We start from the raw sequence: 56782 nt of genomic DNA, 5'->3' as shown, positions 1-56782 counted from the left end.
TAACTGTTTAGAGGAACTAGACAGTATATTAACCAATACAATAGCGTTACAGTCTATTGCTGATGTAAAAGTAGGGGCTTTCTTATCTGGAGGCATTGATTCAAGTGCTGTTGTTGCATTACTTAAAAAGAATAATCAAAACGTCACGACTTTTTCCATTGGAATGCCTGACAAAGAGTTCGATGAATCGCAACATGCTATCGAAATTGCGAAACATCTCAAAACACTACATTTCAATTATAATATTACTCCAGATGAAGCTCTTAAAATAATTGATAAAATCCCAAAAATTTGGGATGAACCTTTTGCGGACAGTTCTCAAATACCTACCTTTATGGTGAGCAAATTTGCTCGGGAACATGTAACAGTGGCGTTATCAGGGGATGGTGGCGACGAATTATTCATGGGCTATAGTCAGTATCCGCTGCTAAAAAAATTATGGGAAACAAATGCATTATCGGCATTACCCGTAACAAAAATTTCAAACACGCTCAAAAGATTAAAAATAAAAGGCTTAAATCCTTACTTGCAACGAGCTGAAAACTTATCGCTCGCGTGGAATTTTAAAGAGCCATATCAACTAAATGATTTTTGGATGGATAAATACAGAAATTCAGATTTCCCTATGTTAAATGATCCGCCGATTTCTCAAGATTCTTCGCCACAATTTAAAGATGGAATAACGTCAGTCTGTCTTCACGATTTAAATTATTATCTCTCAGATGATGTATTGACGAAAGTGGACAGAGCATCCATGGCTGTTAGCCTGGAAACGCGCGCACCATTTCTTGACCATAAAGTTGTCGAGTTTGCATACAGCTTACCAACACATTACAAAATGGATAATAAAGTACAGAAAAAAATCCTTAAAGATATGCTCTACAAATATGTTGACAGAACGTTGATTGAAAGACCTAAGCAAGGATTTTCGCTTCCAATGAAACGTTGGCTAAGAGTCGAATTAAAAGACTGGGCTTACGATAGATTAAAATCTTTACCATCGGACAAGTTCAATGCCAGCGTTATAGAAAAAATATGGCATGAGCACCAAAATGGGTTCAAGGATAATAGTGAAAAAATTTGGGGTCTTTGTAATTTAGCTAATTTCTTGGTAAAAAAATGAACAAAATTGCCGTTTACACTTGTGTTACTGGTGGATACGATAAGATTATAAAGCCAGCTGTTATTAATAATGAGATTGATTATCTGTGCTTTAGTGATACCTACATTGATGTACCTTATCCCTGGAAATTGATTCAGATAGATGAAGAAGAAAAATTCTCCGGACTTGATAAGAAAACCATCAATCGTAAAATTAAAATCACTCCGCATGTTTTTCATTATTTTAATAATTACGAATTAACAATATACATTGATGGCAATATAGAAATATTAAGTGATTTGTCTTTATTGGTGGAGACAGTTAAAAGCCAAGATGAAAAAATATTTATGTATGATCATTTTGGTCGGAACTGTTTATATGAAGAGGCTACAGAATGTTTATTGATCGGCTATGACTGGCAATGGAATATTTACAGTCAGATGAGGAAATATAAACGGTCTGGTTTTCCTTCTCATTATGGTCTCTTTGAGTGTTCTATCATTATTAGAAAAAATGACCCTTCTATCAATATGTTAATGGATGAATGGTATAAAGAATATTTAAACGGGGTAAAGCGGGATCAGTTATCCTTAATGTATGTGGCGTGGTCTAACATGTTTGAAATTAAGAGCTTGGGTAGAAGTGATGCGAGGTTCCTTAAAAAGAATTTTAATCTGGTACCACATAAAGCTTCTAACTCAAGTTTAAAAAGACGCATCAAAGCAAAACTAAACAAATACATGCATTCTTTGGCAGGTGGATTTTAAATGGATAGCAATAAATTTGGCATCATCATAGTCTTTTATCACCCTGAAATTGAAAACGTAGAGACTGCTCGCAGGCTAAGTGAAAAATATGATGTCGTCATTGTTGATAACAGTGAAAAGCCACAAAGCTATACATTGCCTTCTACAAAAGTTATCAATTTGAATGGAAATCAAGGAATAGCAACAGCATTAAATAAAGGCCTTGCTTATTTAATAGAAAATAATTATGAGTTTGCTTTTTTATTAGATCAGGATAGTGAGCCTGAAGATAATTTAATAATATCGCTGATCGAATATATCAAAGAAACTGATGAGAAGACATGTCTGGTATCTCCTTCGTATTTTGATAAGGCAATTAATAAAAATGCTGAGTTTATTATTTGCGAAAAAGACAGAATTGTCAGGCAACCGGCTGTGGGCAATCAACCTATTCAGGCATCTTATGTAATAACGTCTGGCTCAATGATTAGGCTTTCAACTATCCAACATATCGGTTTTATGCTTGATGAACTGTTCATCGATTTTGTGGACATTGAGTGGTGCCTGCGAGCAAGGCATAAAGGGTATCAAATATTAGGATTGCCTTGGTTGAAGATGAGTCATGAGATTGGTGGTAAGCCGGTCAAGGTTATGAATCGGACTTATGTCAATCATTCACCTATTCGACACTATTATTATTTTCGAAACGTTTTTCATTTGTTAAGAATGAAACATATCCATTCTCAGTGGAAGAAAATGGAAATTATTAAACTGTGCCCGAGGTTTATGGTGTATGCCTTTTTCACTGAAAAACCTCTTCAACATACCTCTTACATGTTAAAAGGCATTTGGGACGGAATATGTGGTCGTTCTGGTAAAAAAAGATGACGACAAATAACAAAAGAATTATATTAGTTTCATATTTACTTCTTGCTATTGCTGTTTTTATTATCTTTGATTTTGCAAATTCACCTGATTTTCAATCCTATCTTAATTGGTATGAATCCTCGGTAAACTTGTCTTATCTGGACACTTGGGTCTTATTAAAAGATCCTGGTTTTTATTTTATATCGAATGTTTCTTATTTTTTAAGCTTAGGCGTTCTGGGCGTAATATTCATTTTGTTTACTATTTCGATTAGCACAAAAATGTTTGTCGCCTATAGGTTTCTCAATGCAGAAATGTTTTTTTGGTTTGGTGCGCTATATTTATCCAGACTTTTTATAATTCATGACCTAATACAATATCGTGCTGGCGCGGCCATAGGCCTTTGTTTCTTATCTTTCTTTTTTTATTTAAATTCATACAGGTTGCGTGCCGGTGTGGTTTTCTTAATCGCCGCTTCAATTCATCTTTCGGCGATCTTAATATTGGTAGTGATTCCACTTCACTCGTTTTTGAGGAAAAGACAAAGCGCTAATCTTTTTAATTTCATAGTTATCACATTTATACTATCCTTTAGCATCGTACTTATCGATCCTTACAGGCTTTTCATGGAGTTGATGGCGAAAATTCCATTTTTGCAAGAAAGGATTTTACCCTATATAGATGGTTCGTATCAAACGTCAGCTATTCCTTTGTTTAACACATATGTTTTAATAAAAATTTTTGTGTTTATGTTTTTTCTGCGCTGGATTTACTTGAATAAAAATAAAGAACTTGTTAGAAAAAATTACTTACTTTATTTGTCATTTTTTATTTCTTATTTTAGTTTGTTACTTGGGTGGTTTTTTAGAGGGAATGATTCTTTAGCAATAAGATTGTCTGATTTCTTCTGTATATATGATATTTTATTCTTTGTGCTCGCGATGAATGTTTTTGCTGTGTCCAGTAAACCGTTATATCGATTATTTATTTTGATAAGTGCAGCTATCTTTTTATATTCATCTGCGAAATTAATTCTTCATTAAATGGCCATTTTATGAGTATTTTTATTTCTTTAGTTTCACATAATCATGCTGACATGATTATGAAGACGGTTTTTTTTCAGGATCTCGCAGCAAAGTATAATGTTGTTTTAAAAAATAATACTGCTACAGATAGTAGGGTGTTGAATGATTTTTGTAAAACCATAAAAATACATCTTATCGATAATGCTTATGGGCTTGGTTTTGGAAGTAATAATAATGTCAACTTTAAATACTGTGTTGACGTTCTTGGGATGCAAGACGATGATATATTTATTCTTATCAACCCCGATGTCGCTATAAATACTAAAAGCATCGACGACTTAACTGCTTTAATGAATAAATATGATGCTGATGTTGCAGGAATTTCTCTTTTTAAAGACGAAGACTTTAAAAACAGAGATTTATCAATACGTAAATATCCAACTTTTATATCTTTCTTTTCATCATTGGTGGGCATTAAAAGAGAAAGTTATTTTGCTAATTTTTCTGCTAATGAAGAGGCAATGGATATGGAGTGGGTAGCAGGCTCTTTCATAGCTTTTAAATCATCTTCTTACAAAAAAGTACAGGGTTTTAACGAAAATTATTTTATGTACTGTGAAGATATTGATATTTGTTACAGAGCAAGATTGCAAGGTATGAAACTCTTGTATTTTCCTCAAATAAAGGCCGTACATACTGCTCAGCATAACAACCGCAAAATTTTTAGTAAGCATTTTTTATGGCACCTAACCAGTGCGTTGAGGTTTATACTAAGCAAGCATCTCAAACTTCCCGTGAATTCTTCTATTAAATGAAACGTACGCTTGATTCTTTTTCCGGTCTGTTTTCAAGCGTTCGCTTTTTTTTACTAAGATGTGTCATTTGGGGTATGATTTTAACCATATTTTAATCGCGCCAGGCGCGAAGAGCACAGAAGGAGTCAAGAATGTCTAAGCAACAAATCGGCGTTGTAGGTATGGCGGTAATGGGCCGTAATTTGGCACTTAACATTGAGAGCCGCGGTTATACTGTTTCAGTATTCAATCGTTCACATGAAAAAACGGATGAAGTGATTGCTGAAAATCCAGGCAAGAAACTGGCTCCATTTTACTCCGTTGAAGATTTCGTCGATTCCCTTGAGAAACCACGTCGCATCTTGTTGATGGTGCAGGCTGGGGAAGCTACTGATAAGACTATTGCTTCACTGACACCGCATCTTGATAAAGGCGATATTTTAATCGACGGCGGTAATACCTTTTATAAAGATACTATTCGTCGCAACAAAGAACTTTCAGATCAAGGTTTCAATTTCATTGGTACAGGCGTATCAGGTGGTGAAGAGGGCGCGCTTAAAGGTCCCTCAATTATGCCTGGAGGTCAAAAAGAAGCCTATGAGCTTGTTGCGCCTATTTTAAATAAAATTGCTGCCCGCGCTGAAGATGGTGAAGCATGTGTAACCTATATTGGGTCTGACGGTGCAGGCCATTATGTGAAAATGGTTCATAACGGTATTGAATATGGTGATATGCAGTTAATTGCAGAAGCCTATTCTCTTTTGAAAGGTGCGCTTAATTTAACAAATGAAGAACTGGCTGAAACGTTTACACAATGGAATGACGGTGAGTTAAGCAGTTATCTGATAGATATAACTAAAGATATTTTCACTAAAAAAGATCATGATGGAAAATATTTAGTTGATGTGATTCTGGATGAAGCTGCTAATAAAGGAACAGGAAAATGGACAAGCCAAAGTTCGCTTGATCTGGGTGAGCCGTTGTCACTGATCACTGAGTCTGTTTTTGCTCGCTATCTTTCATCACTTAAATCTCAACGTGTTGCAGCCTCAAAAGTTTTAACTGGCCCCGCAGCCGAAAAATACAACGGTGATAAAGCTGAATTTATTGAGAAAGTTCGTCAGGCTTTATATCTGGGTAAAATTGTCTCTTACGCGCAAGGTTTTTCTCAGCTAAAAGCTGCGTCAGATCAATACGACTGGGATCTTCAATATGGTGAAATTGCCAAAATTTTCCGTGCAGGGTGCATCATCCGGGCGCAGTTCCTTCAGAAAATTACTGATGCCTACGCTGATGATGTGAATATTGCTAATTTACTTTTGGCACCTTACTTCAAAAATATAGCTGACGAATACCAGCAAGCATTACGTGATGTTGTTGCTTATGGTGTTCAGAATGGTATTCCTACACCAACTTTCTCATCAGCAGTGGCTTATTACGACAGCTATCGTTCAGCGGTCTTACCTGCCAACCTGATTCAGGCACAACGCGACTTCTTCGGTGCACATACCTATAAACGTATTGATAAAGAAGGTGTTTTCCATACGGAATGGCTTGAATAACTATAAAAAAAAAGCCTCTTTATTTTAAGAGGCTTTTAAAATATTATCACTCTGGAGCCTTAACTCACATTTGAAGGTAATTCGAGCTGAATTAATGAATTTATGACAAATAAAAATAACGCAAACGACGAGCATTCATCCCGGCATGGCATGTATGTAGCAGAGAGAAATGATTCCGGTATCGATTTAATTGATTTAATTGTACAACTTTGGCGTGGAAGAATTATTATTATTTCCACCATTGTTGTTTCAGTTTTGATTGGTATTGCTTATCTCCATTTTGTAAAAGAAAAGTGGGTTTCAACTTCAACTTTAACGCTTCCCGCTGCGGGTCAGGTTGCTAACTACAATGCGGCTTTGAGTATCGTTTATGCTGATTCCCCGCAAGATAAACCTTCTCTTATTGGGCTTCAAAGCCAACTGTTTAACCGTTTTTCTGCTTCTATGAGTGCGCTTGCAGGGGCGCTGAATAACCTTGAAACGCCTGTCACACTGACATTAAATCCAGTCAAAGGGAGCGAAGATGCTCTAAATATTTCACTCGTAGCACATAGTGCAAAGCAAGCACAAATGCAATTGACTCAATATATTTCTCAAATTAATAATGAAGTCGTCAAAGATTATGGCGATGATATTAAAAGAAACTTAAGTGTCAAAACCCGTGAACTTACAAATACATTAGATACTTACAAGCAAGTTGCATTAAATCAGAAAGAGCATCGTCTTGAAGTTATCAAACAGGCTTTAACAATCGCAAATGCTTCTGATATAGGCAAGTTGCAAGTGAATCAGGCTGAGTTTCTTTCTGATGACACTTTATATTTATTAGGCAGCAATGCGCTTAATGCTATGGTTGAGAATGAGAATTCTAAACCGCTCGATTTCAGTAAGGAATACTATGAGGCACAACGCGCGCTACTTGCTGTTACACATCTTAAAATTGAAGTTGAGAACCTACAAGCCTACCGCTATATTTCTCAACCTGACTTACCCATCAAACGTTTAAGTCCCAGGAAAGGCATTGCTCTGATGATTGCGTTTTTAATCGGTGCTTTATTGGGCTCTGTTATTGTCATTGGTCGTAATTCACTCACCAGTTACCGTAACCGGGTTTAACAAAAGTAAAAGGCTGATCTTAACTTTGATCAGCCTTTAGCATCCGCGTGTTTCTCATCTAAGCAGCTAAATAATGGTTTAGTATAAAAATCATTTAGCCAAAATTTAAACGCTTCAGGTTCGATTAAAACTCAATGTTGAACCAACAAATCCCCACTCCTCACCGACTTCTCTCCCGCCAACCTCAACACCAACATCCCTGCAGTGGCAAATCTGGCCCAGTGACGGGCATAAAGTATCCCACCGAACTCCGCCACCAGTGGTGTGATATGGTCCGTTACCGGATCGACAATCTCCGCGACCACTTCACCTGGCCTGATAAGCGCACCCAGAGGTTTACGATGCAGAATCAGTCCCGACACCGGCGAGTGAACATATTCGCAACCCGCAAGCGGAGTAGGGGGATTTTTCAGCGCAGGCGACAGGGCGGATGTCCCTTCGATATGACGTTGTTTAATAATGCTGCTTTCATCAATGCTCGTTGCCACACCCGGAGCGCCGAGTCCGGTACCGCTCTCGTCAACGCCTACTACATCTTCGCCGCCGCTGGCGACCGACACCAGTTCATCACCGCCGATAACCGGTGCCGCGACCTCGACAGAAACGGCAGCCTCACTGGCGGTAATGTAGCCCGATTCCTGTAGCGCGCTGATAATCGCATCGGCATCCTGCTCCGCCTGCTCTGGTGACACGTCGCGCACGCCCCGAAGTTCAAGCGTCACAGGTAACAAGCCCTGCGGCATCGGAAACTGTTCGCCAAAGCGGTCAGCCAGCGTCAGCCAGGGTTCGCAACAGGCTTCATCGAATGGCTCTCCGCCGGAAATTTGCGCCAGCAGTTGAACTTCACTGCCTAACCAGCGTGCCAGCGGTTCAACCTCCGGCCACGCATGAGGCGTGGTATACAGATGCGGCAGGGCTTCCCAGTCGCAATGCAGGTCGATCATTAAATCAGCCTGGCTGGCCATGCGCATCAGCGTGAAACGCTGTGCTTCAAGCTCCGTTTTGGGCACGGTATCACGGTAGTGGCGATCGATCGCATCGCGAATCAGCCGCTTGTTCTGGGTTTCGTTTGGCGTCAGGACAGTGGCCAGTTCATTAGCCAGCGAGGCGCCAAGCGACGGAAACTTACGGTTAAAGTCTTGTCCGGTCTGGGTATGAAATCGCCCTAAATGGGTGCCATGCCAGTGCTGGCTGAGCGCCAGAGGATTAGAAACCGGGATCAGCGTAAACGACGCTTTCAACCGCCCGGCGGACTCCAGGGTTTGCAGACGCTGTTTCAAAAACCACGCGACAGCCATGCCGGGTATTTCATCCCCATGCAAGGCTGCCTGGATATAAACCTGTCGCGTAGGGTCATCGCCAAAATGAAAACTGATGATTTCACGCTGGGTGCCGAGAGAGGCGCTTAACAAGGGGTGATGTTGTTGGTACATACCGTGTTAATGTCCTTTTGTCGGTTCAGGGCAGCAAGCGCTGCCCATAAAGTCATTGAGTATAGCCCTGCAGAGGCCGAAGGGCGAAAATGCCCTTCATGACCTTACTTTTGAATGGAAATGTCGGTCGAGAAATAGTGCTTCTGAATCTTATCAAAGGTGCCGTTTTTCTTGATTTCATCAAAGGCATTATCCAGCGCCGTTTTCAGCTCGGTGTCACCTTTACGCAGGCCAATAGCCGTGCCTGGACCGATAATGGGGTCCTGAACAATCGGGCCTGCGAGCGCAAAATCTTTGCCCTGCGGCTGCTTCAGAAAACCATTGGCGGCCTGCGCGGCATCGGTAAAGACCGCGTCAAGGCGTCCGGCTACTAAATCGCTTTCCACCTGGGCCTGATCGCCGTAAGGCACTACGGTGACGCCATGCGGCTGCCATTTTGCGCGGGCATAACGTTCCTGCACCGTGCCCTGTTCTACACCAACCGTTTTCCCTTTGAGCGACTCTGGCGTCGGTAACAGGCCAGAACCTTTGCGTGCGATAAGCTGAGTGTGGGTATCGTAAAGCGGCTGGGTAAAGTCGATTTGCTTCAAACGCTCTTCTGTAATGCCCATGTCAGACAGGATGGCATCGAATTTACGGGCTTTGAGTGCCGGGATCATGCCGTCGAACTGACTTTCCACCCACACGCACTTCGCCTGCATCTGTGCACACAGGGCGTTGCCTAAGTCGATATCGAACCCCACCAGTTTGCCCTGCGGGGTTTTTGATTCGAAAGGCGGATAGGTGGGATCGACAGCGAAGCGGACCTGTTCGATTTTTGCCTGTGCGCCGAACACACAACCGGCAAGCACGGCCAGTGCCAGCGCAGCGCGCAGGCGGGTTTTGAGGGTTTTCGTTGCCATAGTTAAGATCTTCTGTTGTCGTAATGTTGTATTACGCAGAGTACCTTTCGACCGGGGTGATGGCAATTAGAGGATGATTTTCACAGTGTTAGCCCCACAAAGTGCACGGTAATCCTGGGTGTTCAGGATCACTGAGTGGTCCAGCACGCCCGCATTAAACGCAATCTCATCGTAACGTTCAAACAGCAGCGGATCGACAATCAGCAGTAAATCGGGATGAAAGCTGAATGGCGGAATAGCGCCAAATACACAGCCGGTAAGGCTGTCCACTTCCGCCGGTGAGGCGAGTGAGGCTCGGCGTCCGCCCACTGCCGCAGCCACTTTGGACAGGTCCGCCTGCTGGTCGGCCGGCAACACCGCCAGCACATGCTGTTTAACCCCATTGCCTTTGACATGGCACACCAGCGCCTTTGCACCCTGACCGACATCGGTGCCGCGGAGTTGTGCGACGGCTTCACATTTGCCGCTGGGCTGATGGGCGACCAGCCGGTAACGTGCCTGATGTTGATCGAGCAACGCGATCAATTTTTCATGGGTACTGAGCATCGGCTTTTCCGTTTTAATAAAAAAGGCGCCACCGCGCCTTTTTGTAACGCTGCTGCTCGCCTGACGGAGGAGCAGCAGAGAGGACAATCTACTTATGACGGGCGCGCAGATTACTGATAATCGCGCTGAAGTCTAACGCCTGGTCCTGCAGGAGTACCAGCAGGTGATAGATCAGATCCGAGGCTTCATTGGTCAGCTCTTCACGATCGTTCACCGTCGCCGCCAGTGCGGTTTCTACACCTTCTTCACCGACTTTCTGCGCAATGCGCTTGGTGCCGCTGGCATAGAGTTTCGCGGTGTAAGAGCTGTCCGGATCGGCGCTTTTACGTGATGCCAGCAGTTGTTCCAGCTGATAGAGGAACGTCCAGTCAGGGGCAGCAGGCGAGAAGCAGCTGGACGTACCAAGATGACAGGTTGGGCCAATCGGGTTCGCCAGCACCAGCAACGTGTCGTTGTCACAGTCCGGCGTAATGCTGACGACCTGCAAAAAGTGACCAGAGGTTTCACCTTTGGTCCACAGCCGGTTTTTGGTACGTGAAAAAAACGTCACGTTACCGTCCTGCAGGGTTTTCTTCAGCGCATCCTGGTTCATATAACCGTGCATCAGAACTTCGCCAGATACGCTGTGCTGGACGATAACGGGCATCATGCCTTGGGTCTTTTCCCAGTCTAACCGGGACAACTGTTGTTCAGTTAACACGCGCGAATCTCCACACCGTTGTCGATCAGAAAGCGTTTCAGCTCGCCGATATTAATAATCTGTTTGTGAAACACCGATGCCGCAAGGGCACCGTCAACGTTGGCCTGTTCAAAGGCCTCAAGGAAGTGGGCCATGGTACCTGCGCCACCGGAGGCGATAAGCGGCACCTTGCACACTTCACGCATTGTCTTTAGCTGTACCAGGTCATAGCCATTGCGCACGCCGTCCTGGTTCATCATGTTCAGCACAATCTCACCTGCGCCAAGCTTCTGCACTTCCTGCACCCAGTCGCGCGTTTCCCATTGGGTAACGCGCGTCCGGGATTCATCGCCCGTGTACTGATTAACATGATATTTGCCGCTGGCATCATCGAACCAGGTATCAATGCCCACTACGATGCACTGCACGCCAAAGCGGTCGGCCAGCCGGGTGATCAAAGAAGGATCGGCCAGGGCAGGGGAGTTGATGGAGATTTTATCCGCACCAAACTCCAGAATCCGGGCTGCATCTTCCGGGGTTTTAATCCCGCCCGCCACGCAGAAAGGAATATCGATAACCTCAGCGACGCGCGAAACCCAGCTTTTATCCACTACACGGTCATCCGATGAGGCGGTGATATCATAAAATACCAGTTCGTCGGCCCCTTCTTCCGCATAGCGCTGGGCCAGCGGCACGATATCACCGATAATTTCGTGATTACGAAACTGAACGCCTTTCACCACCTGACCGTCACGCACATCAAGACAGGGAATTATCCGTTTTGCCAGCATGCTATTGCCTCCGAAACCGTAAATTTACCTTCCAGCAGCGCACGCCCGACAATCACGCCCTGAACGCCACTGCCGCGTAAGGCGGCAATATCACTGAGTTCACCAATACCGCCCGACGACTGAAACGCAATCTGCGGAAAGCGCGCGGTCACTTCTTTATACAGTTCCACATTCGAGCCGCTGAGCGTACCGTCGCGGGAAATATCCGTGCAGAGGACATGCCTGAGGCCAACGGGCTGAAACTGTTCGATCACCTCTTCCAGCGTCACACCGGCCGCTTCCTGCCAGCCGCTGATGGCGATGTCTTTACGGTTCGCCGCATCAATACGGACGTCCAGCGCCAGCACGATGGCCTCGGGGCCAAATTCCTGAAACCAGGCTTTGACGTCCTCGGGCTGTTTAACGGCGGTTGAACCGACAACGACCCGGCTGGCGCCCGCATCCAGCAACGCTTTTACGTCATCCCGGGTGCGAATACCGCCGCCAACCTGCACGATCGCATTTACGCCGTTGAGCAGGTTTTTCAGTAAGGCAATCTGGCGTTTAGCCGGGTCTTTGGCACCGGTCAGGTCAACAAGGTGCAATACCGTTGCGCCCTGGCCTGCGTAGTCCTGCAAACGGGGCAGGGGATCGCTGCCGTAATCACGCTGTTGCGCATAATCACCCTGATGCAGGCGCACGACCTTGCCATCGATTAAATCTAATGCGGGGATAATCATTACATCTCCAGGAAGTTTTTCAGCAACTGTGCGCCCACTTTGCCAGAGCGTTCCGGGTGGAACTGCACGCCAAAGAAATTATCTTTCTGCACTGCGGCGGTAAAGGCCTGGCCATAGTGGCACTGGGCAATGGTGCTAGCGTTTACCGGCATGGCATAGCTGTGGACGAAGTAGAAATAGCTGCCTTCATCGATGCCGCGAAACAGATGATTTCCGGCCTGCGAGGTAATCTGGTTCCAGCCCATGTGCGGCAGCGGCAATCCCTGAGTATCCATCAGCGAAACCGGCTGGTCGATAATGCCCAGCGTCGGCACGCCGCCGTTTTCTTCGCTGTGGCTGCCCAGCAGTTGCATCCCCAGACAAATACCTAATACCGGTTGCGTACAGGCTTTGACCAGCTCAATAAGCTCGCGCTCTTCTAACTGATTCATGGCGGCCTGCGCCGTGCCTACGCCCGGCAGAAACAGCTTATCGGCGCGCAGCACCACGTCAGGATGGCGGCTGACCTCTGGCGCGTAGCCCAGACGTTCAACGGCCCACTTTACCGATGACAGGTTGGCACAGCCCGTATCCAGGATCACCACGTTCATTAGAGCACTCCTTTCGAGCTCGGCAGGGTATTTCCCTCAACGCGAATGGCCTGACGCAGCGTACGGCCAAAGGCTTTGAACAAGCTTTCCACACGGTGGTGGTCGTTTTTACCTTTCGTCTTCAGGTGCAGGGTGCTCATCATGGCGTAGGACAGCGAACGGAAGAAATGTTCCACCATCTCCGTGCTGAGATCGCCCACGCGCTGGTAGCTGAATTCCGCTTTGAATTCGATATGCGGACGACCGGAAATATCCAGCGCGCAGCGCGCCAGGCATTCGTCCATTGGCAGCACAAAGCCAAAACGACCAATGCCGCGTTTATCGCCCAGGGCTTTCAGCAGTGCTTCACCCAGTGCCAGACCGGTATCTTCAACCGTGTGGTGATCGTCGATGTACAGATCGCCTTTTACTTCGATGTTCATGCGAAAGCCGCCGTGTACGGCAATCTGATCCAGCATGTGGTCAAAGAACCCCACACCGGTATTGATCTTGCTACCGCCTTCACGGTCCAGCCAGACCTCGACGCGCACCTGGGTTTCTTTGGTGTTGCGCTGTACCAGTGCATAGCGATCGCGTTGTGTCAGCTGTTGCTGAATGGCTTTCCAGTCCTGACCTTCTGTGCCGTAGCGAATGCCCTGAATGCCCATGTTCTCGGCCAGCTGAATATCGGTCTGACGATCGCCAATCACATAGCTTTGCGCGATGTCGAGTGCGCCCTCTGCCAGCCAGGCTTCCACCATTTTGGTTTTTGGCTTGCGGCAGTCGCAGTGATCGTCTGGCTTATGTGGGCAGATCAAAATGTCGCTAAAGCGAATGCCCTGCGAGTTCAGGATCTGCATCATCAGATTGTGCGGGCCATCAAAATCGGCCTGAGGAAAACTGTCCGTGCCCAGACCGTCCTGATTGGTGATCATCACCAGCTGATAGCCTGCGTCCTGAAGCGCCAGCAGCGCGGGCACCACATCCGGCTCAAATGCCAGCTTATCCATGCGATCCACCTGAAAATCCTGCGGAGGTTCAGAGATAATCGTGCCATCGCGGTCAATAAAAAGGGTCTTCTGACTCATGCTTACTCCAGAGATAAGGCTTGCAGCGCGGCGATCAGGCGTTCGCACTCTGTTCGGGTTCCTACAGAGATACGCAGACAGCCTGCAAGGCCGGGATTCTTGTTTTGGTCACGCAAAATAATGCCCTGATCCCACAAGGTTTTAAAGACCCGCGGCGAGTCAGTAAAGCGCACCAAAATATAGTTGGTTTCGCTGGGAAAAACCTGCTCTACGGCGCGAATCTGTGGTAACTGCTCAAACAGCCAGCGGCGATTGGCATTCAGCTCTTCCACGTGCTGGCGCATCAGGGCAACGCCTTCCTCGCTCAGGGCCTGGCCCGCGACGTCGGCGACCGGTGTGGCAAGCGGATAGGGCGCAATCACTTTCATGAGCAAATCGATGACCGGCTTATTCGCCAGGGTAAAGCCACAGCGCAGGCCAGCCAGCGCAAAAGCTTTCGATAAGGTACGCAGAATCACCAGGTGCGGATAATCCTTTAACCAGCCCGCGAGCGTCGCCTGGGGGCAAAACTCAATATAGGCTTCGTCCGCGACGACCAGCGCTTTTCCGGCGGTCATCGCCAGCAACTGACGGATATCGTCCTGATCAATCAGATTACCGGTGGGGTTATTCGGGCTGCACATGTAGACCACTTTCACACCGTCGAGTTGTTCGGCAATCGCGGGCAGGTTCAACTGCCAGTCTTTCAGCGCCGGAACGGTACGGTATTCAATGCCGATGGTTTCGGCACTGACGCTGTACATGCCATAGGTCGGTGGGCAGAAAAGAATGGCATCTTTCCCCGGCTCACAAAATGCACGCATCAGCAGTTCAATGCCTTCATCTGCACCACGGCTGACCAGCACCTGCTCTGGCGTGAGACCGGCATAGGCCGCATAACGCGTGATCACCTGTTTCGGCTGGCATTCCGGGTAGCGATTCAGGGTTTGCTGCGACAGCTCAAAGGGCACCGGCAGCGGGAACTCGTTAGCGTTCAGCCAGACATCACCATTGCCGCCCAGGCGTCGGGCCGACTGATAGGGCGTCAGTGTCCGCACGTTAGCCCGTGCCAGCTGTTCAATATCCTGACTCATGCTTGCTCCTTGAGTGCGGCAACGCGCAACGTAACGGCATTTTTATGGGCATGCAGCTGTTCAGCCGCCGCCAGGGTTTCGATGGTCGCCGCCAGGTTCAGGAAGCCCTGCGGTGTCAGTTCCTGCACGGTCATGCGTTTCTGAAAGTCGGCCAGGCCCAGGCTGGAGCAGGTCGCGGTGTAGCCATAGGTGGGCAGCACATGGTTGGTACCGGATGCATAGTCACCCGCTGATTCCGGCGACCAGTCTCCCAGAAAAACCGAACCGGCGCTGGTGATGTGTTCGACCAGGTCCCGTGGCGCGCGGGTTTGCAGAATCAGATGCTCCGGGCCATATCGGTTGGAAATGTCGAGGCACTGTTGCATATCCTGGGCCACGATCAGACGGCTGCTTTCCAGCGCCTGCCGGGCAGTCGCGGCGCGCGGCAACTGGGCCAGCTGTTCTTCAACCGCGTCGGCGACGCGCTCAGCCAGCGCCTGGGAAGGCGTCAGCAGAATCACCTGCGAATCGGGGCCGTGTTCCGCCTGTGACAGCAGGTCAGAGGCCACGAAAGCCGGCGTCGCACCTTCATCGGCAATCACCAGCACTTCCGACGGACCGGCGGGCATATCAATCGCCGCGCCATCAAGACGCTGGCTCACCTGACGTTTGGCCTCGGTCACCCAGGCATTGCCCGGGCCGAAAATTTTGTCCACCTTAGGAATGCTTTCCGTGCCAAAGGCCAGGGCGGCAATCGCCTGTGAACCACCGACCTGAAACACCTCTTCCACCCCGCAGAGCTGCGCTGCATAGAGAATTTCATCCGCAATGGGCGGAGGCGAACACAGCACGACGCGACCGCAACCGGCAATGCGTGCAGGCGTCGCCAACATCAACACGGTAGAGAACAGCGGGGCAGAACCGCCAGGAATATACAAACCGACGGATTGTACCGGGCGCGTCATTTGCTGACAGCGCACGCCGGGCTGCGTTTCCACATCCACCGGCGGTAAGATCTGCGCACGGTGAAAGGTTTCAATATTGCCAATGGCTACTGCCATCGCCTGCTTCAGTTCGTCACCAAGACGATCGCTGGCGGCCTGAATCTGCTGCGGTGTGACGCGCAGCGTTTTTACGTCGACCTTGTCAAAGCGCGCGCTGAATTCACGTAACGCCGCGTCACCCTCGTCTTTCACCCTGACCAACACATCGCGCACAATCTGACTGATGCTGTCAGATGAGGAGAGCGCGGGGCGCGCCAGCAGCGCCTGTTGCTCCTCGCGGCTGCACGCTTGCCAGTTCACGGGCGTCATGATTTTGCTCATCGCTTACTCCAGCATTTTTTCGATTGGCAACACCAGAATAGAACTGGCACCCAGCGCTTTGAGTTTTTCCATGGTTTCCCAGAACAGCGTCTCGCTGCTCACCATGTGCATTGCCACGCGGCTGACATCGCCCGCCAGCGGCAGGACAGTCGGGCGTTCGGCACCCGGCAACAGGCTGATCACGTCTTCCAGACGCTCGCTTGGCGCGTGTAACATGATGTATTTCGATTCACGCGCTTTGATCACGCCCTGAATGCGGGTCATCATTTTATCGATCAGCTCCTGCTTGGCGGCTGGCATCTCGCCGTCGCGCTGAATCAGCACGGCTTTTGAGCGATAAATGACTTCTACTTCGCGCAGGCCGTTCGCTTCCAGCGTCGCGCCGGTGGAGACCAGGTCGCAGATCGCGTCGGCCAGACCGGCACGCGGTGCCACTTCTACCGAGCCGTTTAATAAACAGGATTTAAAGTTGACGCCTTGCTTGTCGAGATACTGTTTTAACAGGTGAGGATAGGAGGTGGCGATACGGGCATTGTTCAGGCCCTGCGGGCCGCTGTACGCGTCGTCAACCGGCATGGCCAGTGACAGGCGGCAACCGCCAAAATCCAGGCGACGCAGCGTGAAATAACGCGGGTCTTCGCCCTGCGCGCGGCGGTTCAGCATCTCTTCTTCCAGCACGTTCTCGCCGATAATACCCAGATCCACTACGCCGTCCATTACCAGTCCCGGAATATCGTCATCGCGCACCCGCAGGATATCAATAGGCATATTTTCCGCAAAGGCGATCAGACGCTGTTGCTGAAGATTAATTTTGATACCACAGCGTGCCAGCAGCTCGCGTGAATCATCGCTTAATCGACCTGATTTCTGCATAGCTATGCGTAAACGGCTATTGTCTAACATCGTTCCTGTCCCCTTGATTGACCTGTCCTGAATGATTGATTTGCGTCAGCCCATAAAAAAACCCCCGGAAGACGATCTTCCGGGGGTTCTCTTGCGTTCGCACCACTGGAAGATCCTAGACGTCTTCCAGCACACATCGCCTGAAAGACTAGTCAGGGTGATGGTGGTGATGATGATTGAACTGAACGCGTGTCATAAAATTCTCGATAATGAAAAGTTATTCATTTGTGTGGAATTAACCTAACGAAGATAGTTGAAATTGGCAACTCTTTTTTAATGTTGTTATTCGCAAAGCGCCGAAACACTTTGAACTGGTTTGCAACTCAGCGGAGGCTTAAGATGAGAACATCTTGAAGTCTGCAGCAGGAGACAAAATGAAAAAGGTCGCAATAGTAGGACTGGGCTGGCTGGGCATGCCGTTAGCCACGGCGTTAACCGCCAGAGGCTGGCAGGTCACCGGCAGTAAAACCACGCCGGATGGCGTTGAGGCGGCCCGTCGCTGCGGTATCGACGCGTTTCAACTGGAACTGACGCCCGACCTTATCTGCGATGCGGAAGATCTGGACGTGCTGTTCGACGTTGACGCGCTGGTCGTCACCTTGCCCGCCAGCCGCACGGCAGAGGGCGGGGACGCTTACGTACAGGCGGTGCAAAACGTGGTAGACACGGCGCTGGCCCGTAACGTACCGCGTATTATCTTTACCAGCTCGACATCCGTCTATGGCGGCAGCTCAGGCATCAAAACCGAAAAAAGCGCCTTGCAACCGGAAACCACGGCGGGCAAAACGCTGGTGGAGCTGGAAAACTGGCTGCATGATTTACCTGGCACCAGCGTGGATATTCTGCGTCTGGCAGGGCTGGTGGGGCCAAAGCGTCATCCGGGACGTTTCCTGGCCGGTAAGCTGGCGCTGCCCAACGGTTCACATGGTGTCAATTTGGTTCACCTTGATGATGTGGTAGAGGCCATCCTGTTGCTGTTACAAACGCCTAAAGGCGGGCGCACGTTCAACCTGTGCTCTCTGAAACATCCGTCTCGTGCGCAGTTCTACCCCGGCGTCTCACGCCAGTTGGGCATGACGCCACCGACCTTTGCGCCTGAAGCCGGTGACGACAGCGGTAAGCTAATAGACGGTTCGCGGATTTGTCACGAGCTGGGTTTTGAGTACCGCTACGATGACCCGCAAAAAATGCCTCTGGAATAAGCCCGGTTTTCCCCTCGCCGGGCAATGAGTGAATGTATGAACCGGCCGTCAGACGCCGAGCCTGTCGCGCAGCGCATACCAGGCTGCGCCCATTGCCGTCAGCGGCACTTTAAACCGCCGTCCGCCAGGGAAGGGCAGATGAGGCAGTCTGGCGAAAGCGTCAAAGCGTTCCGCATCGCCACGCAGCACTTCGCTGATCAGTTTGCCGGAGAGATGGGTTGCGGTGACGCCATGACCGCTGTCGCCCTGCATAAAATAGACATTGTTTTCCAGCCGACCAAACTGCGGCATACGTGACATCGTCAGCAGAAAATTGCCGCTCCAGGCGAAATCGAGTTTCACGTTATGTAACTGCGGAAAGGTGCGCAGCATCTTAGGGCGGATTATTTTCTCTACGTCGGCGGGTTCCCGCGCGCCGTAAATCACTCCGCCGCCGTAGAGCAGGCGGTTGTCAGCGCTCAGGCGAAAATAATCCAGCAGATAATTACAGTCCTCTACCGAATAATTATTGGGTAACAGCGCCAGGGCCTGATCGCGGGACAGCGGTTCGGTGGCAATAATCTGCGAGCCGCAGGGCATACTTTTTCGGCTCAGGCGCGGCTCCAGTTCGGAAGGTAAATAGGCATTACCCGCAAAAATCAGGAACGTGGCGCTGACTTCTCCCTGAGCGGTTTTCACCCGATTAGGTGAGCCATAGTTGACGCTTAACGCGGCGGACTGCTCATAAATGCGCCCGCCGTGACGGCGAATCGCTTCGGCTTCGCCCAATGCCAGGTTGAGGGGATGCAAATGTGCCCCACGTTTATCGAGCAAACCGCCGACATAGCGTTCACTTGCCACTTCGCGCCGAATCCCACGTTCATCCAGCAGTTCAAGCTCATGATTACCATAGCGCGCCCATGCTGCTTTTTGCCTGGCCAGGTGCGCCATCTGACGGGCATTAAAAGCAGCAAAAATTCCGCCAGGCCGATAGTCGCAGGCAATCGCGTAACGATCGATGCGGTCACGGATGATATCACCGCCTTCAAACATCATGCTGCCCAGCATTTTCGCGGTATCGTTGCCGTAACGTTGCTCAATCACATCCACATCACGGCTGTAAGAGTTGACCGCCTGTCCGCCGTTACGGCCGCTGGCACCAAAGCCGACACGTGACGCTTCAAGCAGGACCACATCGTAGCCGGCCTCGGTTAAAAACAGCCCGGCGGATAATCCGGTAAACCCCGCGCCAATGATGCAAACGTCACACTGAACGCTCTCCTGTAATACCGGCCAGGGCGCATGTGGATTCCTTGTCGCAGTGTAGTAATTTTCCACATAATTCATATTAAGCTCCTTGGCTGTCGACCCGGGTTAAAAATTAGCGGGCGTATGGGCGCTGACGATGCGACAAGGCACATCGGCAGGGTTGGTAAAACTGTGTGGCAGGCCCGTATCGATGACATAACTCTCACCGGCAGAGAGGTGAAATTGCTGACCGTTTATCTCCAGTACAATCTGGCCTTCCAGCAGCGTGCCGGTTTCTTCACCCGCGTGACGTAACTTTTCCCCGGTACTGGCACCGGGTTGATACGTCTCCAGCAGCATGCCCAGGGCTCGCCGGGTGGTGCCGTTATCAATCAGCTTCAGTGAAACGCCCTGGCTGCCGATCTCCAGCAGATCCCCGGCGCGCACTACCACTTTTGGCCCATCCTGCCCCTTCGGCTCAGAGAAAAACTCCGACAGCGACAGGCCATAGACTTTTAACAGCTTTTGCAGCGTACTGACCGCCGGGCTGACCTTGTCCTGCTCAATGGTGCTGATCGCGCTGTGGGTGAGGCCAGCCAGTTCAGCAACGCGCCGTTGGGATAAGCCCATCGCCTGGCGAATCTGCGACAGGCGTCGCCCGGGAGCCTCGGTCGCATCGCTCATTGTTGCTTTTCCCGTTTGTAGAGATGCGCGGCCTGAATAAAGCCGTTAAACAGCTGAAAGGAAGGCGTCGCGGGTTTCAACTGCCATTCTGGATGCCACTGCACGGCCAGCGCGAAAGGATGTCTGGCCAGGCTTATGGCCTCAATCAGTCCGTCCGGCGATCGGGCTTCAATGCGCAGCTGAGGCCCGGCTTCACGAACGCCTTGATGATGCACCGAGTTTACGCTTAACGGCGCAGTACCCAGCAGCGCGGCCAGTAATCCGCCGGGTTCAATATTGACGTCGTGAGCGGGTGCGTACTGCTGGGGGAGCGGGGCGGCATCATCATCGTGATGGCGCTGAAACTGGGGATGCTGATTAAGGTGACGATAAAGTGCACCGCCGTTAGCCACCACCAGCTCCTGCATGCCGCGGCAAATGCCAAATAACGGCAGCTGTTTGCCCACGGCGTGCGTAATCAGGTTAAAGGCCAGACGATCCCGTCCTGCATCCGCGTCCGGTTCCTCGCCTTGTTCACCATACAGCCAGGGTTCAAGGTTGCTTGGGCTGCCGGTCAGTAAGATGCCGTCCAGTGCAGCCATAGCGTTTTCTAATAGATGCGGGGCAGCCATAAGCTGATGAGGCAGAGCGAGCGGCGCGCCACCGGCGATAACGACAGCATCAAGATATTTATTATGCACCGACTGGACGGGATGGCCCTGGTGATGAGTCTGGCACATCACTACGCCAATCAACGGCTTGTCAAAAATAATGCCCATGCTTCCCCCTCAACAGCTGTTCAAAATATTTGACGAAAAGGGCATAACTGACGGTTAAGTGTGCAATATTTTGTCAATCTAGCAACCCATCGCTGAATCTTCAAACAGATTTGTTACATTTGCACACTTTTTGTGTTAGCGCTATGTTAGAGGTGTGGCCGTTTTTTTGAGCATTACGCACTCCCATTTTGTGGTTAAAGGCGGATGAAATCATGACTAACCTGGTAGAAGTAGAAGACTTCACGTTGCACAGTGAAGAGAGACGAACCAGCGCGTTCCAGCAAGAGGTGAAAAACTGGCTGGAGCGCCACCCTGAAACGCAGTACGTTGATATTTTACTGAATGATTTAAATGGTGTTTTTCGTGGTAAGCGCATCCCGGTTTCCGCGTTAGCGAAGCTGGAGAAGGGCTGCTACTTCCCCGCTTCTGTGTTTGCCATGGATATTCTTGGCAACACCGTTGAAGACGCCGGGCTGGGACAGTCTCTCGGCGAGCCCGATAATCTTTGCCTCCCCATTCCGGATACGCTCGTTCCCTCTGCCGCCGATCCGCAACACATTGCACAACTGCTGTTAACCATGTGCAACCAAGATGGCACTCCCTTTGACGTTGAACCCCGAAATGTCCTGAACCGGCTGTGGCAACAGCTGCGTAACCGAGGGCTTTTTCCGGTGGTAGCGGTAGAGCTGGAGTTCTATCTGGTCGATAAAAAGCGCGATGCCGAAGGCTTTATTCAGCCGCCCTGTGCGCCGGGCAGCGACGAGCGCAATATGCAGAGCCAGGTCTATTCTCTGGACAACCTTGATCACTTCTCCGATGTACTACGGGATATCGACACGCTGGCCCGCCTGCAGGGGATTCCAGCCGACGGCGCGCTGGCAGAAGCCTCGCCTGGGCAGTTTGAAATCAACCTGCACCATACACGGGACGTACTGATCGCCTGCGACCACGCCATTCAGCTTAAGCGCCTGATTCGTCAGGTGGCTGAAAATCACGGCATGACGGCGACCTTCATGGCGAAGCCCTATGAGGACTATGCAGGCAGTGGCATGCACGTGCATATCAGTATGCTGGATGCGGCCGACCATAATGCCTTTGCCTGCGACGACGGCAGCGACTCACCGCTGCTGAAACGCACCCTGGCCGGCATGATTGATTTAATGCCAGCTTCCATGGCGCTACTGGCACCGAACGTGAATGCCTACCGCCGTTTTGTACCGGAAGCCTATGTGCCGTTACAGGCATCCTGGGGCCATAACAACCGCACGGTGGCGCTGCGCATCCCCTGTGGCGATATAGAAAGTCGTCGTATTGAGTATCGGGTTGCCGGGGCGGATGCGAATCCGTATCTGGTGATGTCAGCGATTTTAGCCGGGATGTTGCACGGTCTTGATACGCCGCTCTCCTTACCGCAGCCGGTAAAAGGTAACGGTCATGAGGCGGAAGGGCTGGCATTACCGATACGGCAAAGTGATGCCCTTTATGAATTTGAAAACAGCAACCCTTTACAAAAGTTACTGGGTGAGAAGTTTGCCAAAGTGTGGTTTAGCTGTAAAAATTATGAACTAATGCAGTTCGAAAGGTTAATCACTTCCACGGAAATTGATTGGATGTTAAAGAACGCCTGATTAATATTTTGCATTCTATGCGACAACGTCTTGAAATAATGCGTTGGGTTGGGGCAAAATACGCCCCCTGCAAATTCAGAACATAACCGACGCTCACCGCGCCGGTTATTTTTTTGCACGTTATCACAGAGTGAATTTTCGCTGACACAACCGAGGCCGGGCGCGTACCCGGATAGATAAACACTGAAAACACGCATTGGCGTGAGATAGAGGATGTAAAGATGGGGATGTTTAATACTCTACCGGCTCAGGCTGGTACACGTTTTCGTGACGACTACGGCGCCGCGCTTGCCGCAAACCTTACTCCCTGTCGCTTAATGCGCAGTATCCTTGTGAGTCAACCCAGTCAGGTTGCTGCGCAAGGAGGACTGAAGCATGTCGCTTAATACCTCTGCTGCACCACAACGTGCTCAACTGAAAAAAACGCTGACGTTATTGCCGGTTGTCATGATGGGCTTAGCCTACATGCAGCCGATGACCCTGTTTGATACCTTTGGGATTGTCTCGGGTCTGACCGACGGTCACGTTGCTACCGCTTATGCTTTCGCCCTGATTGCGATTCTGTTCACTGCCGTGAGTTACGGTAAGCTGGTACGCCGCTTCCCATCTGCGGGCTCCGCTTATACCTACGCTCAAAAGGCAATCAGTCCGCATGTCGGCTTTATGGTGGGCTGGTCATCGCTGCTGGACTATTTGTTCATGCCGATGATTAACATCCTGCTGGCAAAAAACTATTTTGAAACCCTGGTGCCAGGTATCCCGTCGTGGATTTTCGTGGTGCTGTTGGTCGGCTTTATGACGCTGTCCAACCTTAAGGGCATCAAAACCGTTGCCAACTTCAACAGCGTGATTGTGATCCTGCAGGTTGTGGTGATGGTCGGGATTACGGCCATGGTGATTTACGGTGTGGCGCACGGTGAAGGCGCGGGAACCGTGGTCAGCAGCAAGCCGTTCTGGTCGGAGAACGCCCATGTGGTGCCGATGATTACGGGGGCGACCATTCTGTGTTTCTCGTTCCTGGGCTTTGACGGCATCAGCTCGCTGTCGGAAGAAACCAAAGATGCAGAGCGGACCATTCCGCGTGCGATTTTCCTGACCGCGCTGATTGGTGGCCTGATGTTTATCGTGGCGTCCTACTTCCTGCAGCTGTACTTCCCGGACATCTCGCGCTTTAAAGAGCCGGACTCCTCACAGCCTGAAATCATGCTGTACGTGGCGGGTAAAGCGTTGCAGGTCGGTATCCTGGTCTTCTCTGTGGTCACGGTACTGGCTTCCGGTATGGCGGCGCACGCGGGTGTTTCACGTCTGATGTATGTGATGGGCCGTGATGGTGTCTTCCCGGAGCGTTTCTTCGGTTATATCCATCCCAAATGGCGCACGCCGTCCCTGAACGTGATTCTGGTCGGCGCCGTGGCGCTGATGGCGATTAACTTTGACCTGGTCACCGCCACCGCGCTGATTAACTTTGGTGCGCTGGTGGCCTTTACCTTCGTGAACCTGTCGGTGATCGCGCAGTACTGGGTACGTGAAAAACGTAACAAAACCCTTAACGATCACTTCCAGTATCTGGTTCTGCCGATGCTGGGCGCGCTGACCGTGGGTGCGCTGTGGGTAAACCTGGAGCAAAGCTCAATGGTGCTGGGCCTGATCTGGGCTGCCATTGGTATTATTTATCTGGCGTTTGTGACCCGCAGTTTCCGCAATCCTGTTCCGCAGTTTAGCGAAGAAGTGTAAGACCCTGGCCCTGTTCTGTTCCCGATGACGGGAGCAGAGCAGGGCAGCATCCATTCAGTTTTCCCGCGCGATCACCAATTCCCAGCTCCCCGTACTCAACGCTTCGCGTCCCGTCGCATTCAGCTGACTGTCGGTAATAATGACATCGAACGTCTCCAGCGGTAAGGCCAGCCAGGTGGCGATTTTGTCGTATTTAGAGCTGTCACTAAGCAGCACACGTTTGCTGCTGACGTCACATACCGCCTGCTTCACCGCCACTTTATCTTCATCCGGCGTAAACAATCCACGCAGTCCCCAGCTTGAGGTGGAAACAAACGCAATATCGATCGCCAACTGGCGCAGGCTGCGCGCTGCCGCATCGCCAATGCAGGAGCGATTATCGCGACATACTGTGCCGCCGGTATGAATGACCCGACAACGACTTGTCTCCATCAGCAAATTGGTCACCATAAAATCATTGGTCACCACTAACAAATCGTCCCGCTCGGCGATTTCCCGTGCCAGTGCCAGCGTGGTGGTGCCGGCATCCAGATAAATACAGCTGTTGCGCGGAATATGCTGGGCCGCCAGTCGTCCTATCGCCTTCTTCTGCTCATTGAACAGGGCCGTCTTGGTCAGATGCGAGGGCTCACTGGCCAGCCGGTTAGCGGAACGCACGCCACCCGACACCGACAGCACCGCGCCTTGCTCTTCCAGCTTTTGCACATCGCGGCGAATGGTCATATGTGACACGCCAAACCGCTCCGTGAGCTCGGCAATGCTCATGACGCCGCGCTCTGCCACCAGAGCCAGGATCTGTTGATGACGCTCAACGGGGATCATAACTACCTCGATTTATCATTTTTTCACATTGTAGAGCATCGGCTCACGTAGACACACGGAAATTTTAACGCGGTTTCCCCCGCTGAACCGGCTGTTAAAGGCAGTGAACAGTCGGGGCCGGCGCATTCCCAGTGTGAATAAATGTTTAACATCGATCCTTTTGCGTTAATTTATGTGAATTAAGGCACGTTTTTGTGCGCACTTTATTGGCACTATCAACAACAGAAATCAAAAATTCACTTAATTTAACAAGGGAGGCCACCGATGCCAGTTTCACAAGTCTGTGTCATAGGCTTAGGTTCAATGGGAATGGGCGCGGCGCAGTCGTGTATCCGGGCAGGGCTGTCAACGTGGGGCGTCGATCTGAATCCGCTGGCGCTGGAGACACTGCGTCAGGCTGGCGCGCGCGATGCGCAGACCTCAGCGCACGCGTTTGCTGAGCAGCTTGATGCCGTGCTGCTGCTGGTGGTCAACGCGAAGCAGGTTAACGCCATCCTGTTTGGCGAAGAGGGACTGGCTGCCAGGCTTCGACCCGGCACGGTGGTCATGGTCTCCTCAACCCTGTCCGCCCAGGATGCAAAGCAAATCGAACAAGGGCTGGCTGACCATCAACTGTTGATGCTGGACGCGCCGGTGTCAGGCGGTGCCGCCAAAGCCGCGACAGGCGACATGACCGTCATGGCGTCAGGCAGCGATGCGGCGTTTGCGGCGTTGCAGCCGGTGCTGGACGCGGTGGCGGCGAAGGTTTACCGCGTCGGGAGCGAAATCGGTCAGGGTTCCACGGTCAAGATCATTCATCAGCTTCTGGCTGGCGTGCATATTGCCGTCGGGGCCGAAGCGATGGCGCTGGCCGCCCGCGCCGGGATTCCCCTGGATACGATGTATGAGGTGGTCACCAATGCCGCAGGGAATTCGTGGATGTTTGAAAACCGCATGCGCCACGTTGTTGACGGCGATTACCGCCCAACCTCAGCCGTCGACATCTTTGTGAAAGACCTGAATCTGGTCGCCGATACTGCGCAAGCCCTGCATTTCCCGCTGCCGCTGGCGTCCACCGCACTCACTATGTTCACCGAAGCCAGCAATGCCGGTTTTGGGTGCGAGGATGACAGCGCGGTCATTAAAATCTTCAGCGGGATTACGCTGCCGCAGCGCCAGGAGAAAGCATGATACGTTTAGGTGTGATTGCCGATGACTTTACCGGCGCAACCGACATTGCCAGCTTTCTGGTGCAAAACGGCCTGTCCACGATTCAGTTTAACGGCATCCCTCAGGCGGACGCGCCGTCTGATGCGCAGGCCATTGTGATCAGCCTTAAGTCACGTTCCTGTCCGGCTGATCAGGCGGTGGCACTGTCGCTCAACGCGCTGCGCTGGCTGCAACAGCAAGGCTGTGAACGTTTTTATTTCAAATACTGTTCCACCTTCGACAGCACGCGCGGCGGCAATATTGGCCCGGTCACCGATGCGCTGCTGGCTGAGCTGAATGAGACGCAAACGGTAATCTGTCCGGCCCTGCCGGTGAACGGTCGCACCGTTTATCAGGGCCATCTGTTTGTCGGTGAACAGCTGCTGTCCGACTCTGGCATGCGTCATCATCCGGTTACGCCAATGAGTGACAGCAATCTGCTACGGCTGATGGAAAGTCAGAGTACGGGAACAGCCGGTCTCATTTCTGCCGCCACCGTGGATCAGGGTGCCATGGCGATAAAGCAGCAGCTGGATCAACTGCGCGAGCAGGGCGTTAACTATGTGGTGATTGATACGCTCAGTGAGCAGCATCTGTTAGCACAGGGCCAGGCGCTGCAGGACAGGCGGCTGGTTACCGGTGGCTCCGGGCTGGCGATTGGCCTGGCACGTCAGTGGTCAGGCGACAGCGGCGATAAACGTCAGGCGCAGCGTGCCGGTTATCCCCAGGGTGAGCGGGCCGTCGTGCTGTCCGGCTCCTGTTCACAGATGACTCATCGCCAGGTCACGGCCTATCAACAGCAGGCACCAGCCCAGGCGATCAGCGTCGAGCGTTGTCTCAGTGATGAACATTACGCACAGGTGCTTTGTGACTGGGTTGCAGAAAATAGCGATGGACCGCTGGCCCCGATGTTATTTGCCACCGCCGAGGCCCAACAGCTGCAGTCGATCCAACAGCAATATGGCGCGCAGCGCAGTAGTGAAGCGGTCGAGCAGCTGTTTGCGCAGGTGGCCCGGGAACTGCAATCCCGCGGCTGGCAGCGTTTTATTGTCGCGGGCGGCGAAACCTCGGGCGTGGTCGCCCAAAGCCTGGGCGTCACCGCGTTTCATATTGGCCCGGTGATCTCGCCAGGTGTTCCCTGGGTCAGAGATATACAGCAGCCGCTGTCGCTGGCGCTCAAATCCGGTAATTTTGGCGACGAGCACTTTTTCCGTCGCGCGCAAACGGAGTTTCCCCATGACTGAACAACAGGCCCGTGAAGAGATGGTCAAACTCGGTGCGTCGTTCTTCCAGCGCGGTTATGCCACCGGGTCAGCCGGCAACCTTTCCCTGCTGCTGGACGACGGCAATCTGCTGGCAACACCCACCGGCTCCTGCCTGGGAGCGCTGGATGCCAGCCGTCTGTCAACGGTCACGTTACAGGGGGAATGGCTTGCCGGGGATAAGCCCTCAAAAGAAATCGCCTTTCACCGGGCGCTCTACCTGAACAATCCGGACTGCCAGGCGGTCGTTCATCTGCACAGCCACTACCTGACCGCGCTGTCGTGCCTGCAAAATCTGGACAGCCAGAACTGCATCCGCCCGTTCACGCCCTACGTGGTGATGCGGGTGGGCGATGTGCCGGTTGTGCCTTACTACAAACCCGGCGACGTGCGACTGGCGGAAGATCTGGCACAGCTGGCACCGCGCTATCGTGCGTTTTTGCTGGCTAACCATGGCCCGGTCGTGGTGGGTAAATCTCTGCAGGAAGCCGCGGACAATACCGAAGAACTGGAAGAGACCGCGCGCCTGATCTTTACTCTGGGCGATCGGGCCATCCGCTATCTCAGCGCTGACGACGTCGCCGAACTCAGGAGCCGATAATGCCAAAGTTTGCAGCCAACCTGTCTACCCAGTTCAACGAGGTGCCGTTCCTGCAGCGCTTTGCCGCCGCCGCACAGGCCGGATTTGAGGCGGTGGAGTTTCTGTTCCCTTATGATTATTCGGCTGAGCAGCTAAAACCGCTGCTGGATGACAACGGCCTAAAGCTGGTGCTGTTCAATACGGCACCGGGCAACGTTGCGGCTGGCGAATGGGGCGTCAGCGCTATCCCTGGCCGGGAAGCGGAGGCACGGGCCGATATCGACAGCGCGCTGGCCTACGCGCTGGCGCTTGACTGCCCCCAGGTGCATATCATGGCGGCCACCGTACCGCCGGGTGCGGATCGCCAGCAGTACGTTGACACCTTTGTCAGCAATATGCGTTACGCCGCAGAACGCTTCGCACCCCATAACATCAGGCTATTAATCGAAGCGTTAAATCCCACGACGAAACCGCGCTATCTGTATGCCAGCCAGTATCAGACGCTGGAGATGGTCGACCTGATCGACCGTCCCAACGTGTTTACTCAGCTTGATCTGTTCCATGCCCAGATCGTGGACGGCAACCTCAGCCATCTGATTCGCCATTACGCGGGACGTTACCGGCACGTGCAGATTGCCGCGGCCCCCGACCGCCACGAACCGGACGAAGGGGAGATCAACTATCCCTGGCTGTTCCGCTTACTGGATGAGGTGGGATATGACGGCTGGATCGGCTGTGAGTATATCCCGCGCGGGGACACCGTTCAGGGGCTGAACTGGTTCTCGCCCTGGGCAAAAAACCGCTAAAGCATTGATAAACATCACACCGGTGTGTCAGCACCGGTGCAGTTCTGGTCGTCTTTTATACGCACCAGCATCAGGTTGAGCTGTAGCCAAAAATTCTAAAAAAGATAATTTACTCAGAGGTTTACCATGACGACTGCGTTGCTGTTAGCCATCGCGACCGCCAGCATTGTGATTCTGCTGCTGCTGGTCATTAAAGCCAAAGTGCACCCCTTTGTCGCGCTACTGATTGTCAGCCTGCTGGTGGCGATAGCGACCGGTATCCCGGCTGAAAAAATCATGGAGACGATTATCAGCGGCATGGGCGGGCTGCTGGGCCATATCACCATTATTATTGTGCTGGGTGCCATGCTCGGGGCCATTATCGAAGCCTCCGGCGGAGCGGAGTCGCTGGCCCAGCGCTTCAGTAAAACCCTGGGCCTGAAACGGACCGTTGCCGCCCTGACGATGGCGGCGTTTATTCTGGGCATCCCGGTCTTTTTTGAAGTGGGCTTTATTATCGTTATCCCGTTGATCTACGGCTTTACCAAGGTGGCTCGGGTTTCCCCCTTAAAGTTTGGCCTGCCGATGGCCGGGGTGATGTTAACGGTGCATGTGGCATTGCCCACTCATCCGGGTGCGGCGGCGGCGGCAGCGATTTTGCACACCGATATGGGCTGGCTGATGCTGCTGGGGATTCTTATCTCTGTCCCGGTTGGTATTTTAGGGTATTACGTCGCCCGGGTGATGAATCGCCGTCAGTATCATCTGTCAGTCGAGGTGCTGGAACAGTTACAGATGGCGAAGCCTGAAGGTGCCATCAAGAAAAATGAGCCGGCCCCACCGGGCGCATTGACCATCAGTGGCCTGATCGTGGTTCCCATTGTTTTAATTGTGCTGGGCACGTTGTCGCACTCACTGCTGGCGCCAGACAGCCTGCTGGGGAAAGTGATGACGGTCATTGGCACGCCGCCTGTTGCGCTGTTGATTGCATTAGGGCTGGCTGCCTGGCTACTGGGCATCCGCCGTGGCTGGAGCAAAGATAAGCTGGAAGACCTGACCGGACGGGCGATTCCGGGATCGGCCAGCGTGATTCTGGTTGCGGGCGCAGGGGGCGCTTTTGGTAAGGTGCTGGTTGAGTCCGGCGTAGGTAAAGCGCTGGCCCTGGCGCTGGAAACACTGCACCTGCCGTTAATCCCTGCCGCCTTTATTCTGTCACTGGCGCTGCGCGCCTCTCAGGGATCGGCCACCGTCGCGATTCTCACCACCAGTGGCTTACTGACGCAGGCCGTCGGCGGCATTGATGATGTGCATCGGGTGCTGGTGACGCTGGCAATTTGTTTCGGTGGGCTTGGGCTGTCTCACGTTAACGATGCGGGCTTCTGGGTGGTGACCCGCTATCTGGGCCTGTCGGTGGCAGATGGGTTAAAAACCTGGACGGTACTGACGACCCTGATGGGGCTGTGTGGTTTTGCTCTGACCTGGGCGCTGTGGTGGGTGATCTGATGCGTTGGCCGGGAAAGGCGATTAGCTTTCCCCGGCCAGTCTGAGTGTCAGGACACCAGTTCCTGCGCATAGCGATACAGCGCTTTCAACTGTGCCACTTTTTCCTGGTCGCTTTCATGCAGGCTGGCCAGGGATTCCAGCTCCATCAGGAAGGACTGCACTTTCTCCGGGTTCAGCACCTCGCGTCGATGCTGCAGCCAGCGCTGCTGCTCGGCATCATCCAGGGTGCCCGGAAAATTACGCGCCCGGTAACGAAACAGCAGCTTAGCCACGCGTGGGCTGTCAAACGTCAGGTCCAGCGCGGGCAGATTCGCCGGTGCTGTCTGGCGAATAATGTTCATGCCCGCCCGATCGGCATCGCTAAAGAAACCATCATAGAGCTGGGTGTCGACATCATCCGACGGCGTGAAGGGGTCCGCATCGGCAAAGATCGCCACCAGTTTTTCACGCACCTCAGGATGTTGTCGCAGCGTCGCCAGGTTATCCAGGCTGAACTGACGATCGATACCCAAACGCTCGGCATCTTCTGGTCGCAGGGTATTTGCCGGTGCCAGCACGGGACACTTATTGATATGTACCAGCTTAACGGGAACGGCTGCCAGATCGCCGAGATCGCTTTTGCGCGTATACAGACGCGCGCGCAGGCTGTCGGCATCCAGTTCCAGTAGCGGCGTGATGTCCCCGGCCAGATCCACCACGATGAGCGCATTACGGTTGTCGGGATGCCAGGCGAGCGGCACCACCCAACTGGTATTGCCGCGTGCCGCGCCAAACATACCGGAAACGTGCACCAGCGGTTTCATTTGGGGGATGTCGACCAGTTGAATGAGTTTGTTTTTGTTGCGATGCGTAAACAAAAACTCAAACAGTTTGGGCTGTTTCTCTTTAACCAGTTTTGCCATGGCAAGTGTGGCGTACACATCTGACATCGCATCATGGGCGTTTTCATGGGCCACGCCGTTGGCTTTGGTCAGGTGCTCCAGCCGGAAGCTGGGAAAGCCGTCTTCATTTTCTGGCCAGTTAATGCCTTCGGGCCGCAGCGCATAGCAGGCGCGCATCACGTCCAGTAAATCCCAACGGGAGTTACCGTTCTGCCAGCTCCAGCCATAGGGATCGTAGAAGTTGCGGTAAAAAATATTCCGCGTCACCTCATCGTCAAAACGTACGTTGTTGTAGCCCACCACGCAGGTTTGCTCTGTGGTGAACAGGGCATGAATGCGGGCGGCAAATTCAGCCTCGCTCACGCCTCGTGAGGCGGCAATTTGCGGCGTAATGCCGGTGATCATCACCGCTTCGGGCTGGGGCAGGTAATCATCCGGAGGACGGCAATAGAACACCTCTGGCTCGCCAATCGGATTGAAGTTGCTGTCGGTACGTAAACCGGCAAACTGCGCCGGACGATCCAGGGATGGACTGGTGCCGAAGGTTTCGTAATCGTGGAACAAGAAAGTTAATTCAGAGGCGGGCACGTCGCTGTCCTGTCTGCAAAAAATCAATGTTCAGGATAGTCTTCTGCGCGCTTCAGCACAACCGTGCAGGGCAATGCTGCGTAACGGCGCGCAGCAGTTCATATTTTTTTTCAATTTATTTAAACCTTATTAAGGCTTTTGCCGTAAAACGTCCGGCTGTTCCCGTCTGTTTTATTTGCGCAACTAAGGATGAAGTGTTGAAAAGGCGTCTGTTAATTACCGTAACTGTTTTTTGGGCTTCGCTGGCACAGGCCGACGATATGCCGTTTCCCGTGACGCCACCGGCGATTGATGCCGCGTCATGGGTGCTGATGGATGCCACCACGGGGCAGGTTCTTACCGCGGGCAATCCCGACGAGCGCCGCAATCCTGCCAGTCTGACCAAACTGATGACCGGTTATGTGGTCGATCGCGCGATCGATCAAAAGAAAATTACCCGCGACGATATGGTCACCGTGGGTAAAGATGCCTGGGCTGCGGGCAATCCGGTCTTCAAAGGTTCCTCGCTGATGTTTCTTAAGCCAGGCGATAAACTGACTGTGCGCGACCTGAGCCGTGGCGTCATCATCGACTCAGGCAATGACGCCTGCGTGGCGCTGGCCGATTACGTCGCCGGGAGCCAGGACAATTTTGTTAAGCTGATGAATCACTACGTTGAGAAACTGGGCCTGGCAAATACCCATTTCGAAACCGTCCACGGTCTGGATGCACCAGGACAATTCTCCAGCGCGCGGGACATGGCAAAACTGTCCCGCGCCATTATCAGCGGCGAGCCAGATTTCTATGCCATGTACCGTGAGAAAACCCTGTCCTGGAATGGCATCACCCAGAACAACCGTAATGGCCTGCTGTGGGATAACAACCTGCATGTCGATGGTCTGAAAACGGGCCATACCGAAACGGCCGGGTTCAACATTGTGGCTTCAAATGTCGTCGGTCAGCACCGTCTGATTGCCGTGATCATGGGCGGTAAAAGTGCCAAAGGGCGCGAAGAGCAGGCCCGCAAGCTGCTGGTCTGGGGACAGAATACCTTCGACACGGTGCAACTGTTCCATGCCGGTAAGAAAATTGGCAGCGAGCATGTCTGGTATGGTAATCCGCACCAGGTGGAAGTGGGCACGGCAGAGGACGTCTATCTGTCGCTACCGCGCAGTGAAATCCCGAACGTCAAAGCCAAATACGTCATTCAACGTACCGATCTGGAAGCGCCGCTGAAAGCCAATGAAAACATTGGGGAAATCCAGGTGATGGACAAAGATAAGCAGATTGCCAGTTATCCACTGGTGGCGCTCAGCGCTGTAAACGAAGCGGGCATAGTTAGCCGCCTCTCTGACTATCTGAAACGTAAGTTTTAATCTTACGCTACGCGCACCTGCCTGTCGGGCAGGTGCCGGGCGATCGCCTGCCTCAGGACCGCCTGGCCAACTGAGCGGTTAATTTTGCTGATTTACGGTCACGGGTCGGAGATAATGGCCCATTGCTTCAGGCATTCACTAAAATATTGACGGCGCGCCAGGACTGACAGGGCGCATCGCGTAGAATCACCTTTTTACCAGCGGACAGCCACCTTGCGCTCTGATAAGCCCATCTCAAATCTGGAATTCTGGTTGTATCGTCATTACCGCAGCGTGCACGGTCTGCGCATCGCGGTCGCGTTTCTCTTTGCTTTTTTATTTGTCCGCATCACTGAAATCCCCGAAGGCACCTGGCCGCTGATTACGCTGGTGGTCGTCATGGGGCCGATCTCGACGTGGGGCAATGTGTTTCCCCGCGCCATTCAGCGCATTGGTGGCACGATTGCCGGTTCCATTTCGGGATTAATCGCGCTCAAGCTGGAGATCATTTCGCTGCCGGGCATGCTGGCATGGTGCGGGCTGATTATGTTTATCAGCGGCTATCTGACCCTGGGAAAACATCCCTATATGGCGTTGTTGATTGGCATCACGCTCTGTGTAGTGGTAGGCGCGCCGGTGGGGGATTTCACCGTTGCCATGTGGCGCGGTGGCGATGTGATTTTAGGCTCGCTGCTGGCGCTGATATTTACCGCCGTCTGGGCGCAACGCGCGTATATTCACTGGCGTATCCAACTTTCGGATACGCTGGGCGAGATGGCAAAAATCTATCATGCGGGGTTTTCGGCCAACCTGGTGGACAAGCCGCGACTGAACAAGCCGTTTGGTAAACTGCTCACCAGCGTGATCAAAATGCGGGCTTTACTGGAGCCGTCCAGTAAGGAAACGCGCATTCCCCGTTCGGTGTTTGAAGCGATTCAGACCATTAACCGTAATATGGTGTACACCATTGAGATGCAAATTAATGCCTGGTGGGCATCGCGGGAAAGCCATCTGATTATGCTGAACGCGCCGGCGCTGCGTCGTACCCAGCAGATGACGGAAAACGCGTTACGCACCTTATCGGTGATGGCGGTGAAGGGGGAAACCTATGACATTATTGCTGCCAACCATGAGTTAACAGAAATCGTCAAAGAACTTAAGCAGTTGATCGCCGACGGCAGCGACCGTCTGGAGGAAACGCCGATTTACGGCTATGTCTGGCTGAGTCTGGAGCTGGCGAAGCAACTGGAGCGCATGACCGATTTGATGCGTCTGGCGCTGCGTAAATAATCACCTCAGACAATGACTTAATGCGAAACCCGGTTTTTTTGCGCTAAGATAAGAGCCAGTCCGAATTTAGCTGTGAGAATTGCCCATAAGGCTGGCTAGCCGCTAAGCTGATCGTTTTGACTCTCTCCCTGCTTTAGCAGGCTTAAAGAAAGGTGCCATCATGGAAAATGCCAAGCAATCATTTCAGGACGTACTTGAGTTTGTGCGTACGTTTCGCCGCAAGAACAAACTGCAGCGTGAAATTGTCGATAATGAGAAGAAAATTCGTGACAACCAAAAGCGCGTACTGCTGCTGGATAACCTGAGCGAATACATTAAACCCGGCATGAGCGTTGAGGCGATTCAGGAAATCATCGCCAGCATGCGTGCTGACTATGAAGATCGCGTTGATGAATACATCATCAAAAATGCTGACCTGTCTAAAGAGCGCCGTGAGCTGTCTAAAAAGCTCAAGACGCTGGGCGTGGGTGAGACAAAAGCGCCGTAATGGCGCGCCGCTAGCGCAGAACGTCCGTTACCGATATCACCGGCCCGCTGCAACCCTCAAGGTTGGGCGGGCTTTTTTGCGCCCGCATGGCGGGCTAAAACGCTTAACCCGAGAGCTTACGCGCAATCTGCTGCAGCTGACGGGCCAGATCGGATAAGTCCAGGTCCTGGCTGGCGGGTACGGCGGTGGTTTCCCGTATCACCAGAACCGGCTCCAGTATGCGGGACGTCACCGCCTCACCGCGCAGTTCGGCCAGCACCCGATCAACGCTGTGGGTGCCAAGTTGTTGAAGGTCCTGACGAACGGTGGTGAGCGGGGGCTGATACCAGGCACTTTCCGCCGTGTCATCGTACCCCACAATGGAAATATCGGCCGGGATCGCCACGCCGTGCTGATGCAGCGCCCGCATTGCGCCCAACGCCATCTCGTCATTCGCCACTAACAGCGCCTGGGGCAGGGCATCGGGTAGCTGCGTCAGCATGGCCTGATAGCCCGATTTTGCGCTCCAGTCGCCGCGCAGTACGCAGCAGGGGGAGAGCTGATGATCGGCCAGTACCTGACGCCAGACGGCTTCGCGCTGACGCGCCGATATCGAGCGCACAGGGCCATTGAGCAGGCCGATTTGCCGGTGTCCAAGGGCAATCAGATGCGCCACGGCGGCTCGTGCCCCTTGTTCGTTTGAATACTGGCAGTGAGAGACAACAGCATGCGGATCGGCATCCAGAAACAGTACGGGTTTTTTGCCACACATCGCGCGGATTTTTTCTGCCTCAGCCGCTTCTAAAGGGATATTAATCAGCACCGCATCAACACGTTGGGCCATCAGTTCATTCACCGTGGCTTCGGGGTTGTCTTCACTGTCCATGGCGATAACCAGGTGGTATCCGGCTCTGGCGGCGCGCTGCTGTATGGCCGAGGCAATTTGCGCCGGTGCCATCAGGGCCAGATTGCTGGTGGCCAGCCCCAGGGTGCGGGTGGCTTTTCCCGCCAGCTGCTGCGCGACCCGGTTGGGAACATAGTTAAGTTGTTGCATCGCCGCTTCAACTTTTTCTCGGGTGCGGGGGGAGACCTGCTCAGACCGGTTAAGTACACGAGAAACAGTTTGATAGGAAACGCCAGCCAGTTGGGCAACATCATCAAGGGTCACAGAGCGGGACGTCATTATTCCTCCATAAGATGAGGCAGCGAGTGTAACAAAATTCCGTTACCCGCGCGTCCTGCAACGGCGCGGCTGCTTTCTCATCACTTCCGTGTTTAACGGTTCTGTTGATAGATTTGCAGGTTAACGTTCACCGCATTCAACAGCGGCACCGTAAGACTATGACGGTTGGCGCGCAACAGCAGGTCGCCAATGATGGTCTCTGCTTCAATCGCGAAACCCTGGGTCAAATCACGATACATTGAAGACGTCATCGGCGTGGCCGGATTGTTCAGCCACTGATAAATTTTGGCGGTAACGGCAGGGCGGGGGTGATAACCCTCGGCGCAAATAACCTGAAGCACCTCAGCGTAAATGCCCTGAAGCAGCATCTCGCCGCCTTCAGCGTTCAGCACCTGTTGCGTGTTACCTCGCGCCAGGCAGCAGACCGCGCCTAACGTGCTTAACAGCAGCCATTTTTCCCACAGTTCACTGATAATATCCTCGGTAAAAAACGTCTCTACCGCACAGGTGCGTAGCGCCGCATCCAGTTGCTGAAGCCGTGCGTCGTTATGGCCATCCAGCGCACCGTAATAGAGCTGATGCAGTGGCGTGAGCTGCACCACATGGCCCTGTTCGTTAAGCGTGGCGTTAATTTTGCACAGGCCGCCCACCACCTTGTCTGCGCCAAAATGGGCAATCAGGGTATCGAAATGCCGCATACCGTTGAGAATCGGCATAATCAGGGTTTCTGGCCCGACCGCGTTATTCATATCGCGCAACGCCTGCTCAAGGCCGGTACTTTTAACGGTCAGAATGATCAGGTCAAAGGGGCTGTTCAGCGCAGGAGCAGTGACTAACTGCGGTTGCAGGACTTCGCGTCCGGATGGGGTTTGCAGCACCAGGCCGGTTTCTTGTAATTGACTGAGACGGCGCTCACGCACAAGAAAGGTCACATCCTGCCCGGCCTGTACCAGCCGTGCGCCAAAATATCCGCCGGTCGCTCCGGCACCCACCATTAAAATGCGCATCCGATATCCTTGTATGAAAAGCGTCTGCCCTAACACAGCGCCGCAATTTCTGTTATGCGTCAAAACCCAACGCGCTCGCAAGTAATATTACAACCTGAACGCCAACAGGATAGGGACTGGCAGGCTAACCTTATGTCAAAATTCTTGAACGTAGCGCTTAAGGATATTCACTATCAGTGATGGACAAGCTGGCGTACCCTTTGTGCATTACGGTTTATAACGCGAAAGCAACCGTCTTTCGTCAGGAGACGTCACAGATGAAAAATATTGGTTTTCTCTCATTCGGCCACTGGACACCTTCGTCTCAGTCAGCCACCCGTTCGGCTCAGGACGTATTGCTGCAGTCTATCGATCTTGCCGTGGCGGCAGAAGAACTGGGCGCCGACGGCGCGTATTTTCGTGTGCATCACTTTGCCCGTCAGCTCAGCTCGCCGTTTCCGCTGCTGGCAGCCGTCGGCGCGCGCACCAAAAAAATTGAAATAGGCACCGGCGTTATCGATATGCGCTATGAGAATCCACTTTATATGGTGGAAGACGCGAGTGCGGCCGATCTGATTTCTAACGGTCGCCTGCAACTGGGACTGAGCCGCGGTTCACCAGAACAGGTTATTGATGGCTGGCGCTACTTTGGCTACGCACCGCAGGAAGGCGAGACGGATGCCGACATGGGCCGTCGTCACACCGAGGTGTTCCTGGATGCGCTGCGTGGCGAAGGTTTTGCCAAACCCAATCCACAGCCGATGTTTCCAAACCCACCCGGCCTGCTGCGCCTGGAGCCGCTGTCTGAAGGCTTGCGCGATCGCATCTGGTGGGGTTCCGGCTCCAACGCTACGTCCGTATGGGCGGCGAAGATGGGCATGAACCTGCAAAGCTCGACGCTGAAAGATGATGAAACCGGCGAGCCGTTCCACATTCAGCAGGCTAAACAGATTCGCGCCTATCGTGAAGCCTGGAAAGCGGCAGGGCACCAGCGTGAGCCACGGGTTTCCGTCAGCCGCAGTATTTTTGCACTGGTAAATGATATGGACCGGGCTTATTTTGGCCGCAGTGGACAGGATCAGGATTCAGTGGGTTTTCTGGATGAGAAAACCCGCGCCATTTTCGGCCGCAGCTATGCCGCCGAACCGGAAAAACTGATCAAGCTGTTGGCAGAGGATGAAGCAATAGCTGAAGCCGATACCTTGCTGCTGACCGTGCCGAATCAGCTGGGCGTGGATTACAATGCGCACGTCATAGAATCGATTCTGAAGTATGTGGCTCCGGAGCTGGGCTGGCGTTAAGCCCTGATTGGTTCCAGCGCCGATTGATAACCCCACGCAGCACTGGTTGCGTGGGGTTTTTTTATTCAATAATCACCCCACTTCGGCAGCCCTCGCACTCCCAACGCCTGCCGATTAGGTCGATGGCAGTGCCGCGTTTTGGTTAAAACTATTACCTCTTGAAACGATAACCTTTCAAAAATATTTGCTTTCAGATTTATCCCAATAATTTAGCGTGAGTTGTAAATTAATTGACATGAAGTCATGTTAATTTTATTAATGTATCAAGATCTTCAAAAGGATACCTCTATTTTAGATATCCTGACATATTCATTTTCACTGCGTAAAACACGCAGGCGTCTTTTTATTTCTTGTTCGCACGCTACGACAGTCATTGCACGCTGCTTTATATTTTTTAATATCAAATGGCACTAAATTTTGTCGAAACCTACTGAACATAACGGATTGCAACGCCCGTTTTATCCTCATCACAACGTAATCGGAAAAAATTAATGGCGATCGATATTTATTTGAAAGTTGAAGGTACCACAGGAGAATCCCAGGACAGCAACCATAAAGGATGGACCGACGTGCTGTCATTTGACTGGGGGGCTTCACAACCCGGCAATATGGCGGTGGGAGGCGGTGGCGGCGCAGGGAAAGTGAATTTCAACGATCTGCGTGTTAAAGCGTTAATCGATAAATCCACGCCTGCCATTCTTAAATACTGTTCCAGCGGAAAGCATGTTTCAAAAGTTGAACTGTCCGTCTGTAAAGCCGGTGGAAGCCAGGTTGAGTATTCCAAAATCGTATTAGAAGATGTTCTGGTTACCGCGACCAATTTCAACGGCATCGGGCAAAGTGACACTATTGTGGTTGACTACGCTTTTCAGGCATCCAAAGTTTCAACCAGCTATTGGGAACAAAGCGCAAGCGGCACCAAAGGCGCGGAAACCAAAGCCGGTTGGGATATTAAACAAAATAAAGAGAGCTGAGTGAATCTGCCCTGAAATATAAAGGTGAAAAATGGCTATTGATATATTTTTAAAAATAGATGGAATCGAAGGCGAATCGCAAAATGCGAATCATAAAAAATGGATTGATGTCCTGTCATTTAACTGGGGAGCGCAGCAGCCAGGCAATATGGCTGTTGGCGGCGGCGGTGGAGCAGGGAAAGTTAATTATCATGATCTAAGCGTTGAGGCATTGATCGATAAAGCCACGCCTGCGTTAGTGAAATATTGCGCCACCGGTAAACATCTGCCAAAAGTTCAACTGTCTGTCTGTAAAGCGGGCGGACAGGAAGTGGAGTATACCCGTATCACGCTGCAAGATGTATTGGTGACACAGACTGACTTTACCGGAGTCGGTCACGCCTCCACGCTGGGGATGCAATACGCATTTCAGGCCAGCAAAGTGGCACTGGAATACTGGGAGCAGGCTTCTCAGGGAAGTAAAGCAGCCTCGGTGCAGATGGGCTGGGATATTAAACAAAATAAAGAAAGCTAATCACTTCGTCAGGCGGCATCAAACAGAGAGGGCGTTATGGCATTTCCCAAAGTTAACCTTATTGAGGGCCTTACTACGGACCCTGGTTCTAACCCTGCGGGTTCCGCTAATTTTCTGACAAAAGAGGTGCTTGAAGAAGCCCTGATTTTAGTCAGATCGTTTGAGCCAAAAGAAATCGCCCAGCTCAGTAAAACGGAAACAAGCCAGATTGCCTATGCGATGTCGAATTATAAAGATGAAAATAACCGCCGCTTCAAAAGCTGGAATGAAGAGTCTGCGTCGCATAGAAAACCGGGCGGGGAGATTCGTCGCCTGGATAATCGTATTGCGGGCGTAAAAGTACAGCAGGCGAGTATGATTGTGACAGGTGCTGTAGCCAGCTCTACCGGCGCGACAGGTATGGCCTTATGGTCAGCCTTAAATGGTCTGGGAAGTATTATTGGGCGTGGTTCTCTTCCTGTTATTGCGTCCATCGCTTCGAGTGTAGGCGGCTATTTCGTCACAAAAAGAACGTTTGCTGTTAACCAGATGGCTGCACATATCAAAACGCTGGCTGATACATTCAATTCAACACACGAAGCCTTTGAAGAGTTTAAAGTGGAAGCTGAACGTAAACGTGCCAATTTTAAACCTGATACGGAAATGCGCATACCACTCAGCTTTGAGCAAACCGTAGCCTCTCATAACGCGATGACACCGGACCTGGCGCAGGATATGGCGACTATCCTGCAGCAGTTTATTCACAATGAATATAAGCGTGTCGAGCTGTATGGCACCAGCAACCCGTTTGTGAAAGTTTTTTTCAGAAACCAGTCACCGCTAAGTCTGTCACGCACGCAGTACAGTACTCTTATCAACTTAAAATTCCCATAATCCGCTATTTTTCCTAATAAAATGACAGGCTGTACAGCGCCCTGAGGTGAATTTCTCAGGGTCGGCCGCTGCTTGTTTGGCGGACCTGCGGTTCCGATTACCCCTCATATGCAACGACCATGAATACCGGTGTCGAGTCCGGCCTCCAGGTTACACCGTCTGCGCCAGGGCGAAATCGACCCAGCCCAGTGGGAGTTGAGGCGTTTTTCCGCTAACCAGTTTGCCCACTCGCTCAGGCACAGTGCCGGGGCGAAGAGTCAGACGCAGGCCTTCCATCGCGTGTAACGTGTCGATGGGCAAACCAAAAAACCGCCGCGCTGTGGGGAAGGGATTTTTACATCCTTACGTCAATCAGAAATTCACTGCTCATGGCACTGCGTCGTTAAGCACTGTCCTTACAGCGCGCACTGGCACGATCGCTGGGGTTATTAAAGCACAGGACGGCGGCAGGGGATCGTGCAGAAAGGGGGCTATTTTTAGCGTTATGCGAGGAGGCTTCCAGAGTCTGGCTTGTTGGCAGGCGTCAAAAACGCTATCGTTTACGGGCACTTGCAAAACCCAGTGACGGGACGTCTGCAGCGAAAACTTTCCCGGCGATATCATGCGAGCCTGCGTCTTTTAAACCTCGTCAGCTTTGCTACGCATCATTATCACGTGGGCTGTGTGAGAGCACACTAAGGTGCGCGGTAAGGACGCAGTAAGTTATGAGGTACGCGGGTTTAGTATAAGCAGACGTTCACAATGCGGTCAGCCCATCACCGTTGAAAAGGGCACCTCTTATCATGGAATCATCCTCTTAACCAGGAGCTTGCAAATGACTATGAACTTAAGACCTTCTGATGCTGCACCTGTCTCAGTATCTTTTAAAACCCAGCGTCGATACAAAGTCGGCTATGTGCCTAATTTTGGCGATACCAGCACACCTGCGCTAAATATAAGTGGTAAATGGCTGCGTGAAGTCGGATTTGAAACCGGCACGCGGGTGACGGCAGAAATTAGCCTGGGATGTATTGTGCTGCGGATCGATAAGTCATAAAGGGGAAGCGTCAGGCCAAAAAACGCCTTAAGGACGATCTTCATCTTTTGCCGCACGCAGGTAGCAACGCCTGGTTAAATATAAAAGCCCTGCGCGCCAGCCCGGTTAGCATCCAGCACGACTTGCCGTCTTCTTCTACCTGACGTCCGTCAGCGCTGGTGGGTAAAATAAAAAAACAAAAAGCCCGCTCGGGTTTCCCTGAGCGGGCTCTTAAAATTTGGCTCCTCTGACTGGACTCGAACCAGTGACATACGGATTAACAGTCCGCCGTTCTACCGACTGAACTACAGAGGAATCGTTTGAACGGGGCGCATATTATCGACGTCCCGCAGGCTTGTCAAAGCTCTTTTTCACAAAACTGTCTAATTGCTGAAATACTCGCCAACTCCCGCGGTTCAGCCGTTCCGCTCTGCTTTGTGACCGCCAAAAATGGCCGCAAACTGCACCTTTTATTCAATAAACAGAATCTCTGTTCCATTTCTTAACGACTCTGAAAGGCCTGGTTGCACGAATGTTCTTTAGGTTCGTCACAGTTATTTCATTTTTAGTTTGAAATACCCTTAAATGGAATTTAAATTTCATTTAATCCTTTCTCTGTCAGCCCGGAGTCAAAATGAATAAAGTCAGAATCGGCATGATCGGTAGCGGTTATATCGGTCGCTGCCATGCGATCGCCTATGCCCAGGCACCGGCGGTGTTTGCGTTAAAAGGGGAGATCGTGCGTGAGATGCTGGCAGAGGTTAATCCCGAACTGGCGGCAAAGCAGGCCGCCACCTTTGGCTTTTCCCGCTCCACGGGTGACTGGCATGCGCTGGTATGCGACCCGAATATTGACGTCGTAGACATCTGCGCGCCCAATTTCCTGCACAAAGAGATGGCGCTGGCTGCCATTGCCAACGGCAAGCACGTTTATTCTGAAAAGCCGCTGTCTCTGACGGTGGCCGATGCGCAGGAGATGGTAGAGGCGGCCAATGCGGCAGGGGTTAAAACCCTGGTGGGCTTCAATTACATGAAGAATCCCACCAGCCAGCTGGCAAAAGAAATCATTGCGCGGGGCGAAATCGGTGAGGTGGTGCATTTTTATGGCACCCATAATGAAGACTACCTGGCGAAGCCGGAAACGCCGCTCGACTGGCACTGCCAGAAAGCGCTGGCCGGGTTAGGTGCACTGGGGGATCTGGCCGCGCACATCGTCAATATGGCGCACTATCTCGTAGGCAACATTGCTGAAGTCAGTGGGGATATGATGACGGTGATTAAAACCCGCCCGGACCCAAAAGACCTGAGCCGTCAGTTGCCGGTAGAAAATGAAGACCAGGCCAGTGCCTTGCTGCGCTTTCACAATGGCGCGCACGGCGTAATTGAAACCTCGCGCATCGCCTGCGGCGCCAAGATGGGGCTGACCTATGTCGTGACCGGCACCAAAGGCACGCTGCGTTATACCCAGGAGCGCATGGCGGAACTTGAGCTCTATATTCATGATGAACCGGCAGGGCGGCAGGGCTTCAAAACGCTGCTAATCGGGCCTGCGCATCCGGACTATGCTAACTTCTGCGTTTCGGCAGGCCATGGCATCGGCTTTAACGATCAGAAAACGGTAGAAATTCGCGATTTGATTAATGGTATCGCTGCGGGCGACCGCATGTGGCCAGATTTTGCAGAAGGATTGCAGGTGCAGAAGGTGCTGGAGGCGATAGCCCTGTCGGCAGCAGAAAGACGCTGGAAGGCGGTATAGGTCTTAGTTACATCATACTTATGGCTGCACAACATAAAGTCGGCCCCGAGCATCATGTCGGGGCCGGTCAGCGTTGATCAGGCTGACGCTTTATCCCACCACAGCTTGTCCATCGCATAGTAGCGATCGCGCTGACTGACAGGCTGAGACAGATCGCGCTGCCACGGCTTATCCAGAATGTAATGCAGGTTCTTGACGTCGTCACATTCCCACAGTTTGTCATGCTGGAAACGCAGCGTTTTCAGGGCGTTGTAAACATAAGAGAGCGGCATCCACTGGCCTTTAAAGGCCTCGTTCAGCAAATCCTGCTCGGAAAAGGTGTACTCGCTCAGGTCATCGATAGCCGCAATGCGGGCTTCCAGTTTTTCAAACACGCCGTTATCGGGCTTCAGTACCAGAAAGCCGCCGTTGAGGTAGTCATCCAGATGCGCGGGTGGCGATTCCTCACGTTCCTGCCAGGTATAGTGACAGAATTCGGGTTGCCAGTTGTCAGGATAGGCGTCGATCTGGTTGGGATTGCAGCGGCAGGCATGACAGGCAGCAAGAAAGTTGTCACCGAGATCCAGTGAGAACAGTTCATCCATGTTCTGTAAGACCAGCATATCGGCATCCAGAAACACGACCCGCTGATAATCGGTCAACTGCCATGCACGCAGTTTGGTCCAGACTTCCCCGAAGCGTTCAGACGCATAGTGCGCGTTCAGATCGCTGTGCGGATAAAGTCCGTCAACACGATGGATCACACAGCCTTCATCTTCCAGTGCGGCGCAGTCTTGTGCATCAATGGCATCGGTTGCCATGACCACCAGTGGCCAGCGCGTTTTACTTTGCATCAGTGAACGGTGCAGCGCTTTCACGCCCACCAGATAATCCGGTTGCGTCAGTAAGGTTACCCAGGCAAACATATCATCCCTTATCGGTTTCATTAAACAGTGCGGTGGTGTAGTCGTTGCTAAGGCGGCTTTGCGGATCGCGCTGCTCCCGTAGGGCGCGGAAGGCTCCCCAGTGGGGATAGAGATCCTGCCAACGGTACAGCGAGGCATCATAATATTTGCCCCAGTGAGGACGACCGCCTTCTTCTGCCAGCAGTTTCTCCACCTCAGTTAAAAAGTGCAGGCCCGCTTCAGAAAGGGAACCGTCATCGGCGTAATACACCACAAAGCCAAAGAAGCAGGTGGGTTGGTCGAAGGCTGGGCTCAGCCAGGCCGATGAGGCACCGGTACAGCGCAGGATAATTGGATAGTGCATGTGCGGGCGATTTTCGGCATACCAGCGTTTAATCTTGCGGATAACCGCCGGTGTTTTTTCCAGCGGCACGCCGATCTCTACGTTGATCTGCGGCACGGCAATGCCGCGACAGAACAGCTGATAGATATCGCCGGTGACATCGGTAAAATCCCGAAAACGTGTCACGGTGCGGAACTGTTTGCCGCCTTTACCGTGAATCTGCGTGTCGCGATGCATATGTTCCAGCGTCTGATCGATGGTGTCGTTCAGGCTGTCATCACCTTCATCAGCGTGCTCCACGACTTCACGGCCATTCTTCTCATAATGCTGGATCTCGTCTTCACTGGCTTGATGCGCATTCCACACGTGCATCAGGTTGTCATCCACAAACCACCAGGCTTTGCTGAGTTCGTATTCGTCATTCCAGCGCAGCAAATCGCTTTCCAGGTTATCTGCGGGAACCGCATTTTTATGGCAGGTGAAAATACGAAAAGGCTGGGTGCGCAAGGTGACCTCAGTGACGATGCCAAGCTCGCCAAGGGAAACCTGCGCAGCAGCAAAATCCGCATCGCCACGTGACAGCTCACGAACTGAACCGTCGCTCAGCACCATGCGGATGTGCTCAGCTTCATCGGCAATCGAACTCTGTTGCAGGCCCTGACCGTGGGTGCCGGTCGCCATTGCGCCCGCCAGCGTCTGTACGGAAATGACGCCGGGCGAAGAGGCGAGCATGCGATCCATGTCGGTCAAGGTGCTGTAGATGTCTTCCAGCGGTGTGGCAGCCGCGAAGGTCACGCTGTTCTCGTCGCTGCGGACAAGGCCGGTCAGCGCACTGAGATCCAGCAGCAACTCGTCCGGGTGCACGGACAACATTCTGCCAGGGGAATAGGTTTTGCCGGTCACGCGTACCTTGCCACTGGATTCACGCAATAACTGCTGAAGCGCGGCTTCATCAGCGGGGCGTTTTACCTGCTGGCGCGTCCCAATTTGTGCATTTTGCGCCCAGTTCCAGACAGCATCATCGTGCGGATCAAGGTGGGTCTGGCGTAGCGGATAAAGGTTGGCGTCTCTGCTCAAACTGCAGTCCTTAGTTAAGTGATATTAAAAATACCTCTTAAGCATAGACTATTGCTTTTTACGCCCGGGATGCTGGCCGCTAGCGACAGATATAACGCAGGGTGGCCGTGACCGCTAACTGGCGGTTACGACGGATAATGTCCGCTTCATCTTTGTCGGGGCTGAACAGAGTATTAAACGTGAACCGGTTCGATACCTGATGCACGCAGATACTGCTGATAAGGCGATGTACATCCAGCGTCTCGACTTCCTGAATAAACAGCCCCTGCTGCTGTCCCCGACTGAGGATGTCATCCAGCAGATCCAGCGCACTACGGTTCAGCTGGCCCAGGCGGGCTGACTGCGCGATATAGCGACCGCGGGACAGGTTTTCCATGCAGATCAGCCGAATAAAGTCTGGATGAGAAACATGGTAATCAAAACTGGCCTCAACCAGTTTGGTTATGGCCTGCTCAGGTTGCATTGCCGCCAGATTCAGGCCGGTTTCGTGTTCCCGGATCTGCTGATAAACCTGTTCCAGCACATCGATATAGAGCTGCTCTTTATTGCCAAAATGGTAAACCACCATGCGTTTGGTGGTCTGGGCATTCTCGGCAATCTGCTCCAGGCGAGCACCCTGCATACCAAATTCGGCAAAGGTTTTCAGTGCACCAGCCAGAATGCGTTTTTTAAGCCCTTCGGGATCGTTTTTGCGTTTCGTAGTGTCCGACATAGTGCTCAACGGGTTGCCTGATAACGAGAAAGTAAGAGGCTGATACTACCACAGCGAAACAATACTGTTGCGCCGACAGGGGAAAATCCCCCGGCCAATCAGGATTAATCAGTCTGTTCTGAGGTGCGTTCTCGATAAGGCAGCGGCACCTTTTCCCCTCTGACGTTATTGCTGCATTACAGCGTTTTTACGATCATACCGATGGCGGCCAGCAGCATAATCACGCCTACCACTTTGTACATTATCTGCAGCGATTGCGGGCTGGTCAGAAAAACCCGGATTTTCATCGCCGCCAATATAAACATTGCGCCGACAGCCAGTAATACCGCGGCGGTAACGGGCACCAGCACTGTCCCCCAAAATTTCAGTGAGATCGTCTCCAGGGAAATCACCAGCGGCAGTATTGCCAGATAAAAAGCAATCGTTTTGGGGTTACCCAGCGTAATACTCAGACCGGACAGCCAGGCTGAAGCCAGTTGCTGACGCGTCACTTTCTGGTCGATGTTGATTGCATGGGGTTGATAAGACCAAAACTGCCAGGCCAGAAAACCCAAATAAAGTGCAGCCGCCCAGTTAATCAGGGTAAAGAGAGCGGTATAGGTATGCGCGACCACGCCAAGGCCAAAAACGGCAAGGGTGAGATAAAACAGATCGCCCATTATCACGCCCGCCAGGGCGGCTAAGCCGGCCAGTGAACCGCCATTTAAGCTGCGCGCGACAATCGCCGTCATGCCCGGGCCAGGAATCGCGGCGGCCAGGCCAAGCGCCAAAACATAAGGCAGTAATTCTGCATTGGCAGGCATAGCATTTCCTTTCTTTAGATGACATGTATGCGTCTGTTCACGAGTCCTGTAGCCCTGACAGCACGCTCGCTCAGAGGCGAAGTAAAATGCCCTTATCCGCCTTACTTCGTTGCGTTTCATCCTGTCTGTAATGCATTCACCTCTCGCACCGCACACAACACAGGGTGAATACAGTATGCCGGAGCTGACCAGAAATGGGTTGTCTGAATCACGTCGATATGCCTTACTCTTTGCAAGAATTTACCTGTTTTATGCCTTAATCGGAAAGGAACTGACCTCTATGGCACTCGACAAGACAGAAATAAAAATTTTAAGCGTATTGCAGGGCGATGCGCGCATCACCAATCAGGAACTGGCCGATAAAATTGGCCTGTCCGCCTCACCGTGCTGGCGCAAAGTTCGCAAACTGGAAGAACAGGGCGTGATACAGGGCTATCGGGCGGTACTGGATCGAAAAAAAACCGGCTCTGGGGTAATGGTGTTTATTCGGGTGGTCATTGACTGTCACAGCGAAGCTGAAGCGGAAAAGTTTGAGCAGCAGGTGACCGCACTGGAGGACGTTGTGGCCTGCTACAGCATAGGCGGCGACGCTGACTTTCTGTTGCAGGTGGTGGCAACCGACCTCGACTCGTACGCCGATTTCGCCATGTCTGTCGTGCGCAGGCTGCCGCGTATCAAAGAGATGCAAAGCATGTTTGTCTTAAAGGAAATTAAACCTTTAACGACCTACCCGATTAAAAGCACATAATGAAACCATGGCTCTGGTAAATCCAGGTTCTGTTATCGCCTGGCCATCATACTCCGTATGGTGGCTCTATCCTGATGTCACGCCGATACGTTCCCGGCTTGCTCAACGGCCAAAAGCTCATGTAGTTTTAAAGCGGCCGGCCAATTTTTTTTGTACCTTTGATGTAGTTAAGGTTGTGATATTGGCCATTTGAATAAATCACAATGAACTTCCTCTGACCGACATAGGCTCCGTAACTGTTTTTAGCGTTAACCATGCCGGGAATGATCCAACCGAACATCAATTCTTCTTTATCTTCGGGAACATTCATGATCCATGAATATCCTCTATAGGGCTGGAAAAAACGATAATGGGCGCTATAGGGATCTTTTAGATGATAATAAAACGTATCTTTGACTAGCGTTTTATAGTTATTAGGCAGCGTGCCATAATTAGCGAACTGCACCTGTAACGGATCGGGTTCATGAGACCGTGCTACACATCCAGTTAGCAATACTGTTAAGGCAAAATAAAGAAAGCGCGTACTCATCAACTGCCTCTCAGTGGGGGGCATATTATAAATTTTTTATCAGCCAGAACACTAGCATCCCGATTGATTACCGATCTATAAACCATTGATAAACGAATTTTTTATTGATCAGTGCCCGTCTGGAAAGGGAAATGTATGGACGTTGCCCGTCGCGTGAAGGCAATCATGATCGATGTGTAAACAGTGAGGCCATCTGAAAGTGTTGCCTGCCAACATCAATCGGGTTTCAAGGTGCGTTAGCGATACCCCGCAAAAAGCCCGCTCAGGTTTCCCTGAGCGGGCTTCTCTAAATCTTGCTCCTCTCACCAGGATCGCCTTTGCCATTAACTGGCTGAATGACAAGCGAAACCGAAAAATGGCGGTTGTCAGGACCACCAGCACCCGTCACATTCGCCTTGTTTTCTCTCAACTGTTTAACACGGTACATTATTTTCATGAAAGTATTTGCATGTGATTTATATTTATTAATGCTTTTTTTTCACGAAAACAGTTTATTCAGATGTCTGAAAGGGCAACGTTAAAATATTTTGTATATCATTCGTAGTAAGTCACTATCCGTTGCCCACTCAGTTCATGGACACTAACCTTCATATCATAAAGTTGGCCGAGACGTTCAGCTCTAATAACCTGGTCAGGAGAACCCTCACAATATATTTTGCCTGCGGACATCGCAATAATGTGATCTGAATAGTACGAAGCAAAGTTGATATCATGAAGCACTAATACGACGGTTTTACCAAGATCGTCTGCTGCTCTTCGAAGAATCTTCATTGTAGCAGTAGCATGCTTGAGGTCTAAACTGTTCAGGGGTTCATCGAGTAACAGGTAATCGGTGTCCTGACACAGGACCATTGCAATAAAGGCGCGCTGGCGCTGTCCACCTGAAAGCTCGTCAAGGAAACAATCGCGCAACGATGTTATGTCCAGATACTCAAGTGCATGCTCAATATGCTCTCGATCATCTTGGGTGAAACGTCCTTTCGAGTGCGGGTAGCGGCCAAAAGCTACCAGGTCACTGACGGTCAGGCGCACGCTGGTATGGTTATCCTGGCGTAGAATTGCCAGACGTTGTGCAAGTATGTTCGTGGGCGTGTTAACGACATTCATCTCGTCAACCGTCACTGTTCCACTGGTTGCTGGCAATAACCTGCTAATGAGCATCATAAGTGTGGATTTACCTGCACCATTAGGACCGATGATGGATGTCAGTCCGCCTTTAGGTATACTCACTGAGACGTTGTCCACAGTCGTAATTGTGCCGTACCGTTTAGTGAGTGCGTGCGTTTTTATCATCGCGCCTTCTGCATGATTAATATAATGAAAGTAATACCGCCGAAGAACTCAATTATAATGCTCAGGCCGGTATTAAAGCCAAATAGCCTCTCCAGAACAAACTGCCCGCAGACCAGACACGTCATCGCGATCAGCACAGAGGCCGGTAGCATCAGAGCATGCCGCGCATTCCCGACAAAACGATAAGTTAGATTGGCTACCAGCAGGCCGAAGAAAGTAACCGGCCCAACCAATGCCGTAGAGACCGATACGAGGATGGCAATCATCATCAGGATGGCTCTAACCGTTCGTTTGTAATCAATGCCTAAATTGATCGCGGTGTCTCGCCCTAGCACCAACACATCAAAGCTGTGCCGCATTCTCCAGCCTGTCAGCGAGACGCTAAGGACAAGTATTGCTGCTATGGATAGCAGGCTGGCGTCGATAAGATTGAAGCTTGCAAAGAGGCGGTCCTGCAGGACGGCGAATTCCCCCGGATTGATAACACGCTGCAGGAAATTTGACAGACTTCGCAGTAGCCCACCGAAAACGAGACCGGCCATCGCCAGAAACATCAGGTCTCTGCGCCCCCCGGCGAAGAGTCTGCTATAGAGCAGGGTTGCTGAACCGATCATGACGAATGTCTCGACTGCAAAACGTAGAAATGGGTTGATGGTAGCGTCGTGGACATAGCCTATGGTGAATGCCACTAAGGTCTGAATAAATACGTACAGTGCATCGAAACCCATGACGGATGGCGTCAGAATACGATTCTGGGTTATGGTCTGGAATAGCACAGTAGAGACGGCTATCGAATAACCAACTAACAAAAGCCCTGCGAGCTTTTGTGCACGAAGAGGTAGCACAAAAGACCAATGTCCTCCTGCACCGACTGTCATGAAAGCCACTGATAAGAGTAATGTCAGTGTAGCGAGCAAAATGATTACTATAACGGGTCTTATCTCTTGAGATTCAATCAAATCGTGCAGCTCCCCTTTTGAGGATGAAAAGGAAAATCACACTGCCAGCAATCCCTATGATGGGGCCCACTGGGATCTCGAAGGGTTGGTTTACGGAGCGACCTAGAATGTCGCAACTCAGTACGAAACCGGCGCCGAGAGTGGCGGTCCAGGGTACTGACCTGCGCAAATTATCGCCTATCATCATGCTGATGATATTTGGCACGACAAGACCGACAAAGGGAATTGCACCTACCGTCGCGACCACTGCAGCCGTTACGATTGAAACGATGACCAGCCCGGTAATGAGTGTCAGCCGATAGTTCAGGCCCAGGTTATTTGCGAAATTCTGTCCAAGTCCTGCCACAGTGAACCTGTCGGCTGCAATGTAAGCGAGGACGGCTGCGCCAAATGAGATCCACAGTAGTTCATAGCGGCCGCGCAGAACCGATGAAAAGTCCCCAGTAGACCAGGCTACGAGGGACTGAATAAGGTCGAAGCGGTAGGCAAGAAATGTCGCCATTGCATTGATTACGCCGCCGAGCATCAGGCCGACGAGCGGAACCATTAATGGCGAGCGCATGGGCGACAGTCGCAGGATGACAAGGAACAGCAGTGTTCCCAGAAGGGCGGTACAACATGCCACAAGCATGCGCGCGAGCACAGGCAGCCCGGGGGCCAGTAGCGCAGCCAGCAATAACCCAAGAGTGGCGGACTCAATCGTACCTGCTGTGCCAGGCTCCACGAATCGGTTTCGCGAAAGCATTTGCATGATCAGGCCAGCAACAGCCATGGAACTTCCAGCGAGGAGCAATGCAAGGGTCCTCGGAATGCGGCTAGCCAGCAGAATGCTTATAGTCGATGTCGTATTGCCTGCAAAAAGCGATACAGGCGAAGTTGTCGTCGCACCGATAAAGAGGCTAATAAGGGAAAGCAATCCGATAACGCTCAGTGCGATCAAAAGTCCTTTCACTGACGATTTGTCAACGTGCGCTGGAGACGTCATTTTGTCTTCGTTATTGCCAGGGAAACTTCATCAGCCATTGACTGAAGCGCAGTGAGTCCGTCGCCAACAATATACCATGCGACAGGATCAAGGTAGACAACGTGACCAGCCTTCCAGGCTTTAGTTTGACGCACCAGTTCATTATCCAGCAGCTGTTGGGCTGATGCTCCTTTTTCCCCTATGGCCGCGTCACGATCAATCACATAAAGCCAGTCAGGATTCGTTTCGAGAATGAACTCGGAGGATATCACCTGGCCGTGAGGGCCATCATCCAGTTTGCGCGTCACGGGTTGCACGCCAAAGTCGTTATAAAGTGTACCAAACCAAGAGTTTGGGCCGAGCGCCGCGATGCGTCCACCGCTGGTCATCACCAGCAGTCCTGTCCCTATTTTCGACGTTTGTGCTCGAAGTGCCTCTACTGTTGCACGTAGCTTGCTGGTACGACGGTCAACCTCGGCTTGCTTCCCAAATATTTCTCCAAGAAGCTGCGCATGCGATATGGCGCTGTCAACCCGGTGTTGAAAGTCAGGACTAAGGTCGATGGTAGGGGCGAGCTTTGCTAATTGAGTGTACTTGGGTGATGAACGTCCCCCCACGATGATCAGGTCAGGGGACAGCGCATTAAGTGCTTCGTAATCGGGCTCGAAAAGTGAACCAACCTTCCGGTAACGGCTTTCCCCAAATTTAGCGAGATAAGGGGGATAGTTGAGTGTGGGAACGCCCGCAACATCAACCCCTATCGTGGAAAGGGTATCTAGTGCAGCGATATCAAGTACAGCCACAACCCTGGGCTTGACCGGTACGCTGGTTATCCCCTGAGTATGATGAACGGTTATCTCTTCGGCTTGCAACATGCTCGGAAAAAGAACAAAGAATGTCAGTGAGATTATCGCCAGCGCATACTTCATGCCCACTACCACACACGATGGGCGCGGATAATAACCGTTTGATATGAGTACAAGGACAGTCTGCCTGTTGAACATGCTGAATTTCCGTAATTGTCGGCGTCAATGCGCTGCACATCATGTCCATTGCATTGAACATCATAATAATGGGTTCGATATCGCCACAAGTTGTTAATTAGGGATATGACGGTTTGCGCATACGATCAATATAGACATGATCGCTAAAAATGATATGGATTTAAAAGTAAAGTGTCATTGCGCAATATAGCCAATCTGTTAACCAATTCAGCCAAAATTAATCGGATAATCTTTCTCACCAGGCGTGTTTTCTATCTATTTTAATAGCGGTCTCATGTGGGTGCTAAGTTATTAATAACGGGTGGCGGACTTTAATGCCAATTAATATCACGCTGGTTTTGTGAGCTAATCCCCAATAGTTTAGTTTTTCAAAACTAAGATAATTTTGTGAGTATTTTTTTTCAATGTTATTTAAACTGGAGCGATTTTATAAAAAAAGAGAAGGGTGATTAACATGCAAAGAAAAATGAAAGCAATGGTTTATCACGGGGGAAATGATATTCGTGTTGAGGAAAGGGTTCGTCCAACGGTTATGGAAGCTACTGATGCTATTATTAAACTAACCAAAACGACAATCTGCGGGACTGACCCGGGTATATGGAAAGGAAAAAAACCGGAGACTGGCAAGCAGACGGACGGAGTGGTTCTGTGACCATGTTCTGTTGCGCTTATGCCAGCCCAATGCAACGTGCTTAAACGTTTTTTCCGGTGAGCGGGCAGCTTTCCTGGCGATACGTTGCTGTGCTGGATTGATTTTCTGCGCCAGCAGCTTGCGTATGCCATCACGTTGCTGCCGGGCATAAGCCAGAGAAACATCGGGATAGGCACCTAAGCCGAGGCGGGATTCTTTACCATTGATACGAAATTTGAGACACCAGAGACGTGAACCGGCTGGATTGACGAAAAGGGACAGGCCATGAGAATCGGAAACTTTGTAAGGTTTAGCGGATGGTTTTACGCTGCGGATTGTCGTGTCGTTCAGGGACGTAGAGTGGTTACGCCATTATCGAACTGAAATGACCCCAAATCAGACCACCAATCTTTCCCGATGCGGAGGGGAAAATGAAAATGCATCGGAAAGAATTTTCACGCTAACGTGTTGAATCTTAATCGTATAAAGATTCGTTAAGATGCATGAAAACATACATCTGGCTCCTCTGACTGGACTCGAACCAGTGACATACGGATTAACAGTCCGCCGTTCTACCGACTGAACTACAGAGGAATCGTGCTACAGGGCGCATACTAATGGAGTCAGGATGCTGAGTCAAAGCGGTTTTACCGGCTTCTGAACCCTTTGCTGAAGGTTTCAACAGCCTGGTTATTTCGCCCGCAATAATCCCTTTGTAAGGTTCCATTTAAGCATTCGTTCAATCGCCTTTCAGATACCTAACCTGGCCTTAAGGATGAGGGCAGGGCGTTGGTGCGCGCGGTGATATTCGCGCCGCTTGTGCCGTGATAAGCAGCAGCTATGGTTAAAAGGGTGCATAACATTATCACGGAGAGGCGAATGAACGAGCAACTGAAAGCGCAGATAGCCGCAAGGCTGGCGGTAACGGCCGGGCAACGACAGCAGACACGCACAGCGCTCAGTCAGGGCCAGCAGGCGGAGCCGGATCAACGACGCGCGCAGCGCTATGCGTTTCAGCAACGCGCCCGCCAGGGTGTCATCATCGGCACGAACGATCTGCTACCGGTATCTTTTTTGCAGCAAGGATTGCGCGCGGCCAAAGCCGTGGCGCTGGTCAGAGAAGATGGCGTGCCGAAAGGCAGCGGATTTCTCACCCACGGCAACCTCTTTGTGACTAACCATCATCTGCTGTCTGACCCCGCAGCATCAGGCCGTATCACACTTCAGTTCGGCTACCGTCAGGGCGAGGCGGACGAGCTTATTCAGGGGCGTCTTTATAGCGTAGATGCAGAACGCTTTTGGCTTACCAGCCCGACGGACGCGTTTGACTGCACGCTAGTCGCGCTTGGCGAAGCGCTTAACGACAGCGCTGAGAATCCGTTGCCGCTGGCGCTTAACGATCGCAACGATAAACATGCACTGGGCATCAGCCTTAATCTGATCCATCATCCGTCTGGCGCGCCACAGCAAATTACGCTGCGCAATAATGCGCTGTTAGCCCGTCACGAACAGTTTCTGCACTACGAAGCCGACAGTGAAGGCGGCTCGTCGGGTGCGCCGGTATTCAACGATGGCTGGCAACTGGTGGCCCTTCATCATGGCGGGATAGAGGACAACGGCAAATGGGTCAATGAAGGCATTCGCATCAGCGCGCTCACTGACTGGCTGAAAGGCGAACTGCCGACGCTGCCTGCTGACAGGCAGGCAATCCTGATGCAGGCACTCAAGGCTGAACCCGCACCGGACTACGCACTTCCAGGTGCCGCCGCGCCAGACGAAAATTATCGTAACCGCGACGGTTTTCAGGCGGACTTTCTGGCTGATACCCACATCGATATGGCCGCGATTATCGCCCCGCGTTCCGGTGAAGTCGCGCCCCTGCGTGACGGGCGCAAGGGCGCTGAGGCCAGGCTGGATTATGAACACTTTTCCCTGCTGATGAACGCTGAACGTAAGCTGGCTTTTTTCACTGCGACCAATATTGATGGCGCGCGCTATATCAACATTGACCGTGGCAGCGGGCAGCCTTCTCTGCTCCCCGAAGGCGATCGCTGGTCTGAAGACAGCCGTATCGACAGCCGCTACGTTACCGGGCAGTCGTTCTATAGCGCGTTCAGCCGCTGGTTCGATCGCGGGCATCTTACTCGCCGCAGCGATCCCACCTGGGGCACAGCGGCTGAAGCGGTGCGCGCCAACAAAGATACGTTTCATTTTACCAACTGCTCACCGCAGCATTTTCGTTTTAATCAGAGCGTGCAGTACTGGCAAGGCGTTGAGCGCTATATCCTGGAATATGGCGTGCTCAAGACCAAACAGCAGATTAGCGTGCTGACCGGACCGATACTTAACGATCAACATCGGCAATATGGAGAGTTACAGGTGCCGCTGATGTTCTGGAAAGTGGTTCTGCGCATCGGGCCACAGGGCAAACCGCAGGCGACCGCCTTGCTGGTCAGTCAGGATAAGTTGCTGGATGAGCCGCGCCGCGTGTTGCCGTCCTTGCAGCCGGAAGCGGTGCCGCAGGTGGACGAATACCGTGTCTCTGTCCGCTCGCTGGAAACGCTGGCCGGGCTTGATTTCAGTGCTTTCCGCGACTGGGACAGCTGGCAGCCCGATGCCAGTCTGCTGGCCGAGCCTGTGCAGGCCAAACTGATTATGACGTGGGCAGAGGTGTTGTAATCGCGAAGGAAAAGTGGCTGACTGTCGTCGCGTAAAGCCCGCGCCGGGAAACCCGGGCGGGTTTTATTCATGCTGGCCGCTGGCTGAGGTTGTCATTGTCTGTATACGCTGAAAGAACGAGCGGTTTAGCTACAAACCCTTGTCTGTTTAGATCATTAGCCTGACTACGTTTGGGGAACTATGCGCCTGCCAGTGCCGATAACGTGCAGACATGATCCCTCGCTGACAGGCAACGTGCGATTTCTGATTGAAGAGAAAGCGCCCAGCCTGTTGCAGTAAGCAGCGAACCTCTCAGAGATTCGCTGTGCAGAACTCACGCATAAGCAGGTTCGACAGGGTAAAACGTTGGCGACTTTAGGGGGATTCTTTTCAGACGTTCGCAATGAATGCGATAACGCCGCGC

Annotated in this window: 56 protein-coding genes, 2 tRNA genes, 1 pseudogene and 1 other annotated feature (1 of these 60 running past the window's edge); of the genes and pseudogenes, 27 read left to right on the top strand and 32 right to left on the bottom strand. The window is 51.8% G+C overall.

Annotated elements, in window-relative coordinates; genetic code table 11:
• The 7 genes from asnB to wzzB form a co-directional block, all read left to right on the top strand.
• Positions 1-1123 carry the 3' portion of an asparagine synthase (glutamine-hydrolyzing) gene (asnB, locus tag A6A26_RS18895; RefSeq protein WP_063880157.1) on the top strand. The gene continues 734 nt to the left of window position 1, outside the view, so only the last 1123 of its 1857 coding nucleotides appear in the window; its start codon lies beyond the left edge, outside the window; it ends in the stop codon at positions 1121-1123.
• Complete coding sequence (locus tag A6A26_RS18890; protein WP_063880156.1) at positions 1120-1869, top strand: glycosyltransferase domain-containing protein; 750 nt, start codon at positions 1120-1122, stop codon at positions 1867-1869. The genes asnB and A6A26_RS18890 overlap by 4 nt, the downstream gene beginning before the upstream one ends.
• Complete coding sequence (locus tag A6A26_RS18885; RefSeq protein WP_063880155.1) at positions 1870-2736, top strand: glycosyltransferase family 2 protein; 867 nt, start codon at positions 1870-1872, stop codon at positions 2734-2736.
• Entirely contained in the window at positions 2733-3758 is a 1026-nt protein-coding gene (locus tag A6A26_RS18880) for an EpsG family protein (RefSeq protein ID WP_063880154.1), read from the top strand. Before A6A26_RS18885 ends, A6A26_RS18880 begins: the two co-directional genes overlap by 4 nt.
• Before the next feature lie 11 nt (positions 3759-3769).
• Positions 3770-4555: a galactosyltransferase-related protein gene (locus A6A26_RS18875; protein WP_063880153.1), complete on the top strand. Its 786-nt coding sequence runs from the start codon at positions 3770-3772 to the stop codon at positions 4553-4555.
• A 131-nt stretch (positions 4556-4686) separates the two neighbouring features.
• Positions 4687-6096: an NADP-dependent phosphogluconate dehydrogenase gene (gene gndA / locus A6A26_RS18870; RefSeq protein ID WP_063880152.1), complete on the top strand. Its 1410-nt coding sequence runs from the start codon at positions 4687-4689 to the stop codon at positions 6094-6096.
• A 102-nt stretch (positions 6097-6198) separates the two neighbouring features.
• Positions 6199-7212, top strand: a complete 1014-nt coding sequence (gene wzzB, locus A6A26_RS18865) for an LPS O-antigen chain length determinant protein WzzB (RefSeq protein ID WP_253851907.1) — start codon at positions 6199-6201, stop codon at positions 7210-7212.
• 131 nt (positions 7213-7343) lie between these two features.
• Here wzzB and A6A26_RS18860 read toward each other — a convergent pair whose 3' ends face one another.
• The 12 genes from A6A26_RS18860 to hisL all read right to left on the bottom strand — a co-directional run bounded on the left by A6A26_RS18860 (position 7344) and on the right by hisL (position 17415).
• Positions 7344-8645, bottom strand: a complete 1302-nt coding sequence (locus A6A26_RS18860; protein WP_063880151.1) for a succinylglutamate desuccinylase/aspartoacylase family protein — start codon at positions 8643-8645, stop codon at positions 7344-7346.
• 104 nt (positions 8646-8749) lie between these two features.
• The gene (locus tag A6A26_RS18855; RefSeq protein WP_063880150.1) at positions 8750-9547 is read right to left on the bottom strand and encodes an ABC transporter substrate-binding protein; all 798 of its coding nucleotides are present in this window, start codon (positions 9545-9547) and stop codon (positions 8750-8752) included.
• A 66-nt stretch (positions 9548-9613) separates the two neighbouring features.
• The gene (locus tag A6A26_RS18850) at positions 9614-10093 is read right to left on the bottom strand and encodes a YbaK/prolyl-tRNA synthetase associated domain-containing protein (protein ID WP_063881212.1); all 480 of its coding nucleotides are present in this window, start codon (positions 10091-10093) and stop codon (positions 9614-9616) included.
• 88 nt (positions 10094-10181) lie between these two features.
• Positions 10182-10793 carry a bifunctional phosphoribosyl-AMP cyclohydrolase/phosphoribosyl-ATP diphosphatase HisIE gene (hisIE, locus tag A6A26_RS18845; RefSeq protein WP_063880149.1) on the bottom strand — a complete coding sequence of 204 codons (612 nt, stop codon included), beginning with the start codon at positions 10791-10793 and terminating at the stop codon, positions 10182-10184.
• The gene (gene hisF / locus A6A26_RS18840) at positions 10787-11563 is read right to left on the bottom strand and encodes an imidazole glycerol phosphate synthase subunit HisF (RefSeq protein ID WP_063880148.1); all 777 of its coding nucleotides are present in this window, start codon (positions 11561-11563) and stop codon (positions 10787-10789) included. The genes hisIE and hisF overlap by 7 nt, the downstream gene beginning before the upstream one ends.
• Positions 11545-12282 carry a 1-(5-phosphoribosyl)-5-[(5-phosphoribosylamino)methylideneamino]imidazole-4-carboxamide isomerase gene (gene hisA / locus A6A26_RS18835; RefSeq protein ID WP_063880147.1) on the bottom strand — a complete coding sequence of 246 codons (738 nt, stop codon included), beginning with the start codon at positions 12280-12282 and terminating at the stop codon, positions 11545-11547. The genes hisF and hisA overlap by 19 nt, the downstream gene beginning before the upstream one ends.
• A complete protein-coding gene (hisH, locus tag A6A26_RS18830; protein ID WP_063880146.1) occupies positions 12282-12872 on the bottom strand; it encodes an imidazole glycerol phosphate synthase subunit HisH in 591 nt (196 codons plus the stop codon). Before hisH ends, hisA begins: the two co-directional genes overlap by 1 nt.
• Positions 12872-13939 (bottom strand): bifunctional histidinol-phosphatase/imidazoleglycerol-phosphate dehydratase HisB, encoded by a 1068-nt coding sequence (gene hisB / locus A6A26_RS18825; protein WP_063880145.1) that lies wholly within the window; start codon positions 13937-13939, stop codon positions 12872-12874. Before hisB ends, hisH begins: the two co-directional genes overlap by 1 nt.
• A gap of 2 nt (positions 13940-13941) precedes the next feature.
• Positions 13942-15012: a histidinol-phosphate transaminase gene (hisC, locus tag A6A26_RS18820; protein ID WP_063880144.1), complete on the bottom strand. Its 1071-nt coding sequence runs from the start codon at positions 15010-15012 to the stop codon at positions 13942-13944.
• Positions 15009-16316, bottom strand: coding sequence for a histidinol dehydrogenase (hisD, locus tag A6A26_RS18815; RefSeq protein WP_063880143.1), 1308 nt, complete (start codon positions 16314-16316; stop codon positions 15009-15011). The genes hisC and hisD overlap by 4 nt, the downstream gene beginning before the upstream one ends.
• Before the next feature lie 3 nt (positions 16317-16319).
• On the bottom strand, positions 16320-17219 hold the full coding sequence (gene hisG / locus A6A26_RS18810) for an ATP phosphoribosyltransferase (RefSeq protein ID WP_063880142.1): 900 nt from the start codon (positions 17217-17219) through the stop codon (positions 16320-16322).
• A 52-nt stretch (positions 17220-17271) separates the two neighbouring features.
• Positions 17272-17392, bottom strand: a sequence feature (His leader region).
• Positions 17368-17415: a his operon leader peptide gene (gene hisL, locus A6A26_RS25600; RefSeq protein WP_100396937.1), complete on the bottom strand. Its 48-nt coding sequence runs from the start codon at positions 17413-17415 to the stop codon at positions 17368-17370. It overlaps the preceding feature by 25 nt.
• Positions 17416-17593: 178 nt before the next feature.
• Between hisL and A6A26_RS18805 the strand changes: the two genes are divergently transcribed.
• The gene (locus tag A6A26_RS18805) at positions 17594-18421 is read left to right on the top strand and encodes an SDR family oxidoreductase (RefSeq protein ID WP_063880141.1); all 828 of its coding nucleotides are present in this window, start codon (positions 17594-17596) and stop codon (positions 18419-18421) included.
• Between the two features lie 48 nt (positions 18422-18469).
• Here A6A26_RS18805 and A6A26_RS18800 read toward each other — a convergent pair whose 3' ends face one another.
• From A6A26_RS18800 to puuD, 3 genes are read right to left on the bottom strand one after another with little or no spacing between them, the layout of a single operon-like run.
• Entirely contained in the window at positions 18470-19747 is a 1278-nt protein-coding gene (locus A6A26_RS18800; RefSeq protein ID WP_063880140.1) for an NAD(P)/FAD-dependent oxidoreductase, read from the bottom strand.
• A gap of 27 nt (positions 19748-19774) precedes the next feature.
• A complete protein-coding gene (gene puuR, locus A6A26_RS18795) occupies positions 19775-20332 on the bottom strand; it encodes an HTH-type transcriptional regulator PuuR (protein WP_063880139.1) in 558 nt (185 codons plus the stop codon).
• The gene (gene puuD, locus A6A26_RS18790; RefSeq protein ID WP_063880138.1) at positions 20329-21090 is read right to left on the bottom strand and encodes a gamma-glutamyl-gamma-aminobutyrate hydrolase; all 762 of its coding nucleotides are present in this window, start codon (positions 21088-21090) and stop codon (positions 20329-20331) included. Before puuD ends, puuR begins: the two co-directional genes overlap by 4 nt.
• A 212-nt stretch (positions 21091-21302) precedes the next feature.
• On the opposite strand from puuD, the gene A6A26_RS18785 reads away from it, so the two are divergent.
• Complete coding sequence (locus A6A26_RS18785) at positions 21303-22718, top strand: glutamine synthetase family protein (protein ID WP_063880137.1); 1416 nt, start codon at positions 21303-21305, stop codon at positions 22716-22718.
• A 375-nt stretch (positions 22719-23093) separates the two neighbouring features.
• Positions 23094-24452 (top strand): APC family permease, encoded by a 1359-nt coding sequence (locus A6A26_RS18780; protein WP_063880136.1) that lies wholly within the window; start codon positions 23094-23096, stop codon positions 24450-24452.
• A 54-nt stretch (positions 24453-24506) separates the two neighbouring features.
• Here A6A26_RS18780 and ygbI read toward each other — a convergent pair whose 3' ends face one another.
• Positions 24507-25274, bottom strand: coding sequence for a DNA-binding transcriptional repressor YgbI (ygbI, locus tag A6A26_RS18775; protein ID WP_063880135.1), 768 nt, complete (start codon positions 25272-25274; stop codon positions 24507-24509).
• Positions 25275-25538: 264 nt separating this feature from the next.
• On the opposite strand from ygbI, the gene ltnD reads away from it, so the two are divergent.
• The 5 genes from ltnD (at position 25539) to A6A26_RS18750 (ending at position 30592) form a co-directional block, all read left to right on the top strand.
• A complete protein-coding gene (gene ltnD / locus A6A26_RS18770) occupies positions 25539-26444 on the top strand; it encodes an L-threonate dehydrogenase (protein WP_063880134.1) in 906 nt (301 codons plus the stop codon).
• Complete coding sequence (otnK, locus tag A6A26_RS18765) at positions 26444-27706, top strand: 3-oxo-tetronate kinase (protein ID WP_063881211.1); 1263 nt, start codon at positions 26444-26446, stop codon at positions 27704-27706. Before ltnD ends, otnK begins: the two co-directional genes overlap by 1 nt.
• Positions 27699-28325, top strand: coding sequence for a 3-oxo-tetronate 4-phosphate decarboxylase (locus A6A26_RS18760; RefSeq protein ID WP_063880133.1), 627 nt, complete (start codon positions 27699-27701; stop codon positions 28323-28325). The genes otnK and A6A26_RS18760 overlap by 8 nt, the downstream gene beginning before the upstream one ends.
• A complete protein-coding gene (locus tag A6A26_RS18755) occupies positions 28325-29110 on the top strand; it encodes an HPr family phosphocarrier protein (protein WP_063880132.1) in 786 nt (261 codons plus the stop codon). Before A6A26_RS18760 ends, A6A26_RS18755 begins: the two co-directional genes overlap by 1 nt.
• Positions 29111-29236: 126 nt before the next feature.
• The gene (locus tag A6A26_RS18750) at positions 29237-30592 is read left to right on the top strand and encodes a GntP family transporter (protein WP_063880131.1); all 1356 of its coding nucleotides are present in this window, start codon (positions 29237-29239) and stop codon (positions 30590-30592) included.
• A 47-nt stretch (positions 30593-30639) separates the two neighbouring features.
• Here the strand turns inward: A6A26_RS18750 and sbcB are convergent, their stop codons facing one another.
• Positions 30640-32061, bottom strand: coding sequence for an exodeoxyribonuclease I (gene sbcB, locus A6A26_RS18745; RefSeq protein WP_063880130.1), 1422 nt, complete (start codon positions 32059-32061; stop codon positions 30640-30642).
• Between the two features lie 197 nt (positions 32062-32258).
• Here sbcB and dacD point away from each other — a divergent pair, with 197 nt between their 5' ends.
• The 3 genes from dacD to tmaR all read left to right on the top strand — a co-directional run bounded on the left by dacD (position 32259) and on the right by tmaR (position 35172).
• The gene (gene dacD, locus A6A26_RS18740; RefSeq protein ID WP_172823904.1) at positions 32259-33416 is read left to right on the top strand and encodes a serine-type D-Ala-D-Ala carboxypeptidase DacD; all 1158 of its coding nucleotides are present in this window, start codon (positions 32259-32261) and stop codon (positions 33414-33416) included.
• A 213-nt stretch (positions 33417-33629) separates the two neighbouring features.
• A complete protein-coding gene (locus A6A26_RS18735; protein ID WP_063880129.1) occupies positions 33630-34685 on the top strand; it encodes an FUSC family protein in 1056 nt (351 codons plus the stop codon).
• A 160-nt stretch (positions 34686-34845) separates the two neighbouring features.
• On the top strand, positions 34846-35172 hold the full coding sequence (tmaR, locus tag A6A26_RS18730; RefSeq protein WP_063880128.1) for a PTS system regulator TmaR: 327 nt from the start codon (positions 34846-34848) through the stop codon (positions 35170-35172).
• Between the two features lie 103 nt (positions 35173-35275).
• Here the strand turns inward: tmaR and A6A26_RS18725 are convergent, their stop codons facing one another.
• Both A6A26_RS18725 and A6A26_RS18720 read right to left on the bottom strand, forming a co-directional pair.
• Positions 35276-36334 (bottom strand): LacI family DNA-binding transcriptional regulator, encoded by a 1059-nt coding sequence (locus A6A26_RS18725; RefSeq protein WP_063880127.1) that lies wholly within the window; start codon positions 36332-36334, stop codon positions 35276-35278.
• A 92-nt stretch (positions 36335-36426) separates the two neighbouring features.
• A complete protein-coding gene (locus A6A26_RS18720; RefSeq protein ID WP_063880126.1) occupies positions 36427-37341 on the bottom strand; it encodes a ketopantoate reductase family protein in 915 nt (304 codons plus the stop codon).
• A gap of 257 nt (positions 37342-37598) precedes the next feature.
• On the opposite strand from A6A26_RS18720, the gene A6A26_RS18715 reads away from it, so the two are divergent.
• The 4 genes from A6A26_RS18715 to A6A26_RS18700 all read left to right on the top strand — a co-directional run bounded on the left by A6A26_RS18715 (position 37599) and on the right by A6A26_RS18700 (position 40982).
• A complete protein-coding gene (locus A6A26_RS18715; RefSeq protein WP_063881209.1) occupies positions 37599-38621 on the top strand; it encodes an LLM class flavin-dependent oxidoreductase in 1023 nt (340 codons plus the stop codon).
• A 491-nt stretch (positions 38622-39112) separates the two neighbouring features.
• Positions 39113-39595 (top strand): Hcp family type VI secretion system effector, encoded by a 483-nt coding sequence (locus A6A26_RS18710; RefSeq protein ID WP_063880125.1) that lies wholly within the window; start codon positions 39113-39115, stop codon positions 39593-39595.
• 31 nt (positions 39596-39626) lie between these two features.
• Positions 39627-40109: an Hcp family type VI secretion system effector gene (locus tag A6A26_RS18705; RefSeq protein ID WP_063880124.1), complete on the top strand. Its 483-nt coding sequence runs from the start codon at positions 39627-39629 to the stop codon at positions 40107-40109.
• 36 nt (positions 40110-40145) lie between these two features.
• Positions 40146-40982 (top strand): hypothetical protein, encoded by an 837-nt coding sequence (locus tag A6A26_RS18700; RefSeq protein ID WP_063880123.1) that lies wholly within the window; start codon positions 40146-40148, stop codon positions 40980-40982.
• Positions 40983-41132: 150 nt separating this feature from the next.
• Here the strand turns inward: A6A26_RS18700 and A6A26_RS25595 are convergent, their stop codons facing one another.
• On the bottom strand, positions 41133-41282 hold the full coding sequence (locus A6A26_RS25595) for a hypothetical protein (protein WP_156506680.1): 150 nt from the start codon (positions 41280-41282) through the stop codon (positions 41133-41135).
• Positions 41283-41796: 514 nt separating this feature from the next.
• Between A6A26_RS25595 and A6A26_RS18695 the strand changes: the two genes are divergently transcribed.
• Positions 41797-42018, top strand: a complete 222-nt coding sequence (locus tag A6A26_RS18695) for a SymE family type I addiction module toxin (RefSeq protein WP_063880122.1) — start codon at positions 41797-41799, stop codon at positions 42016-42018.
• A gap of 218 nt (positions 42019-42236) precedes the next feature.
• On the opposite strand, the gene A6A26_RS18690 is transcribed toward A6A26_RS18695, so the two are convergent.
• Positions 42237-42312 (bottom strand) — tRNA-Asn (locus A6A26_RS18690).
• Between the two features lie 319 nt (positions 42313-42631).
• Here A6A26_RS18690 and A6A26_RS18685 point away from each other — a divergent pair.
• Positions 42632-43753: a Gfo/Idh/MocA family protein gene (locus A6A26_RS18685; protein WP_063880121.1), complete on the top strand. Its 1122-nt coding sequence runs from the start codon at positions 42632-42634 to the stop codon at positions 43751-43753.
• Between the two features lie 77 nt (positions 43754-43830).
• On the opposite strand, the gene A6A26_RS18680 is transcribed toward A6A26_RS18685, so the two are convergent.
• The 4 genes from A6A26_RS18680 to A6A26_RS18665 all read right to left on the bottom strand — a co-directional run bounded on the left by A6A26_RS18680 (position 43831) and on the right by A6A26_RS18665 (position 47572).
• Positions 43831-44658: a glycosyltransferase family 8 protein gene (locus A6A26_RS18680; protein WP_063880120.1), complete on the bottom strand. Its 828-nt coding sequence runs from the start codon at positions 44656-44658 to the stop codon at positions 43831-43833.
• A gap of 1 nt (position 44659) precedes the next feature.
• A complete protein-coding gene (locus tag A6A26_RS18675; RefSeq protein WP_063880119.1) occupies positions 44660-46057 on the bottom strand; it encodes a D-arabinono-1,4-lactone oxidase in 1398 nt (465 codons plus the stop codon).
• 79 nt (positions 46058-46136) lie between these two features.
• Positions 46137-46769: a TetR/AcrR family transcriptional regulator gene (locus A6A26_RS18670; RefSeq protein ID WP_063880118.1), complete on the bottom strand. Its 633-nt coding sequence runs from the start codon at positions 46767-46769 to the stop codon at positions 46137-46139.
• 176 nt (positions 46770-46945) lie between these two features.
• On the bottom strand, positions 46946-47572 hold the full coding sequence (locus A6A26_RS18665) for a LysE family translocator (protein WP_063880117.1): 627 nt from the start codon (positions 47570-47572) through the stop codon (positions 46946-46948).
• Positions 47573-47852: 280 nt separating this feature from the next.
• Between A6A26_RS18665 and A6A26_RS18660 the strand changes: the two genes are divergently transcribed.
• Positions 47853-48320, top strand: coding sequence for an Lrp/AsnC family transcriptional regulator (locus A6A26_RS18660; protein WP_063881208.1), 468 nt, complete (start codon positions 47853-47855; stop codon positions 48318-48320).
• 127 nt (positions 48321-48447) lie between these two features.
• On the opposite strand, the gene A6A26_RS18655 is transcribed toward A6A26_RS18660, so the two are convergent.
• The 5 genes from A6A26_RS18655 to A6A26_RS18635 all read right to left on the bottom strand — a co-directional run bounded on the left by A6A26_RS18655 (position 48448) and on the right by A6A26_RS18635 (position 52994).
• Complete coding sequence (locus tag A6A26_RS18655; protein WP_063880116.1) at positions 48448-48849, bottom strand: hypothetical protein; 402 nt, start codon at positions 48847-48849, stop codon at positions 48448-48450.
• A 534-nt stretch (positions 48850-49383) separates the two neighbouring features.
• Complete coding sequence (locus A6A26_RS18650; protein WP_063880115.1) at positions 49384-50142, bottom strand: iron ABC transporter ATP-binding protein; 759 nt, start codon at positions 50140-50142, stop codon at positions 49384-49386.
• Entirely contained in the window at positions 50139-51101 is a 963-nt protein-coding gene (locus A6A26_RS18645) for an iron chelate uptake ABC transporter family permease subunit (RefSeq protein WP_216639867.1), read from the bottom strand. Before A6A26_RS18645 ends, A6A26_RS18650 begins: the two co-directional genes overlap by 4 nt.
• Positions 51094-52053 (bottom strand): ABC transporter permease, encoded by a 960-nt coding sequence (locus A6A26_RS18640; protein ID WP_063881205.1) that lies wholly within the window; start codon positions 52051-52053, stop codon positions 51094-51096. The genes A6A26_RS18645 and A6A26_RS18640 overlap by 8 nt, the downstream gene beginning before the upstream one ends.
• Positions 52054-52082: 29 nt before the next feature.
• The gene (locus A6A26_RS18635; RefSeq protein WP_063881207.1) at positions 52083-52994 is read right to left on the bottom strand and encodes a siderophore ABC transporter substrate-binding protein; all 912 of its coding nucleotides are present in this window, start codon (positions 52992-52994) and stop codon (positions 52083-52085) included.
• A 529-nt stretch (positions 52995-53523) separates the two neighbouring features.
• Here A6A26_RS18635 and A6A26_RS18630 point away from each other — a divergent pair.
• Positions 53524-53721 (top strand): hypothetical protein, encoded by a 198-nt coding sequence (locus tag A6A26_RS18630; RefSeq protein ID WP_063880114.1) that lies wholly within the window; start codon positions 53524-53526, stop codon positions 53719-53721.
• Here A6A26_RS18630 and A6A26_RS24955 read toward each other — a convergent pair.
• Both A6A26_RS24955 and A6A26_RS18625 read right to left on the bottom strand, forming a co-directional pair.
• Positions 53668-54051 (bottom strand): annotated as a pseudogene (locus A6A26_RS24955) (Arm DNA-binding domain-containing protein); the annotation flags it as partial. The gene A6A26_RS18630 and the pseudogene A6A26_RS24955 sit on opposite strands and share 54 nt — an antisense overlap.
• Before the next feature lie 167 nt (positions 54052-54218).
• Positions 54219-54294: transfer RNA gene (locus A6A26_RS18625), tRNA-Asn, on the bottom strand.
• 285 nt (positions 54295-54579) lie between these two features.
• Between A6A26_RS18625 and A6A26_RS18620 the strand changes: the two genes are divergently transcribed.
• A complete protein-coding gene (locus A6A26_RS18620; protein WP_063880113.1) occupies positions 54580-56379 on the top strand; it encodes a DNA/RNA non-specific endonuclease in 1800 nt (599 codons plus the stop codon).
• Positions 56380-56782: the final 403 nt, after the last annotated feature.

Origin of the sequence: Pantoea sp. OXWO6B1, from assembly GCF_001641135.1 — a bacterium.
In the GTDB taxonomy this organism is placed as follows: Bacteria; Pseudomonadota; Gammaproteobacteria; order Enterobacterales; family Enterobacteriaceae; genus Pantoea; species Pantoea allii.
Note: the sequence above shows the minus strand (reverse complement) of the source record. Positions and strands in the feature narration are given on the sequence as shown.

What these genes read in the sequence shown, in the direction of transcription:
- A6A26_RS18890 (WP_063880156.1), top strand. Translation starts at nt 1,120, where the DNA reads ATGAACAAAATTGCCGTTTACACTTGTGTTACTGGTGGATACGATAAG.
- A6A26_RS18885 (WP_063880155.1), top strand. Translation starts at nt 1,870, where the DNA reads ATGGATAGCAATAAATTTGGCATCATCATAGTCTTTTATCACCCTGAA.
- A6A26_RS18880 (WP_063880154.1), top strand. Translation starts at nt 2,733, where the DNA reads ATGACGACAAATAACAAAAGAATTATATTAGTTTCATATTTACTTCTT.
- A6A26_RS18875 (WP_063880153.1), top strand. Translation starts at nt 3,770, where the DNA reads ATGAGTATTTTTATTTCTTTAGTTTCACATAATCATGCTGACATGATT.
- gndA (WP_063880152.1), top strand. Translation starts at nt 4,687, where the DNA reads ATGTCTAAGCAACAAATCGGCGTTGTAGGTATGGCGGTAATGGGCCGT.
- wzzB (WP_253851907.1), top strand. Translation starts at nt 6,199, where the DNA reads ATGACAAATAAAAATAACGCAAACGACGAGCATTCATCCCGGCATGGC.
- A6A26_RS18860 (WP_063880151.1), bottom strand. Translation starts at nt 8,645, where the DNA reads ATGTACCAACAACATCACCCCTTGTTAAGCGCCTCTCTCGGCACCCAG.
- A6A26_RS18855 (WP_063880150.1), bottom strand. Translation starts at nt 9,547, where the DNA reads ATGGCAACGAAAACCCTCAAAACCCGCCTGCGCGCTGCGCTGGCACTG.
- A6A26_RS18850 (WP_063881212.1), bottom strand. Translation starts at nt 10,093, where the DNA reads ATGCTCAGTACCCATGAAAAATTGATCGCGTTGCTCGATCAACATCAG.
- hisF (WP_063880148.1), bottom strand. Translation starts at nt 11,563, where the DNA reads ATGCTGGCAAAACGGATAATTCCCTGTCTTGATGTGCGTGACGGTCAG.
- hisA (WP_063880147.1), bottom strand. Translation starts at nt 12,282, where the DNA reads ATGATTATCCCCGCATTAGATTTAATCGATGGCAAGGTCGTGCGCCTG.
- hisH (WP_063880146.1), bottom strand. Translation starts at nt 12,872, where the DNA reads ATGAACGTGGTGATCCTGGATACGGGCTGTGCCAACCTGTCATCGGTA.
- hisB (WP_063880145.1), bottom strand. Translation starts at nt 13,939, where the DNA reads ATGAGTCAGAAGACCCTTTTTATTGACCGCGATGGCACGATTATCTCT.
- hisC (WP_063880144.1), bottom strand. Translation starts at nt 15,012, where the DNA reads ATGAGTCAGGATATTGAACAGCTGGCACGGGCTAACGTGCGGACACTG.
- hisD (WP_063880143.1), bottom strand. Translation starts at nt 16,316, where the DNA reads ATGAGCAAAATCATGACGCCCGTGAACTGGCAAGCGTGCAGCCGCGAG.
- hisG (WP_063880142.1), bottom strand. Translation starts at nt 17,219, where the DNA reads ATGTTAGACAATAGCCGTTTACGCATAGCTATGCAGAAATCAGGTCGA.
- A6A26_RS18805 (WP_063880141.1), top strand. Translation starts at nt 17,594, where the DNA reads ATGAAAAAGGTCGCAATAGTAGGACTGGGCTGGCTGGGCATGCCGTTA.
- A6A26_RS18800 (WP_063880140.1), bottom strand. Translation starts at nt 19,747, where the DNA reads ATGAATTATGTGGAAAATTACTACACTGCGACAAGGAATCCACATGCG.
- puuR (WP_063880139.1), bottom strand. Translation starts at nt 20,332, where the DNA reads ATGAGCGATGCGACCGAGGCTCCCGGGCGACGCCTGTCGCAGATTCGC.
- puuD (WP_063880138.1), bottom strand. Translation starts at nt 21,090, where the DNA reads ATGGGCATTATTTTTGACAAGCCGTTGATTGGCGTAGTGATGTGCCAG.
- A6A26_RS18785 (WP_063880137.1), top strand. Translation starts at nt 21,303, where the DNA reads ATGACTAACCTGGTAGAAGTAGAAGACTTCACGTTGCACAGTGAAGAG.
- A6A26_RS18780 (WP_063880136.1), top strand. Translation starts at nt 23,094, where the DNA reads ATGTCGCTTAATACCTCTGCTGCACCACAACGTGCTCAACTGAAAAAA.
- ygbI (WP_063880135.1), bottom strand. Translation starts at nt 25,274, where the DNA reads ATGATCCCCGTTGAGCGTCATCAACAGATCCTGGCTCTGGTGGCAGAG.
- ltnD (WP_063880134.1), top strand. Translation starts at nt 25,539, where the DNA reads ATGCCAGTTTCACAAGTCTGTGTCATAGGCTTAGGTTCAATGGGAATG.
- A6A26_RS18760 (WP_063880133.1), top strand. Translation starts at nt 27,699, where the DNA reads ATGACTGAACAACAGGCCCGTGAAGAGATGGTCAAACTCGGTGCGTCG.
- A6A26_RS18755 (WP_063880132.1), top strand. Translation starts at nt 28,325, where the DNA reads ATGCCAAAGTTTGCAGCCAACCTGTCTACCCAGTTCAACGAGGTGCCG.
- A6A26_RS18750 (WP_063880131.1), top strand. Translation starts at nt 29,237, where the DNA reads ATGACGACTGCGTTGCTGTTAGCCATCGCGACCGCCAGCATTGTGATT.
- tmaR (WP_063880128.1), top strand. Translation starts at nt 34,846, where the DNA reads ATGGAAAATGCCAAGCAATCATTTCAGGACGTACTTGAGTTTGTGCGT.
- A6A26_RS18725 (WP_063880127.1), bottom strand. Translation starts at nt 36,334, where the DNA reads ATGACGTCCCGCTCTGTGACCCTTGATGATGTTGCCCAACTGGCTGGC.
- A6A26_RS18720 (WP_063880126.1), bottom strand. Translation starts at nt 37,341, where the DNA reads ATGCGCATTTTAATGGTGGGTGCCGGAGCGACCGGCGGATATTTTGGC.
- A6A26_RS18715 (WP_063881209.1), top strand. Translation starts at nt 37,599, where the DNA reads ATGAAAAATATTGGTTTTCTCTCATTCGGCCACTGGACACCTTCGTCT.
- A6A26_RS18710 (WP_063880125.1), top strand. Translation starts at nt 39,113, where the DNA reads ATGGCGATCGATATTTATTTGAAAGTTGAAGGTACCACAGGAGAATCC.
- A6A26_RS18705 (WP_063880124.1), top strand. Translation starts at nt 39,627, where the DNA reads ATGGCTATTGATATATTTTTAAAAATAGATGGAATCGAAGGCGAATCG.
- A6A26_RS18700 (WP_063880123.1), top strand. Translation starts at nt 40,146, where the DNA reads ATGGCATTTCCCAAAGTTAACCTTATTGAGGGCCTTACTACGGACCCT.
- A6A26_RS18695 (WP_063880122.1), top strand. Translation starts at nt 41,797, where the DNA reads ATGACTATGAACTTAAGACCTTCTGATGCTGCACCTGTCTCAGTATCT.
- A6A26_RS18685 (WP_063880121.1), top strand. Translation starts at nt 42,632, where the DNA reads ATGAATAAAGTCAGAATCGGCATGATCGGTAGCGGTTATATCGGTCGC.
- A6A26_RS18680 (WP_063880120.1), bottom strand. Translation starts at nt 44,658, where the DNA reads ATGTTTGCCTGGGTAACCTTACTGACGCAACCGGATTATCTGGTGGGC.
- A6A26_RS18670 (WP_063880118.1), bottom strand. Translation starts at nt 46,769, where the DNA reads ATGTCGGACACTACGAAACGCAAAAACGATCCCGAAGGGCTTAAAAAA.
- A6A26_RS18665 (WP_063880117.1), bottom strand. Translation starts at nt 47,572, where the DNA reads ATGCCTGCCAATGCAGAATTACTGCCTTATGTTTTGGCGCTTGGCCTG.
- A6A26_RS18660 (WP_063881208.1), top strand. Translation starts at nt 47,853, where the DNA reads ATGGCACTCGACAAGACAGAAATAAAAATTTTAAGCGTATTGCAGGGC.
- A6A26_RS18655 (WP_063880116.1), bottom strand. Translation starts at nt 48,849, where the DNA reads ATGAGTACGCGCTTTCTTTATTTTGCCTTAACAGTATTGCTAACTGGA.
- A6A26_RS18650 (WP_063880115.1), bottom strand. Translation starts at nt 50,142, where the DNA reads ATGATAAAAACGCACGCACTCACTAAACGGTACGGCACAATTACGACT.
- A6A26_RS18635 (WP_063881207.1), bottom strand. Translation starts at nt 52,994, where the DNA reads ATGAAGTATGCGCTGGCGATAATCTCACTGACATTCTTTGTTCTTTTT.
- A6A26_RS18630 (WP_063880114.1), top strand. Translation starts at nt 53,524, where the DNA reads ATGCAAAGAAAAATGAAAGCAATGGTTTATCACGGGGGAAATGATATT.
- A6A26_RS18620 (WP_063880113.1), top strand. Translation starts at nt 54,580, where the DNA reads ATGAACGAGCAACTGAAAGCGCAGATAGCCGCAAGGCTGGCGGTAACG.